This window comes from Actinoplanes sp. NPDC049599, assembly GCF_044465625.1.
Taxonomy (GTDB): Bacteria; Actinomycetota; Actinomycetes; order Mycobacteriales; family Micromonosporaceae; genus Actinoplanes.
On sequence record NZ_JBITLX010000014.1, the window covers coordinates 112,174 to 169,844 of the forward strand.

41 protein-coding genes and 1 pseudogene (2 of these 42 only partly in view) are annotated in these 57,671 nt (G+C 71.9%); 18 read left to right on the forward strand and 24 right to left on the reverse strand.

Annotation, left to right across the window (positions count from 1 at the left end; translation table 11 throughout):
• From ACIBQZ_RS24230 to ACIBQZ_RS24255, 6 genes and pseudogenes are all read right to left on the reverse strand, one after another.
• On the reverse strand, nt 1-431 hold the beginning of the coding sequence (locus ACIBQZ_RS24230; RefSeq protein WP_396091041.1) for a DUF1501 domain-containing protein. It extends 847 nt beyond the left edge of the window; 431 of the gene's 1,278 nt are visible here — the first part of the coding sequence; its start codon is at nt 429-431; its stop codon lies beyond the left edge, outside the window.
• A gap of 5 nt (nt 432-436) precedes the next feature.
• Nucleotides 437-1,951 carry a DUF1800 domain-containing protein gene (locus tag ACIBQZ_RS24235; RefSeq protein ID WP_396091042.1) on the reverse strand — a complete coding sequence of 505 codons (1,515 nt, stop codon included), beginning with the start codon at nt 1,949-1,951 and terminating at the stop codon, nt 437-439.
• Nucleotides 1,952-2,149: 198 nt separating this feature from the next.
• Nucleotides 2,150-3,502, reverse strand: a pseudogene (locus ACIBQZ_RS24240) (UDP-glucose dehydrogenase family protein); the annotation flags it as partial.
• Nucleotides 3,499-5,040 carry a glycosyltransferase family 39 protein gene (locus tag ACIBQZ_RS24245; protein ID WP_396091043.1) on the reverse strand — a complete coding sequence of 514 codons (1,542 nt, stop codon included), beginning with the start codon at nt 5,038-5,040 and terminating at the stop codon, nt 3,499-3,501. The gene ACIBQZ_RS24245 and the pseudogene ACIBQZ_RS24240, both read right to left, overlap by 4 nt.
• Before the next feature lie 10 nt (nt 5,041-5,050).
• Nucleotides 5,051-7,132: an acyltransferase family protein gene (locus ACIBQZ_RS24250; protein ID WP_396091044.1), complete on the reverse strand. Its 2,082-nt coding sequence runs from the start codon at nt 7,130-7,132 to the stop codon at nt 5,051-5,053.
• The gene (locus ACIBQZ_RS24255; protein WP_396091045.1) at nt 7,129-8,718 is read right to left on the reverse strand and encodes a glycosyltransferase; all 1,590 of its coding nucleotides are present in this window, start codon (nt 8,716-8,718) and stop codon (nt 7,129-7,131) included. Before ACIBQZ_RS24255 ends, ACIBQZ_RS24250 begins: the two co-directional genes overlap by 4 nt.
• Nucleotides 8,719-9,236: 518 nt before the next feature.
• On the opposite strand from ACIBQZ_RS24255, the gene ACIBQZ_RS24260 reads away from it, so the two are divergent.
• Nucleotides 9,237-9,857: a thymidine kinase gene (locus tag ACIBQZ_RS24260; protein ID WP_396091046.1), complete on the forward strand. Its 621-nt coding sequence runs from the start codon at nt 9,237-9,239 to the stop codon at nt 9,855-9,857.
• Here ACIBQZ_RS24260 and ACIBQZ_RS24265 read toward each other — a convergent pair.
• A complete protein-coding gene (locus ACIBQZ_RS24265) occupies nt 9,847-11,538 on the reverse strand; it encodes a methyl-accepting chemotaxis protein (protein ID WP_396091047.1) in 1,692 nt (563 codons plus the stop codon). The two genes, ACIBQZ_RS24260 and ACIBQZ_RS24265, sit on opposite strands and share 11 nt — an antisense overlap.
• Nucleotides 11,539-11,699: 161 nt before the next feature.
• Between ACIBQZ_RS24265 and ACIBQZ_RS24270 the strand changes: the two genes are divergently transcribed.
• Nucleotides 11,700-12,557, forward strand: a complete 858-nt coding sequence (locus tag ACIBQZ_RS24270) for a hypothetical protein (protein WP_396091048.1) — start codon at nt 11,700-11,702, stop codon at nt 12,555-12,557.
• Between the two features lie 97 nt (nt 12,558-12,654).
• Nucleotides 12,655-14,238 (forward strand): IS1182 family transposase, encoded by a 1,584-nt coding sequence (locus ACIBQZ_RS24275; protein ID WP_396091049.1) that lies wholly within the window; start codon nt 12,655-12,657, stop codon nt 14,236-14,238.
• A 185-nt stretch (nt 14,239-14,423) separates the two neighbouring features.
• On the opposite strand, the gene ACIBQZ_RS24280 is transcribed toward ACIBQZ_RS24275, so the two are convergent.
• Nucleotides 14,424-15,041 (reverse strand): acyltransferase, encoded by a 618-nt coding sequence (locus ACIBQZ_RS24280; RefSeq protein ID WP_396091050.1) that lies wholly within the window; start codon nt 15,039-15,041, stop codon nt 14,424-14,426.
• Between the two features lie 313 nt (nt 15,042-15,354).
• Here ACIBQZ_RS24280 and ACIBQZ_RS24285 point away from each other — a divergent pair, with 313 nt between their 5' ends.
• The 9 genes from ACIBQZ_RS24285 to ACIBQZ_RS24325 all read left to right on the forward strand — a co-directional run bounded on the left by ACIBQZ_RS24285 (nt 15,355) and on the right by ACIBQZ_RS24325 (nt 25,693).
• Nucleotides 15,355-16,449, forward strand: coding sequence for a Gfo/Idh/MocA family protein (locus ACIBQZ_RS24285; RefSeq protein ID WP_396091051.1), 1,095 nt, complete (start codon nt 15,355-15,357; stop codon nt 16,447-16,449).
• Nucleotides 16,446-17,411, forward strand: coding sequence for an NAD-dependent epimerase/dehydratase family protein (locus ACIBQZ_RS24290; RefSeq protein WP_396091052.1), 966 nt, complete (start codon nt 16,446-16,448; stop codon nt 17,409-17,411). The genes ACIBQZ_RS24285 and ACIBQZ_RS24290 overlap by 4 nt, the downstream gene beginning before the upstream one ends.
• 8 nt (nt 17,412-17,419) lie before the next feature.
• Nucleotides 17,420-18,535 (forward strand): DegT/DnrJ/EryC1/StrS family aminotransferase, encoded by a 1,116-nt coding sequence (locus ACIBQZ_RS24295; protein WP_396091053.1) that lies wholly within the window; start codon nt 17,420-17,422, stop codon nt 18,533-18,535.
• Nucleotides 18,532-19,173 (forward strand): acetyltransferase, encoded by a 642-nt coding sequence (locus tag ACIBQZ_RS24300; protein WP_396091054.1) that lies wholly within the window; start codon nt 18,532-18,534, stop codon nt 19,171-19,173. The genes ACIBQZ_RS24295 and ACIBQZ_RS24300 overlap by 4 nt, the downstream gene beginning before the upstream one ends.
• Nucleotides 19,170-20,264 carry a DegT/DnrJ/EryC1/StrS family aminotransferase gene (locus ACIBQZ_RS24305; protein WP_396091055.1) on the forward strand — a complete coding sequence of 365 codons (1,095 nt, stop codon included), beginning with the start codon at nt 19,170-19,172 and terminating at the stop codon, nt 20,262-20,264. The genes ACIBQZ_RS24300 and ACIBQZ_RS24305 overlap by 4 nt, the downstream gene beginning before the upstream one ends.
• 300 nt (nt 20,265-20,564) lie before the next feature.
• Nucleotides 20,565-21,752 carry an MFS transporter gene (locus ACIBQZ_RS24310; RefSeq protein WP_396091056.1) on the forward strand — a complete coding sequence of 396 codons (1,188 nt, stop codon included), beginning with the start codon at nt 20,565-20,567 and terminating at the stop codon, nt 21,750-21,752.
• Nucleotides 21,749-22,771 (forward strand): TolB family protein, encoded by a 1,023-nt coding sequence (locus ACIBQZ_RS24315; RefSeq protein WP_396091057.1) that lies wholly within the window; start codon nt 21,749-21,751, stop codon nt 22,769-22,771. The genes ACIBQZ_RS24310 and ACIBQZ_RS24315 overlap by 4 nt, the downstream gene beginning before the upstream one ends.
• A gap of 27 nt (nt 22,772-22,798) precedes the next feature.
• The gene (locus tag ACIBQZ_RS24320) at nt 22,799-23,899 is read left to right on the forward strand and encodes a hypothetical protein (RefSeq protein ID WP_396091058.1); all 1,101 of its coding nucleotides are present in this window, start codon (nt 22,799-22,801) and stop codon (nt 23,897-23,899) included.
• 21 nt (nt 23,900-23,920) lie between these two features.
• Complete coding sequence (locus tag ACIBQZ_RS24325; RefSeq protein WP_396091059.1) at nt 23,921-25,693, forward strand: hypothetical protein; 1,773 nt, start codon at nt 23,921-23,923, stop codon at nt 25,691-25,693.
• A gap of 25 nt (nt 25,694-25,718) precedes the next feature.
• Here ACIBQZ_RS24325 and ACIBQZ_RS24330 read toward each other — a convergent pair whose 3' ends face one another.
• The 11 genes from ACIBQZ_RS24330 to ACIBQZ_RS24380 form a co-directional block, all read right to left on the reverse strand.
• The gene (locus ACIBQZ_RS24330) at nt 25,719-26,933 is read right to left on the reverse strand and encodes a hypothetical protein (RefSeq protein WP_396091060.1); all 1,215 of its coding nucleotides are present in this window, start codon (nt 26,931-26,933) and stop codon (nt 25,719-25,721) included.
• Entirely contained in the window at nt 26,930-27,760 is an 831-nt protein-coding gene (locus ACIBQZ_RS24335; protein WP_396091061.1) for an ABC transporter permease, read from the reverse strand. The genes ACIBQZ_RS24330 and ACIBQZ_RS24335 overlap by 4 nt, the downstream gene beginning before the upstream one ends.
• Nucleotides 27,757-28,767, reverse strand: coding sequence for an ABC transporter ATP-binding protein (locus tag ACIBQZ_RS24340; RefSeq protein WP_396091062.1), 1,011 nt, complete (start codon nt 28,765-28,767; stop codon nt 27,757-27,759). Before ACIBQZ_RS24340 ends, ACIBQZ_RS24335 begins: the two co-directional genes overlap by 4 nt.
• Nucleotides 28,764-29,876, reverse strand: coding sequence for a glycosyltransferase family 2 protein (locus tag ACIBQZ_RS24345; RefSeq protein ID WP_396091063.1), 1,113 nt, complete (start codon nt 29,874-29,876; stop codon nt 28,764-28,766). Before ACIBQZ_RS24345 ends, ACIBQZ_RS24340 begins: the two co-directional genes overlap by 4 nt.
• A 75-nt stretch (nt 29,877-29,951) precedes the next feature.
• On the reverse strand, nt 29,952-33,641 hold the full coding sequence (locus ACIBQZ_RS24350; RefSeq protein ID WP_396091121.1) for a DUF4082 domain-containing protein: 3,690 nt from the start codon (nt 33,639-33,641) through the stop codon (nt 29,952-29,954).
• A 263-nt stretch (nt 33,642-33,904) separates the two neighbouring features.
• Nucleotides 33,905-34,195, reverse strand: a complete 291-nt coding sequence (locus ACIBQZ_RS24355) for an acyl carrier protein (RefSeq protein ID WP_396091064.1) — start codon at nt 34,193-34,195, stop codon at nt 33,905-33,907.
• Nucleotides 34,192-35,418, reverse strand: a complete 1,227-nt coding sequence (locus ACIBQZ_RS24360) for a pyridoxal-dependent decarboxylase, exosortase A system-associated (RefSeq protein ID WP_396091065.1) — start codon at nt 35,416-35,418, stop codon at nt 34,192-34,194. Before ACIBQZ_RS24360 ends, ACIBQZ_RS24355 begins: the two co-directional genes overlap by 4 nt.
• A complete protein-coding gene (locus ACIBQZ_RS24365; protein ID WP_396091066.1) occupies nt 35,415-36,977 on the reverse strand; it encodes an acyl-CoA ligase (AMP-forming), exosortase A system-associated in 1,563 nt (520 codons plus the stop codon). Before ACIBQZ_RS24365 ends, ACIBQZ_RS24360 begins: the two co-directional genes overlap by 4 nt.
• Before the next feature lie 47 nt (nt 36,978-37,024).
• Nucleotides 37,025-37,885 carry a hypothetical protein gene (locus tag ACIBQZ_RS24370; RefSeq protein ID WP_396091067.1) on the reverse strand — a complete coding sequence of 287 codons (861 nt, stop codon included), beginning with the start codon at nt 37,883-37,885 and terminating at the stop codon, nt 37,025-37,027.
• A gap of 204 nt (nt 37,886-38,089) precedes the next feature.
• Complete coding sequence (locus ACIBQZ_RS24375) at nt 38,090-39,472, reverse strand: O-antigen ligase family protein (RefSeq protein WP_396091068.1); 1,383 nt, start codon at nt 39,470-39,472, stop codon at nt 38,090-38,092.
• Nucleotides 39,469-40,434, reverse strand: a complete 966-nt coding sequence (locus ACIBQZ_RS24380) for a hypothetical protein (protein WP_396091069.1) — start codon at nt 40,432-40,434, stop codon at nt 39,469-39,471. The genes ACIBQZ_RS24375 and ACIBQZ_RS24380 overlap by 4 nt, the downstream gene beginning before the upstream one ends.
• A gap of 420 nt (nt 40,435-40,854) precedes the next feature.
• Between ACIBQZ_RS24380 and ACIBQZ_RS24385 the strand changes: the two genes are divergently transcribed.
• The 3 genes from ACIBQZ_RS24385 to ACIBQZ_RS24395 are packed head-to-tail and all read left to right on the forward strand — an operon-like array spanning nt 40,855 to nt 43,664.
• Nucleotides 40,855-42,129 (forward strand): glycosyltransferase family 4 protein, encoded by a 1,275-nt coding sequence (locus ACIBQZ_RS24385; RefSeq protein WP_396091070.1) that lies wholly within the window; start codon nt 40,855-40,857, stop codon nt 42,127-42,129.
• Complete coding sequence (locus ACIBQZ_RS24390; protein WP_396091071.1) at nt 42,126-42,989, forward strand: glycosyltransferase; 864 nt, start codon at nt 42,126-42,128, stop codon at nt 42,987-42,989. The genes ACIBQZ_RS24385 and ACIBQZ_RS24390 overlap by 4 nt, the downstream gene beginning before the upstream one ends.
• A gap of 6 nt (nt 42,990-42,995) precedes the next feature.
• Nucleotides 42,996-43,664: a polysaccharide deacetylase family protein gene (locus tag ACIBQZ_RS24395; RefSeq protein WP_396091072.1), complete on the forward strand. Its 669-nt coding sequence runs from the start codon at nt 42,996-42,998 to the stop codon at nt 43,662-43,664.
• On the opposite strand, the gene ACIBQZ_RS24400 is transcribed toward ACIBQZ_RS24395, so the two are convergent.
• Nucleotides 43,648-44,598 (reverse strand): glycosyltransferase, encoded by a 951-nt coding sequence (locus ACIBQZ_RS24400; RefSeq protein ID WP_396091073.1) that lies wholly within the window; start codon nt 44,596-44,598, stop codon nt 43,648-43,650. The genes ACIBQZ_RS24395 and ACIBQZ_RS24400 overlap by 17 nt on opposite strands.
• Nucleotides 44,599-44,968: 370 nt before the next feature.
• Here ACIBQZ_RS24400 and ACIBQZ_RS24405 point away from each other — a divergent pair, with 370 nt between their 5' ends.
• Together ACIBQZ_RS24405 and ACIBQZ_RS24410 are read left to right on the forward strand one after the other, a co-directional pair.
• Complete coding sequence (locus tag ACIBQZ_RS24405; protein WP_396091074.1) at nt 44,969-48,169, forward strand: N,N-dimethylformamidase beta subunit family domain-containing protein; 3,201 nt, start codon at nt 44,969-44,971, stop codon at nt 48,167-48,169.
• Nucleotides 48,170-48,179: 10 nt separating this feature from the next.
• Nucleotides 48,180-52,652 (forward strand): DUF4082 domain-containing protein, encoded by a 4,473-nt coding sequence (locus ACIBQZ_RS24410; protein ID WP_396091075.1) that lies wholly within the window; start codon nt 48,180-48,182, stop codon nt 52,650-52,652.
• Nucleotides 52,653-52,674: 22 nt separating this feature from the next.
• On the opposite strand, the gene ACIBQZ_RS24415 is transcribed toward ACIBQZ_RS24410, so the two are convergent.
• Nucleotides 52,675-53,088: a MarR family winged helix-turn-helix transcriptional regulator gene (locus ACIBQZ_RS24415; protein ID WP_396091076.1), complete on the reverse strand. Its 414-nt coding sequence runs from the start codon at nt 53,086-53,088 to the stop codon at nt 52,675-52,677.
• An 86-nt stretch (nt 53,089-53,174) separates the two neighbouring features.
• Here ACIBQZ_RS24415 and ACIBQZ_RS24420 point away from each other — a divergent pair, with 86 nt between their 5' ends.
• Nucleotides 53,175-53,984: an alpha/beta fold hydrolase gene (locus ACIBQZ_RS24420; RefSeq protein ID WP_396091077.1), complete on the forward strand. Its 810-nt coding sequence runs from the start codon at nt 53,175-53,177 to the stop codon at nt 53,982-53,984.
• Between the two features lie 2 nt (nt 53,985-53,986).
• On the opposite strand, the gene ACIBQZ_RS24425 is transcribed toward ACIBQZ_RS24420, so the two are convergent.
• The 3 genes from ACIBQZ_RS24425 to ACIBQZ_RS24435 form a co-directional block, all read right to left on the reverse strand.
• Nucleotides 53,987-55,312: a UDP-glucose dehydrogenase family protein gene (locus ACIBQZ_RS24425; RefSeq protein ID WP_396091078.1), complete on the reverse strand. Its 1,326-nt coding sequence runs from the start codon at nt 55,310-55,312 to the stop codon at nt 53,987-53,989.
• Nucleotides 55,312-56,817, reverse strand: a complete 1,506-nt coding sequence (locus ACIBQZ_RS24430; RefSeq protein ID WP_396091079.1) for a sugar transferase — start codon at nt 56,815-56,817, stop codon at nt 55,312-55,314. Before ACIBQZ_RS24430 ends, ACIBQZ_RS24425 begins: the two co-directional genes overlap by 1 nt.
• Before the next feature lie 347 nt (nt 56,818-57,164).
• Nucleotides 57,165-57,671, reverse strand: the 3' portion of a protein-coding gene (locus ACIBQZ_RS24435) for a dTDP-4-dehydrorhamnose 3,5-epimerase family protein (protein WP_396091080.1). It continues 93 nt past the right edge of the window; 507 of the gene's 600 nt are visible here — the last part of the coding sequence; the start codon falls outside the window, past its right edge; it ends in the stop codon at nt 57,165-57,167.

A 57,671-nucleotide genomic window follows, 5' to 3' on the forward strand; every position in this document is an offset into this window, starting at 1 on the left:
CGTTCCAGCTCCTCCATCGCGGAGAAGTGCGAGCGGTTCGGCGCCGGCTGGCCCACGGCCTGGACCGTGCCGAAGGTGCCGGCCTTCCAGAACGGCAGCAGCGGGGCCAGGGCCGGGTGCAGGCCGAACCGGGAGGTGCCGCCGATCAGCCGGGACTTCGGCACGGCGATGTCCGGCCGGGCCGCGTAGTACGCCGGGTCGCCCGCGGGCACGACCGCGGACAGGCCGTCGAAGCCGCCCCGCAGCGACACCAGGACGAGCGTGTCGCCGGAGTATCGGCCGGCCGCGAAGGCCAGCTGGGTCGAGACCTGGTCGCCGGCCAGCCCGGCGAACGCTCCCGCGGCGCCGGCCGCCAGCGCCCGGCCGAGCACGCCGCGCCGGGTCAGGGTGGTGCGCTGGTCGTCCGCGCAGCCGCAGCTCGGATCGGTCATCGTGGTCACCTCACCGAGAAGTAGGGGGAGTTCAGCATCAGCGCCACCAACTGCGGGAACCGCCAGCCGACCGCGGCGTCGCCCGGCTTGAGGGCGGCGCCGGCGGTCTTGCCGAAGTAGGCCGCCAGCGCCGTGCGGTCGGCGGCCGGCAGAGTGCGGCCGAACAGCCGCCGGGCCAGCGCGTCGATCAGCGCCCCGTAGCTGGCGGGCAGCGCGCCGACCAGCGCCTCGGCCAGGTTCGCCGGCCGCTGGAACTCCTTCGGCCGGTAGCCCGCGACGATGTGCAGGTGCGCGTTCCACCGGGCGAGCATCCCGCCCGGCGACGTCCAGGCCGCGGCCACGTCGGGATAGCCGTTCGGCGGCGCCCAGGACATCGGCGCCTGCCCGAGCGAGCCGATCAGCCAGTAGAGCGACTCGATGCCCGCGGTCCCGGTGGCGTCCGGGCCGTAGCCGACCGCGCGGACCGTGGCCACGATGTCCTCGTACGGGGTGCGCAGCTTGCGGCCGGCGGAGGCCCTGAACTCGGCCGAGCCGAACAGCGCCCGCAGCACCGGGGTGATGGCCGTCCCGTTGCTCAGGTAGACCTTCGCCAGCCGGGTGACCAGCGCGGCGGGCGGGTCGTCGGCGACGAAGCGGACGCAGAGCTTGGTGGCGATGCGCCGCGCGGTCGACGGGTGCAGGGCCAGATAGTCCAGCAGGGCCAAGACCGCCGCCTCACCGCCGGCGGGGGTCGGGTTGGCGTGCCGGAAGCCGAGCACCTGCACCGGGCCGGTGGCGTGCGCGACGGCGCTGTACTTGTAGGCCCCGGTGTCCCAGTCGACGGTCAGCCCGGTGAGCAGCCGGGCGGCGTTCTTGACGTCGGACTCGGTGTAGCCCAGCCCGACGGTGTGCAGCTCCAGCAGCTCGCGGCCGTAGTTCTCGTTCGGTGCGGCCCGGGTGGAGAAGCGGTTGTCCAGGTACGTGAGCATCGCCGGATGCCGCGCGGAGGCCTTCAGCAGGTCCGCGAACCGGCCCAGCGCGTACGGCCGGATCACGGTCCGGTCGTAGTCCTGCCGGTTGTCCCAGACGTCGCCGGAGGGGTTGGTGATGTTGAGGTGGTTGGACCAGAAGTCGACCATCACCTCGTACAGCTGGCGCTCGCTCCAGATGGCCCGGCTGGTGGCCGCATAACCGAGCTGGAGCATGGTGTCCCAGCCGTACCGCAGGGTGCCGGCCGCGACCCGGGAGCGGAGCTCGGTGATGGACAGGGCGATCAGCGGGAAGCGGGTCAGCAGCGCGTCGCAGGCCGGGTCGGGGATGCCGGCCGGGGCGAGCTGGCGGTCGAGCCAGGCCGCCGTGCCGAGCTCGCGGATCTCGGCGACGGAGGCGGGCGTCGGCCCGTAGGTGGCGCGGCGCAGCAGGTGCGACTCGGCGTCCACCGCGACGTACGAGCTGACCGAGCGGACCGCCGCGGCGGCCTCCGCCGGCGCCGGTACGGCCGCGGTCAGGCCGACGGCGGCACCGGCCGCGGCGCCGCCCACCAAGCGGCGGCGACTGATCGATGTTCTTGCCCGGGATGCCGTCACGCATCCCTGTTCGGTCAGGCGTCCCGGGCACTGCGCGATACCGCCCGATGGCTACCGAGCTGCAACGGGCCGGGGTGCCGGGCGGGGGAGCGGCGGCCGGGCGGCCGGGTCGGGCGCGGTCCAGGCCGCCGGGGCCGCCGTCGTGGCCCGGGCGCCCAGGCCGCGGTACCGCCAGCCCGCCGCGGTCCAGGCCGCCGCGTCGAGGCAGTTGCGTCCGTCGATCACCCGCCGGCCGGCGGCGAGCCGGCCGAGCTGCGCCGGGTCGGCGGTGCGGAACTCGGCCCACTCGGTGAGCACGCAGACCAGCTCGGCGCCGGTGACCGCGTCGGCCATCGAGGTCTCGTAGCGCAGGGCGGGCTGGGCGGCCCGGGCGTTCTTGAGGCCCTGCGGGTCGTACACACGGACGTCGGCGCCGGCCTCGGCGAGTGCGGCGGCGACGGCCAGCGAGGGCGCGTCGCGTACGTCGTCGGAGTCGGGTTTGAAGGTGGCGCCGAGCACCGCGATCCGGGCGCCGGGCAGGCCGGGGCCGAGCAGGTCCGCCGCCAGCCGGACCACCTTGGCGCGGCGGCGCTGGTTGATCAGGTCGACCTCGTGCAGGAAGCGCAGCGCCTCGCCGGCGCCGAGCTCCTGGGCCCGGGCCTGGAAGGCGCGGATGTCCTTGGGCAGGCAGCCGCCGCCGAAGCCGACGCCGGCCTGCAGGAAGCGGTTGCCGATCCGCGGGTCGTAGCCGATCGCGCGGGCCAGCTGGGTGACGTCGCCGCCGGCGACCTCGCAGACCTCGGCCATCGCGTTGATGAAGCTGATCTTGGTGGCGAGGAACGCGTTGGCGGCGACCTTGACCAGCTCGGCGGTGGCGAAGTCGGTGACCACTACCGGCACCTCGCGGTCCTCGGTGGCGGCCAGGTCGAGAATGCCGTGGTGGGCGGCGTGCAGCATGCCGCCCGCCCAGTCGGACCTGACGCCGGCGACGATCCGGTTGGGTCGCAGCACGTCCTGGATCGCGACGCCCTCCTGCAGGAATTCCGGCGACCAGGCGACCTCGATGCCCAGCTCGGGGTCGGTGTGCTTGGCGACGAGCTGCTCGACCCATTCGGCGGTGCCGACCGGGACGGTGGACTTGCCGACGATCAGCGCCTTGCGGGTCAGGTGCCGGGCCAGCCCGGTGACGGCGGATTCCACGTACGACAGATCCGCGCCGGTGCCGCCGGGACGCTGCGGCGTGCCCACGCAGATGAAGTGGATGTCGCCGAAGGCGGCGGTCTCGGCGTACGAGGTGGTGAAGCGCAGCCGCCCGGCGGCCAGGTTGGCCCGCAGCAGCTCGTCGAGGCCGGGCTCGTGGAACGGCACCGCGCCGGCCGAGAGGGCGGCGATCCGAGCCGGGTCCACGTCGCAACCCACCACCTCGTAGCCCAGCTCCGCGAAGCAGACGGCGTAGGTGGCGCCGAGATACCCGGTGCCGACGAAGGTCAGCCGCGGTCGTTCCATCAGGTTCTCCTTGGTCGTCATCGCGGGTCCTTGCGATCCAGCACGAAGATGCGGATCTGCTCGAGGGTCCGGTACTCACGCAGGGTGTAGGCGGTCAGCAGGAAACCCTGGGTGAGGCCGGGCATGCCGTCCATCGGGTCGAGGTTGGCCGCGGTCGTCGACAGCAGCCAGATCCGCCGGGTGTCGCCCACACACGGGCCGGGATCGGCGCACTCCTGGACACCGAACGTGCCGTTCTCCTTCGACGTCCGCTCGACCAGCACGTCCCGGAACAGGTCGGCCCGGCGCGCCTCGTACTCCAGGGCCCGGCGGCCGTTACGGGTCGTACCGGCGAAGACGATGCCGTCACCGGGGCCGGCCGCGGCCAGCAGGAGGGCGGTGGCGCTGCGGTAGTCCGGCTCGCCGAACACGGGGCTGTGCCGGGCGGCCCGCTGTCCCGGTCCGCTGACCGCCAGCACCACGGCCACCACCAGCAGCCCGCTCAGCGACAGCGGCACCGCCGCGGCGGCCCGGCGGGTGAACCGGGCCAGCGAGAAGCCCAGCGCGGCGGCCAGCAGCGTCCACGCCGGCACGGTGAACAGCAGGTAGCGGTGCAGGAAGAGATGCAGCAGCGGGAAGGTCAGGTAGCAGAACACCGGCGGGAACAGGCCCCAGGCCAGCAGCAGCACCACCGGGCCGCGGTGCCGGGACCAGAGCAGGGCGGTCGCCAGCAGCGCCGCCACGCAGACCACGAGCGCGACCTGCCAGGAGCCGAAGATCCGTTCGGGCAGGCCGCCCACCGCCGCGCGGTCGACCTTGATCCAGGAGATGACGCTCGACTGCTCCGAGCCCTTCGCGGCCAGGGGCAGCGCCGCGGTCACGGCGAGGAACGCCCCGGCGAACCAGCGCAGCAACCGCAGGTCACCGCTGACCCGGAAGGTGCGCCACAGGAAGACGGCGTGGGCCAGCAGGACGGTCAGGGTGACGATGTGGACGAGGCCGGCGAGGATCAGGCCGGCGCCGTACCAGAGCCACCGTCGCCAGGTCGGCCGTTCCATCGCCCGCAGCAGCAACAGCGTCGCCAGGGTGACGAAGCCGATCGCGAAGGCGTACGGGCGGGCCTCCTGGCCGTAGCGGGTCACCGACGGCAACCCCGCGAAGATCAGCCCGGCCGCCAGGCCCACGCCGGTGTCGAACAGCCGGCGGCCCAGCACGGCGACCAGCGCCGCGGTGGCACCCATCGCGAGCGCGGACGGCAGCCGCAGGCTGGTCTCGGAATCGCCGAACAGGGCGATCCAGAAATGCAGGACCAGATAGTACGGCGCCACCACGGCGTCCACATTGTCCAGCAGCTTGGCCAGGTCCCGGAAGCTCAGGGTGCCGGCGTACCAGCTGGCGTACTCGTCGTTCCACATGCTGCGGGCGCCGATGCCGGCCACCGACAGGGAGAGCGCGAGCAGCGCCGGCGGCAGGGCCAGCGCCGCCGTGCCCAGCCCGGACCGGGGTCGCGGGGCGGCATCCGATCGGGGATAGCCGGCAACGGGTGGGGTGGGTGGCGTCAACAGCCGCGCGTCGGTCATCGGTTCTTCCTCATTCGCCGAGAGCCTCGTCCAGGACGCCCGCGAGCCGCTTCGCGTAGGCGGACGTCAGGTGGTTGTCGTCGCGGTAGACGACGGTGTCGCCGATGACGGCGGGGCAGATGGTGGGCGTGCAGAACCACGCGGTGGAGTCGACGACCCGCGCGCCGTGCGCCTGCACCAGCGCCCGGACGATCCGCTGCCGGGGCAGGTACAGCGACTTGAGCACCTCCAGGTGGCACCGCCGGATCGCCACCGGGTAGTCCGCCAGGCAGCCCGGCACGTCCCGGTGGGCGACCGGGGTGTCCGGGATGACCACCGGCACGGCACCGGCCTGCTTGACCCGGTTGACCGTCGCGGCCCAGGACGCGGCCCAGTCCTGATCGGGACCGGCACTCTCGCGGACGTCCAGCGGGCTGCTCTCGCGGTTGCGGGCGGACATGACGACCATGGCCGGCCGCAGCTCCTGGATCCGGTTCAGGGCGCGCAGCCGCCATTGGTCGCATTCGGCGTACGGGACGCTGCCGCCGTCCTTGCCGACCTGACCGAGCGCGGGCCCGCAGTCCGTCTTGGTGAAGACGGCCAGCCGCCAGCCGCGCTTGCGGGCGATCGTGTCGAGGGCGTCGTACCACTGCTGGGCGTGCGAGTCGCCGAACAGCACCAGGAGCCGGCTGCCGTTCGGGGCGCCGAGCCGCTCGCAGCCCCGGCCGATGAGGTCGGAGATGAACCGGCTCGCCGGCGGTGCCAGGCATCCGCCGTCCCGCGGGCTGTCGAACCGGGTCCGTGCAAGGGTGGGGGCCAGCTTGCGGGGCAGGACCGTGCTGGTGCTGCCGGCCCGGACGATCCGCTGCAGCTGCGGCACGGTGATGGTGCCCGAGGCCAGCAGGTCGGCGGGTGCCCGGCCGGCGGTGGTTGCCGGGCGCGCCGGCATCGGCAGCTGCGGCACGGCCAGGGCGAGACCCACGGTCACCGCGACCAGCGTGCCGCCGAACGCCAGCGCCCGGCCCGGCCGCAGCCGCAGGCCGCGGTCCAGGTGGATCCGGTTCTCCACGGCGGCCATCGACATGGCGGCCGGCACCAGGGCCGCGACCGCCAGCGCGGCTCGGCCGGGTGTCGTCAGGGGGCGGCCCAGCACGTGCGGGGCCAGCACCAGCAGCGGCCAGTGCCACAGGAACCAGCTGTAGGAGACCCGGCCGAGCTCCTGCAGCGGCTTGACCCGCAGCAGTCGGCGGGCGCCCCAGGACGGGCGGGCGCAACCGCCGGCGATGACCAGCCCGGCACCGAGAGCGGCCGGCAACGGGTCCCCGGCGGCGGCCGCGACGGCCACCGCCCCCAGGCCCAGCCAGGTCAGGACCGCAGCGAGCGGCGCCGGCAGACCCGCGAGCCGGCGGGCGCCGAGGGCGGCCAGCGCGCCGATCCCGAACTCCCAGGCCCGCGCCGGCAGGCCGTAGTGCGTCCACGGCTCGCCCGCGGCGGCCGGCGCGAGGAAGAGTGCCAGCGAGGCGGCGGTCAGCGCGGTCAGCAGGACGGCCGCCGACAGCGCGCTGGGCCGGCCCCGGCGCGCCCAGGCCAGCGAGCCGACGAGCACGAGGACGGGCAGCAGCAGGGCGACCTGGACGACGACGGCCAGCGACCAGAAGTGCTGGAGCGGCGAGACGTCCACCGGTACGCCGGCCCGGGCCGCCAGCCGCACGTTCATGGTCGCGGTGACGGCGGCGACGGCGTCCCAGGAGACCAGCGCGCGGTCCGTCGCCGGCATCCAGTGCCAGGCCGCGCCCAGCGTGCCGAGCACCACGACGATCGCGGCCGGCACCAGCCGGGTGGTCCGCCGGGCGTAGCAGCGCGGCAGCGAGAGCCGTCCGCTCAGCCCCAGCTCCCGCAACGCGCTGGCGGTTAGCACGAAGCCGGAGATCACGAAGAAGACGTCGACGCCGGTTCCGCCGCCGAGGCCGGGCAGGCCGACGGACCCGCCGACGACGAGCAGGATGGCGAGGGCGCGCAGGCCCTGGATGTCGCGGCGGAACACCGGGCGGTCCGGGTGCGGGGCCGGGGCGGAGGCGGGCCGGGGCCGCTCGAGCAGCCGTGAGCCGGTCATGACGCGGTGGACGAGACGAAGGCGGGCGTCTGCCGGACGCCCGGGATGACCGGACCCGCGTCCCGGAGGCCCGGCGCGGCCGGCTGTCGCTCCGGAGTGGACCGGCTGCCGAGCAGCAGCGGAAAGACGAAGTACAGCATCGGCCCGGCGAACAGCACGGTGGCCCAGAGCCGGTCCGGGCCGTAGTGCATGACCCCCAGCACGATCCCGCTCCAGGTGAGCAGCTGCGTGGTGATGAGCCAGACCCGCAGCAGGCGGAGCACACGCCGGGCGGTCGACGTGCGCTTGGCCGCGCCGGTCGGCACCCAGGCGGCGGTACGTCCGCGGAGGAAGTCGATCAGGGCCAGGGCGTGGCAGAAGCCGATGAGCATCTGGACCCGGACCACCGCGGGCGTCCAGCGGTAGTCGGTGACCCGGGGCATCAGCGTCGACCACACGAAGATCGTGCCGACCAGCGGCAGGTAGTTCAGCGGCCGGATCTGGTCCGGGAAGCACCAGAGCATCAGGAAGCCGGGGAGCTGGCTGGTGAAGGCCGCGACGGCGGTGGTGATGTAGTAGAGGAAGCCGGTCCAGAAACACAGCTTCTGCTTGACGGTCAGCGCGGAGGTGTGGAAGTCCGGATCGGCCAGCAGGCTCATGCTGCCGGTGCACCACCGATACTGCTGGTTGGCGAAGCCGTCGAAGTTGTCCGGGCAGATGCCCTTGGCCAGGTTCACCGGCACGTACCGGGTCGCGAAGCCGGCCTTGGCCATGTTCACCCCGGTGTGCACGTCCTCGCTGTGCCCGATCTGCGCGAAGCCGCCGGAGATCCGCAGCGCGCTGCGCCGGTAGACGGCGTTGGTGCCGACGCAGATCGCCGCGTCCACGGCGTCGCGGGCGGGCTGGATCCAGCGGTAGAACACCTCCTGGGTCGCCCCGGCCGACCGTTGCAGCCAATTGAAGTGGTCCTGCTGGACGTCGAAGAATTGCGGCGACTGCACGATCCCGACCGCCGGATCGTCGAAGTAGGGCGCCAGTTCCCGGGTCATGTCGGCGCGCGGGGCGAAATCGGCGTCGAAGACGTGAATAAGATCGCCGTCGGAGTTCTCGTATCCGTACCGCAGGTTTCCGGCCTTCTTCAGCACGCCGGCATCGGGCCGGGAAAGGTAGCGAAAGCCGTGCCGGCCGGCGAGTGCGGCGACGCTGTCGCGGCCCGAGTCGTCGAGCACGTACACGGTGAGCCGGCCCGGCCAGTCCAATCGGGCGACATGGCTGAAGGTGTTCTCCAGAATCGCCAGCGGCTCGCCGGCCGACGGCAGGAAGACATCGACCGAGGGGAACACCACGGGCCGGTAGCCGGCGACCAGGGCGTCGTGCCCGGCCCGGGTGCCACGCCGCTTGCGGGTGCTGGAGAGCAGGCTGATGAGCACGGCCGCCACCTGCAGAGCGATCAGTTCGTAGAGCAGGCTGGTCCACATCGAGTTGGCGGCGAGCCGGGTCAGGCCGAACATGACGCCGGCAAAAGCCAGCAGGAAGACACAGAAGATCCAGCGGCCCTGTTTTCCGTAGTAGAGGTACTTCTCCCGATCGTCGGGCGGCTGCGGCACATAGGTCGCCGCTGCCGCGCCGGCGGTTCCGGGCCCCGAGTCTCGTTGTTGTCGAATCTGTGCGACTGCCACCGAAAGGCCTTCCGTATGTGATGACGGAGCCGGCTCGTGACAAGAGCCGTCGCACGGTTGACGACCGCGGCTGAACCGGCAGTCGTCAGTCGATCACCCGGAAACCGCACACCATCGCCTTTTCGCCGACATTCACCGGACCCTTATGGGGTAATCCGTTCGGTCGGCGGAAAATGCAAACACGGTGGAAACGGCCAAGAAACGACGGAAAGGACAGGGCCGCACCCGGATCCCGCGGGCGGGAGATCAGGCGTACGGCTTCGTCGCCGGGGCCTCTACCTGACCGACGCCCCCGCCCTGCCCGACCCCGTACAGGACGCCTGACCGGCGCCGCACCGGTTACTATCCTTCTCGCTTGCCGCGCCGCGGTCTCATGCCGCGTGCGCTGGGGCTCCGGCGCGTCACACGGACAGCGACAGGGTCGGACCCGGGAAGGCGGCGACGCGGTGGCTCAGCTGCACTATCGGCACGCGGCGATGAACAGCGGCAAGAGCACCATGGTGCTGCAGTACCGGCACACCTACGCCGCCTGCGGCCGCCGGGGCCTGCTGATGACCCGGCTCGACCGGGCCGGCACCGGCATCGTCTCGTCCCGCATCGGGCTGGCGGCCGACGCCCTCGAGATCGGCGCGACCGCCGACCTGACCGAGCTCGTGCTCACCCAGCCCGGCGCGCGGGTGGACCACGTCATCGTCGACGAGGCGCAGTTCCTCTCCCCGGAGCAGGTGGACCAGCTCGCCGCCCTGGTCGACGACCATGACATCGACGTGTTCACGTTCGGGCTGCTCTCGGACTTCCGCGGCCTGCAGTTCCCCGGCTCCGCCCGGCTGGTGGTGCTGGCCGACATCGTCGAGGCGCTCCAGGTCTACCCGATGTGCTGGTGCGGGCAGCCGGCCCGGATGAACGCCCGCGTGGTCAGCGGCACCATGGTCCGCGACGGCGACACCGTCGTGCTCGGCGACACCGGTGCGGACGTCGGCTACGTCGTGCTGTGCCGGCGCCACCACCGGGCGGGCCGGCCGTACGGCGCCGACCGGGAGCGCGCGGCGGAGCCGGTCAGCGCCTGACGGCGAGCCCGTCGAGCCGTTCCACGGCGGCGGACACCTGGGCGGTCAGGCCGGCCACGGTGGTGGCCTGCTCGGCGGTCATCGTCTGGGCGTCGGCGGTGGTGTGGTCGATGTCCGTGATCGTGGCGCTCATCGCGGTCATGATCTCCACCACCGCGGTGACGTGCTCGTTGAGGTCGCCGAGCGTCGAGGTGATGGTCTCGGTGGACTCGGCGGTGGTGCCGGCCAGCGTCTTGACCTCGTTGGCGACCACCGCGAAGCCCCGGCCGGCGACCCCGGCCCGGGCGGCCTCGATGGTGGCGTTGAGCGCCAGCAGGTTGGTCTGCTTGGCGACCCCGCCGATGAACCGGGCGACCTCGTCGACCTGCCGCAGGCTCTCGTGCAGCGTCCCGACCGCCCGGCCGGCCGCGCTGTTGTCGCTCAGCAGGTGGGTCGCCGCGGTGCGCGCGTTCCGGACCCGGTCGTCGATCCGCGCCGCCGCGTCGCCGACCAGCGCGGCCCGGGCGGAGACGTCCGCGAGCTGCTGGGCCACGATCCCCGAGGTCTCGGTGACCAGCTGCTGGGCCCGGTCCTGGAACTCCCGCTCGGCCGCGCTCTGCCGGGCGTGGGTTTCCTGGAGTTCCGCCTGCCGCTGCTCCTGCTCGGCCTGCAGCAGCCGGTCCCGGCCGCTGATCGTGTCGAGCATGGTGTCGATGGCCCGGCCCAGGCCGGCGATGTCGTCGTCGCCGGTGGCGCCGATCCGCAGGGTGTGGTCGCCGGACGTGACGATCTGCTCGGTCGTCCGCCGCAACGGCCGGACCCGGCGGCGCACCGCCCGGCGGGTCGAGACGGTCAGCAGGGCGACCAGCAGCAGGGTGGCGACCGCGATGAGGGCGAAGAGCTTGCGGGCGGTGCCGGTCGCGGCCGCGTGGATCGGTCGCTGCCGCACGGATTCGAGGACGAGCGTCTGCCCGTCGACGGTGCCGATGGTGGCGTTGAGCGCGATGCGGTCCGCGCCCAGCACGCTCGTCCGGACGGAGACCGGTCCCAGCACGCTGGACACCGCGGGCTGGGTGACCCCGCCGCCGCGGGGCTGCGCGACTACCCGGGTCGCCAGGTTGATGTCCGCGCTGAGCGTGGCGAGCCGTTTGTCGTCGAGCCGCTGGAGGAGCACCAGGCCACCGGACGCGCTGCCGGCGCCGCTGCTGGGATACGCGGCCAGCCCGCAGAACAGGTAGCTGGCATCGGCGGAGACCACGCCGCAGCGGGCGGTGCCGGGCTGGGCCGTCGGGTCGTACAGCCGGCTCAGGATCGCGCGGTCGGTCAGTTGCGGCGCGGGCACCCCGAAGTCCGGCGCGTCGGTGGTGTACCCGCCGAGGATGAGCTCACCGTCGAGACTGACGCCGAGCACGGCGTCGAGGTCGCTCGCCGAGTGCTGGGCGTCCGCCGGGAAGTCCTCGGCGAAGCCGGCCCGGTCCGCCTTCAACAGGTGCTGGTACGTGTTGTCCCAGACCGCGTTGGTCGCGCCGAAGGTGGTGAGCAGCCGGGCCTGCCCGTCCAGCCCGATCCGGATGCGGTCGGCGTCCTGCCCGACCTGCCGGGCCTCCAGATCCTCAAAGGCACCGGTGGTCACCTGCTGCAACACCAGGAAGCCCAGGCCACAGCCGACCAGCGCGCCCAGCACCGGTCCGAAACGTCGCACTTTTTCTCGCACACGCTCCAGGTCGGCCCGGCACGCGGGAAAGTGAGGGTGACGGTGACGACACCGCGCCAGGGGATGCCGAAAGCCGCCCCCAGCGTCGGCATCCGGTAACCCGGCCGGGGGTATGGTCGTTGCGCGTCGGGGGCACTGGGAGGTAGATCATGGTCAAGGTGACCCGGCGACTCGCACTCTGGCAGGCAGACCTGGACGGCGGCGTCTGCGCCGCCCCGGAGGAGTGCGTCGAGACGCTGCGCCACCGCGAGCTCATCCCGCTGGTGCTGGAACACCGCGACCACGGCATCCGGCCGACCCGGCAGGTCTTCGAGACCTCGCTGCGGCAGGACGTGGAATGGCAGTTCGGCGACATCGCCTGGCCGGCCGACCTGCGGCCCGGAGTGCTCGTCACGGCCTCCTGGCACTCCGCCCGGGACGAGGTCGTGGTGCGCACCGCGGCGCTGGAGGAGCCGATGCGGGTCGACGGTGTCGACTACTTCCACGAGTACGACCCGCGCGTGGTGACCCGGGAGTTCAGCGCGGACAAGTCGAACCGGGCGCAGGTGATGCACGCGGTGCGCCGGCTCGGCCGGGTCTTCGAGGACGGCAGCGCGGTGCTCGCCGAGTCGGGGCTGGCCGCACACTGCGGCTTCGGCCGGGGAGCCAAGGGCACGTTCCTGCTCCGCAACGCCGTCGACCAGCTGATCCGGGAGGGGTACCTGACTCGCGTACCGGGCAGTGTGGACACCGCGGGCTATCCCTCGTACCCGGCGGTGGACGGGCAGAAATCGGCCGAGATGTTGTTTTACGCCCCCCTGGTGGAGCCGGCGCCGGACCCGGGCGACCCCGACGGCACCGAACGCCGGGACCACTGGGTCAACGGCTTCGTCCGCAAGCTGCCGCCGGGCGCCCACCCGTCGGAGAAGCAGCTCACGCTGCACGAGCAGGCCGTCGAGAGCGAGCAGCTCCCCGCCGATCCGCTGGCACCGGGCTACACCTTCGTGAAGAAACACCACCGCACCTGACCGCGCTCCCGCCGATCCGGCGGCGACCCTAGGAGACCACTGAATATTCCGGCGTGCCGTTACTCCGCTTTGATTGGGTTTCGTCGATAATAGGTGGATGCAGGGGCGTTCTTTGTCCGGGCCGCAGTTGTGGGACACCGCGGCGTTGGTCGGGCATCTGGTGCCGGCTGGTTCGGTGTATGCGTTGCTGGCCGAGCATCGGCAGGTGTTGTTCCCGGACGGGATGTTCGAGGATTTGTTCCCGTCCGGGCGGGGCCGGCCGTCGCTGCCCGGCGCGGTGATCGCCTCGGTGCTGGTCCTGCAGACCCTGGAAGATCGTTCCGATCCGGAGGCGGTCCAGGCGGTGCGGTGTGACCTGCGGTGGAAGGTGGCCTGTGGGCTGCCGATCGACCACGCCGGGTTCCACCCGACCACGTTGACGGCGTGGCGGCAGCGGCTACGCGCTTCTGACCGTCCGGACCGGATTTTCGAGGCGGTCCGGCAGGTCGTCGCGCAGACCGGCGTGTTGAAGGGCAAGACCCGCCGGGCTCTGGACTCGGTGGTCTTCGATGATGCGGTCGCCACCCAGGACACCATCACCCAGCTGATCGCCGCGATGCGCCGGGTCCGCCGCGAGGTGCCCGGTGCCGCCGACGTGATCGCCGAACGGTGTCACGCTCATGACTGGGACGATCCGGGCAAGCCGCGGATCGCCTGGGACGACAAGACTGCCCGCGACGTGCTGGTGTCCGCGCTGGTCAACGACGCACTGATCGTCGTTGACGGGTTCACCGGCACGAAGCTGGATGAGTCGGCCGAGCAGGCCCTGGCCCTGCTGGCCCTGGTCGCCGGCCAGGACGTCGAACCGGCCGACGGCTCCGACGGCTCCGACGGCTCCGACGGCCGGTGGCGCATCGCCCGTCGGGTCGCCCCGGAACGGGTCATCTCGACGGTCGACGTGCAGGCCCGGCACGTGCACAAAACCGTGCACCATCGCCAGGACGGGTTCAAAGGTCACGTCGCGGTCGAGCCGGACACCGGCCTGTTCACCGGCGCGGACCTGACCGAAGCCGCCGGCCAGGACAATCACGAGGCCGTGGTCGGCCTGGGCCTGCTCGACCAGGACCCCGAACCGGGGCCGGCCGACGGATTCGAAGTCCTGGGTGACACCGCTTACGGCACCGGCGAAGCCCGCGCCGCGCTCACCGGCGCTGGTCACACCCCGATCATCAAACCCGCACCACTACGTCCCGCAGTGCCCGGTGGGTTCACCATCGACGATTTCACCGTTGACGAACACGCCGGCACGGTGACCTGCCCGAACGGGCTGGTCCGCCAACTCACGGCCAAACGCACCGCCACCTTCGGCGCCGGCTGCCGCGGATGCCCGCTGCGCCAGCGGTGCACCACCGCCAAAGACGGCCGTTCAATCAGCCTGCACCCGCACGACCAGCAACTACGCGCCGCCCGAGCCCAGTGGGCCAGCAACCATGCCCTCCGTGACACCTACCGCCGGCACCGGCCGATGGTCGAACGCTCCATCGCCTGGCTCATCGGCCCGAAGGGCCGCTGCCGCAAACTGCGCTACCGCGGCACGGCCGCGAACACCTGGTGGCTACACACCCGCATCGCCGGACTCAACCTGCGCCGGCTCCTCAACCTCGGCCTCACCCGCCAGCCCACCGGCTGGGCCCTGGCCTGAACCACCCCAGGCCGGGACTTCCCGACAACCCACACCGCCTCACACGCTGACCGACTGACGGGGAACGCAAACTCGCAGTCCAGCCACCCGCTGCGACCTACCGCCGCACAGACGGCCTCTTGAGACACCCTCCCCGTCACCCCGGCCCACCGCTTCCCCGAAAACCGGGATTGTTCAGCGGTCTCCTAGGCGTTCTCGGTGAGCCGGCCGTCGGTCTCGGTGTAGCCGGCGCCGGTCTCCGGGCAGATCCAGCTGCCGTCGCCCTTGGCGGTCAGCGGGCGGCCCGCCCGGCCGACCCAGCCGACCCGGCGGGCCGGCACGCCGACCACGAGGGCGAAGTCCGGTACGTCCTTGACCACGACGGCGCCCGCCGCGACCAGCGCCCAGCGGCCCACATTGACCGGGGCGACGCACACCGCGCGGGCGCCGATGGCCGCGCCCTCGCCGATGGTCACGCCGACCGCGGTCCAGTCGTCGCCGGACTTCAGCCGGCCCTCGGGGGTGACCGCCCGCGGGTACTCGTCGTTGGTCAGCACCGCAGCGGGCCCGACGAAGACGCCGTCGCCGAGCCGGGCCGGCTCGTAGACCAGCGCGTGGTTCTGCAGCTTGACGTTGTCGCCGACGACCACGCCGGGGCCGACGTACGCGCCGCGGCCGATGGTGCAGTTGCGGCCGAGGGTGGCGTCCTCGCGGATCTGGGCGAGATGCCAGACCCGGGTGCCCGCGCCGATGCCGGCTCGCTCATCCACGTCGGCGGTCGGCGCGACGGTCACGCCGTCGCGGGTCGGCGAAGCCTCGGTCATCTCGGTCCTTTCGGGCAGTCGGCCACCGGTGCGGCGGACCGGGCCAGGGTAGTGGCGGCGCCGGCCCGGCAGCGGGGCAAAACCGGCTCCCGCTATCGATCTGACCGAAGGTCGGCGTCCCCGCTGACCGCCAGTCGCATCCGCGGTAACCGAAGGTACCGGCTTGCCCTCCCGGCATCGCCGGAAATCCGTCATTGATCTGGCGCCGCGCCCGACGGGATCGATAGCTTTCCGTCGGAGCTGCGCCGCCCGCACGCGCCGGCGCGTCCCGCTCTCCCGACGAAGCCGAGGCTTCCCAACGAAACGGATGTCTGTGACTCCTCCGCCTCCCGCGCCCGACGGGCTGACCGGAACGGCCGACGAGCCGATCGGAATTGCCGTCATCGGGGCCGGTTACTGGGGCCCCAACCTCGTCCGCAACTTCCAGGCCTCGACCGCCTTCCGGCTGCGCCGGCTCTGCGACCTCGACGTCGAACGCGCCCGCCGGGTCCTCGGCGGCTACTCGACCGTGCAGGTCTCCGCCGACCTCGACGAGGTGCTGGCCGACCCCGAGGTCAAGGCGGTGGCGATCGCCACCCCGGCCGGCACCCACCTGCCGGTCGCGCTGGCCGCGCTGCGGGCCGGGAAGCACGTACTGGTCGAAAAGCCGCTCGCCGCCACCTACTCCGAAGGCCGCCAGCTCGTCGAGGAGGCCGACCGCCGGGGCCTGACGCTGATGTGCGACCACACCTACTGCTACACCCCGGCGGTGCTGCGCATCCGCGAGCTGCTGCACTCCGGCGAGCTGGGTGAGCTGCACTTCCTGGATTCCGTACGGATCAACCTGGGGCTGGTGCAGCGCGACATCGACGTGGTCTGGGACCTCGCGCCGCACGACCTGTCGATCCTCGACTTCGTGCTGCCGCCGGGCGTGACCCCGGTCGCCGTCGCCGCGCACGGCGCCGACGGCATCGGCGCCGGCCGGGCCTGCGTGGCGTATCTCACGCTGCGGCTCAACACCGGTGCGATCGCGCACATCCACGTCAACTGGCTGTCCCCGGTCAAGATCCGCACGGCCATCTTCGGCGGCTCGAAGCGCACGCTGGTGTGGGACGATCTCAACCCCAGCCAGCGGCTGGCCATCTACGACCGGGGCGTCGACGTGGCGTCGCCGGAGGAGCTCGGCGCCGAGCAGCGCCGGGACATGCTGGTCTCCTACCGCTCCGGTGACATGGTCGCGCCGGCGTTGACCGAACGCGAGGCGTTGCGAACGATGGTGGACGAGTACGCAAGGGCCATCACCACCGGCACGCCCGCGCTGACCGACGGCCGGTCCGGCCTGCGGGTGCTGGAGATCCTCCAGGCCGCCTCGCGCAGCCTGGCCGAGGGCGGAGCCACCATCAAGCTCGACGAAGGGCACATGGCATGACGGGCGTACAGATCGAGGGCGCGCGCGCCCTGGTCACCGGCGGGGCGGGCACGATCGGGTCGCACGTCGTCGACGAGCTGGTCCGGGGCGGGGCCGCGGAGATCGTCATCCTGGACAACTTCGTCCGGGGCCGGCGGGAGAACATCGCCTGGGCGACGGCGAACGGCCCGGTGCGGCTGGTCGAGGGCGACATCCGCGACCAGCAGCTGGTCCGCGAGGTGACCGCCGGCAAGGACCTGGTCTTCCACCTGGCCGCGATCCGCATCACCCAGTGCGCCGAGGAGCCGCGGCTGGCCAACGAGGTGCTCGTCGACGGCACCTTCAACGTCATCGAGGCGGCCGCCGCCGAGGGCGTCAAGAAGCTGGTCGCCTCCTCGTCGGCCTCGGTGTACGGCCTCGCCGAGGAGTTCCCCACCACCGAGCGCCACCACCCGTACAACAACGACACGTTCTACGGCGCCGCCAAGGCGTTCAACGAGGCCACGCTGCGCAGCTTCCACAGCATGACCGGCCTCGACTACGTGGCCCTGCGCTACTTCAACGTGTACGGCCCCCGGATGGACATCTTCGGCCTCTACACCGAGGTGCTGATCCGCTGGATGGAGCGCATCGAGTCGGGCACCCCGCCGCTGATCCTCGGCGACGGCCTGCAGACGATGGACTTCGTGCACGTGGCCGACATCGCCCGCGCCAACATCCTGGCCGCGCAAGCCGACGTCACCGACGACGTGTTCAACATCGCCAGCGGCACCGAGACCAGCCTGGTCGAGCTGGCGCAAGCGCTGAGCGACGTGATGAAGTCCGACCTCGCCCCGGAGCACGGCCCGGCCCGGGCGGTCAACGGGGTGACCCGCCGCCTGGCCGACACGCGCCTGGCCGAGCAGAAACTGGGTTTCCGTGCGGAACTCGACCTGCACGAGGGCCTCCAGGGCCTGGTCGAGTGGTGGCGGTCGTCCCGATGATCCCGGTCATGATCCCCATGCTCGGGGAGGAAGAAGCCCTCGCCGCGGCCGAAGCGGTCCGCTCCGGCTGGGTCGCCCAGGGTCCCCGCGTCAAGCAGTTCGAGGCCGAGTTCGCGGCCACCGTCGGCGCCGGCCACGGCGTCGCGGTCAGCTCCTGCACCACCGCGCTGCACCTGGCGCTGGTGGTGCTGGGCATCGGCCCCGGCGACGAGGTCGTGGTGCCGTCGCTGTCGTTCATCGCCACCGCCAACGCGGTCCGCTACGTGGGGGCCACGCCGGTCTTCGCCGACGTCGACCTCGCCACCGGCAACCTCACCGTCGAGACCATCGACGCGGTCCGCACCCCGCGCACCCGGGCGGTCATCGCCGTGCACCAGGGCGGCGTCCCGTTCGACACCGCCGCGCTGCGCAAGGCCGCCGACGGCTGGGGTGTCGGCCTGGTCGAGGACGCGGCGTGCGCGGCCGGCTCGACCGCGTACGGCCAGCCGGCGGGCGCGGGCGCCGCGATCGCCGCGTGGTCGTTCCACCCCCGCAAGCTCATCACCACCGGCGAGGGCGGCATGGTCACCGTCGACGACGCCGACTGGGCCACCCGCCTGCGCCGGCTGCGGGAACACGGCATGAACGTCTCCGCCGCCGACCGGCACGCCAGCACGCAACCGGTCCTGGAGGCGTATCTGGAAACCGCCTACAACTACCGGATGACCGACATCCAGGCGGCCGTCGGGCTGGTCCAGCTCGGCCGGCTGGCCGGCCTGGTCGCGCAGCGCCGGGCGCTCGCCGCCCGCTACCAGGAGCTGCTGGCCGGCATCGACGGCCTGGTGCCGGTCCGCGACCCGGCCTACGGCCAGACCAACTACCAGTCGTTCTGGGTGCTGCTCAACCCGTCCTTCGGCACGGGCCGCGACGAGGCGCTGGCCGAGCTCGCCGCCCAGGGTGTGTCGGCCCGGCGCGGCATCATGGCGGCGCACCTGGAGCCGGCGTACGCGGACGTCACCCCCGGCCCGCTGCCGGTGACCGAGCGGATCACCCGCGACTCGCTGATCCTGCCGCTGCACCACGCGCTGACCGCCGACGACCAGGACCACATCGTCGGCGTCCTGCGCGACCTGGCCCGCCGGTGAGGGATCTGGTCATCGTCGGGGCGGGCGGGTTCGCCCGGGAGACGGCAGCCGCCGCCACGGCCGCCGGCTGGCGGGTGCTCGGCTTCCTCGACGACGATCCGGCGCTGCGCGGCACGACCCGCTCCGGGCTGCCGATCCTCGGCCCGGTCTCGGAAACCGGGGACGAGGCCGCCGTGGTGGTGTGCGTGGGCAATCCGCGCAACTACACCGCGCGGCAGCGCATCGTGACGCGGCTCGGCCTGCCGGCCGAGCGGTACGCCACGATCGTGCACCCGGCCGCCGTCGTCGGGTCCGGCTGCGTCGTCGGTCCGGGCAGCGTGCTGCTCGCCGGTACGGTGCTGACGGCCGACGTGACAGTCGGCTCCCACGTCGCGGTCATGCCGCAGGCCGTGCTCACCCACGACGACCGGGTGGGCGACTACGCCACCGTCGCCTCCGGAGTCCGGCTGGGCGGCGGGGCGGTGCTCGAAGAAGGCGCGTACGTGGGTGCCGGAGCCCTCGTCCGCGAGGGCGTCACCGTGGGCGCCTGGTCGCTGGTCGGCATGGGCTCGGTCGTGTTGAGCGACGTGCCCCCCGGCGAGGTCTGGGTCGGTGGCCCCGCCCGTTTTCTGCGCAGCACCAAGGAGGAGACAGCATGACCAAGATCCCGCTCGTCGACCTGGCCGCGGCCCACGCGGAGGTGGCCGAGGAGGTCGAGGCCGGCTTCAAGCGCATCATCGCCGAGACGGCCTTCATCGGCGGCGCCGAGGTGGCCGCGTTCGAGCAGGAGTACGCGGCGTTCTCCGGCCTGCCGCACTGCGTCGGGGTGGCCAACGGCACCGACGCCCTGGAACTCGCCCTGCGCGCCGTGGGCGTCGGCCCCGGCACCGAGGTGATCCTGCCGGCCAACACGTTCATCGCCACCGCCGAGGCCGTCGCCCGCGCCGGCGCCCGCATCGTGCTGGTCGACTGCGACCCCCGTACCTGTCTCATCGACGTCGAAGCCGCGCTCGCGGCCGTCACACCGGCCACCCGCGCGATCGCGCCGGTCCACCTCTACGGCCAGCTGGCCCCGGTCGAGCAGCTGCGCGCCGGCCTGGCGGGCCGCGACGTGGCCATCGTCGAGGATGCCGCGCAGAGCCAGGGCGCAACCCGCCACGGCCGCGCCGCGGGCACCGACGGCATCGCCGCCACCAGCTTCTACCCGGGCAAGAACCTGGGCGCCTACGGCGACGCCGGCGCGGTCGTCACCGCCTCGGCGGAGCTGGCCACCACGGTACGCACGCTGGGCAGCCACGGCGGCCTGAAAAAGTACACCCACGACCTGATCGGCGTGAACAGCCGCCTCGACGGCCTGCAGGCGGTGGTGCTGCGCGCCAAGCTGACCCGCCTGGCCGGCTGGAACGACCGCCGCCGCGCCGCCGCGGCCCGCTACGACGAGCTGCTGGCCGGGCTCGCCGACGTGGTCCGCCCGGTGACACTGGACGGCAACGAGCACGTGTGGCACATCTACTGCATCCGGGTGCCGCGCCGCGACGAGGTGCTGGCCAAGCTCAACGCGGCAGGCGTCGGCGCGGCGATCCACTACCCGGTTCCGGTGCACCGGACGGGCGCGTTCGCCGAGTTGGGCGGGTCGTTCCCGCACGCCGAGAAGGCCGGGCCGGAGATCCTGTCCCTGCCGATCTACCCGCAGATCACCCCGGACCAGCAGGAGCGGGTGGCCGAGGCGTTGACCGACGCCCTCCGCTGAGCTGCCGAGCCGCTGAAGGAGGACCGGCAGATGGTGGAAACACCCGTCTCCCATGGACCGTCGGTCGCCTCGCCGACCGGCCGGGTGTGGCCGGTCCCGGACGGGATGCCTGAACGTCGGGGTGGTGCCGCCCGATCCGCCGCCAGGTCGGGCGGAACGGGCCGGGCACCGGGGCAGCCGTCATCGGTAGCGTGAGGCCGCCCGTCCTGTGGGCGGGCCGGGAAGGTGGGGAAGAAAAGCGTGTACGTGTCGCTGCGGGACCGGCCCGGAGCCGACGAGGGGCCGAGGACCGGTAGCACCGTGCGGCGGGTTTCGTCGACGGTGGTGCTGCTCGGCCTGGTCAGCCTGCTGACCGACGTCTCGTCGGAGATGGTGGCGTCGATCCTGCCGCTGTACCTGACCGCGGTGGTCGGGCTCAGCCCCGTCGCGTACGGCTTCCTGGACGGGCTCTATCAGGGTGTCAGCGCGTTCGTCCGGATCGCCGGCGGTTATGCCGCGGACCGGGGTGGTCAGCCCAAGTGGGTGGCGGTGCTCGGGTACGGCGCGTCGGCGCTGAGCCGGATCGCGATGCTGCCCGCCGCGGGTTTCGCCGCCATCACCGCGGTGGTGACCGCCGACCGGCTCGGCAAGGGCCTGCGTACGGCCCCCCGCGACGCCCTCATCGCCGAGTCCTCCGATCCGAAGATGCTGGGCCGCGCGTTCGGCGTGCACCGCGCGCTCGACACGGTCGGCGCCGCGCTCGGGCCGTTGGTGGCGTTCGCGCTGCTGGCGAGCGTGCCGGGCAGCTACGACTCGATCTTTGTGGTGTCGTTCGCGTTCGCGCTGGCCGGCCTGGCGGTCCTGGTGCTGTTCGTGCCCAACCTGCGCACCACCGCCGGTGCCGCCCGGGTCGGGCTGCGCCGGGCGATGCGGGATGTCGCCGGCCGCGACCTGCGGCGCCCGCTGATCGCCGCCGCGGTGCTCGGCCTGCTCACCGTCGGCGACGGCTTCCTGTACCTGTCGCTGCAGGAACGTGACGACTTCGCCGCCGGGTACTTCCCGCTGCTGTACGTCGGCACGAACGTCGCGTACCTGGCGCTCGCCGTACCCCTGGGCCGGCTCTCCGACCGGGTGGGCCGGGCCCGCGTCCTGGTGGCCGGGCACGGCGCGCTGTTCGCGTGTTACCTGCTGGCCGCGCTGCCGGCCGGCGGCATCGGGCTGACCCTCGCCGTGCTGACGCTGCTCGGCGTCTTCTACGCGGCGACCGACGGGGTGCTGCCCGCGCTGATCAGCCGACTGGTGCCGGCCGAGACGCGGGGGAGCGGCATCGCGGCGGCGCAGACCGTGGTGGCGCTGACCCGGTTCGCGTCCTCGGTGCTGTTCGGTCTGCTGTGGAGCCTGCAGGGCCCCAGCCGGTCCCTGATCCTGTTCGCGGTGCTGCTCGCCGCGGCCGTGCCGGCGGCCGGGTGGCTGCTGCGGGGCATCGACCGGGCGGAGACGCCCGCATGAGCATCCGGCTGCGCATCGTGTTGTTGGTCGCGATCCTGCTTGCCGTTGCGCTAGCCGCCGGCGGGTACGTCTGGAACGTCCGGATGAGCCAGGCTGAGACCCGCGCCAACGCCCCCGCCGTCGCCGTCGGCGGTGACCTCACGACCCTGCGCACGAAACCCCACCTGGTCTTTCGCAGCACCGCGCTGGGCGAGAACTACGGGCGGGTGGCGGTGGTGCCGCTTGCCGCGCCGGACGGCCCCCGGACCTTCACGCCGGCGTCCTGTGAGCGGGTGTACGCCACGGCCGAGGACGCGATCTGCCTGTCGGCGCAGCGGGGCCTGGTCACCAAGTACGAGGCCAAGCTGCTCGACAGCTCCTGGTCGTCGGCGCGCGACCTGCCGCTGACCGGAGTGCCGAGCCGCGCCCGGCTCTCCCGTGACGGCTCGCTGGCAGCCACCACGACGTTCGTCTTCGGCGACTCCTACGCCAACCCGGGCCAGTTCTCCACCCGGACCATCGTGACCCGCACCGGCGGCGAAGTGGTCGGTGACCTCGAGAAGTTCCGGCTGATCGTCGACGGCAAGCCGCTCAAGGCGGCTGACCGGAACTTTTGGGGCGTCACGTTCGTGGACGACGACCGGTTCTACGCGACCGCGGCGTCCGGTGGCAGGACCTGGCTGGTCGCGGGCAGCCTGACCACGCGTACGGTGACCGCCCTGCGCGGCGACGTGGAGTGCCCGTCGCTGTCGCCGGACGGCACCCGCATCGCCTTCAAGAAGCACGGTGACCTGCCGCCGGGCCGGTGGCGGCTGGCCGTGTACGACCTGCGGAAGCGCACCGAGACCCTGCTGGCGGAGACGCACAGCGTCGACGACCAGGTGGAATGGCTCGACGACCGGACGGTGGTCTACGGGCTGCCCCGGGAGGCCGCCGGTTCGGCGTCGAGCGACGTCTGGCAGGTTCCCGCCGACGGCACCGGTGCGCCGCGACTGCTGGTGTCCGAGGCCTGGTCACCGGCGGTGGTCCGGACCCAGTGAGCGCTCCATGACCGGAAGGGAAGAACGGTGACCGAGTCGGGTGCACCCAGCACCAACGGAAAACGGCCACGCCGGCGCGCCATGGCGGCGGTCGCCGTGCTCGCGGCGGTGATCGTCCTCGCCGCGGGCTTCCTGATCAACGAATACCGCTCGCCGGCCGGTGAACCGGTCGCCGCGACCCAGGGCGCTCCGTCGCCCGGCCTCGGCTCGCCCGTGCCCACCTTGTCGGCGCCGGGCAGCGCCGCCCCGAGCAGCAGCGTCCCGTCGTCGTCGGCGAAGGCGCCCCAGGCCAGCCTGGGCAAGACGACCCTCGATGCCGCGGGCGGCTTCCCGGGCCCGGGCAACACCGGGGTGCCGTCCGGCACCCAGCTGAGCGCCTACTCCGGGCCCTGCACGGTCACCAGGAATGGGTTCGAGGTCACCGGAAAGATCATCAATTGTGATCCGTTCATGATCCGGGCGCAGGGCGTGGTCATCCGCAAGAGTCTCGTCAAGGGCACCCTCACCACGACCGAGGCCACCGAGTTCTCCTTCACGCTCGAGGATTCCGAGGTCTCGGCCGGCATGTGGCAGGGGCCGGCGGTGCTGAGCACCAACATGACGATCCGCCGGTCGAACATCCACGGTGGAGCGACGGCGGTGACCTGCGCCGCGAACTGCGACATCCGGGACTCCTGGCTGCACGGGCAGCTGATCCCCGACAACGTCGACTGGCACCTCGGCGGCTTCCTGGCCAACGACACCGGCGACGGTGGTCGCAGCAACGTGACACTGATCCACAACACCATCGCCTGCGACGCCAAGTCGAACAACTCCGGCGGCGGGTGCTCGGGCAACATCAACCTGTTCGCCGACTTCGGGCCCGTGTCCGGGGTGACGATCCGGAACAACCTGCTGGGCGCCAACCCGGACATCTCGTACTGCCTCTACGGCGGCGCCACGGCCGGCAAGGCGCACACCTCCGGGGTGCGTGACATCGTCGTCGAGGACAACGTGTTCCAGCGCGGCCGCAACGGCAAGTGCGGTGGCTACGGACCCGTGACCAGTTTCAACTCCGGTCTGCCCGGCAACCGCTGGAAGAACAACACCTGGCAGGACGACGGCAAGCCGGTGGCACCGGCCAACTGATGAGCGGGGTATCGCTGTCCGATGAGAGCCTTCCTGTGTGTGTCCCTCGCCCCGGGCGCGGCTGAGCGTCTGCGCCGCCCGCTGCCGGAGGCGCTGGCGTTTCTGGCCGACGCGGACACCGTCGTCGACCACGTCGAGGAGACGGCCGACGGCTGGATCGCCGGCGCGGGGTCCGAGGCGGAGGACGTCCCTCCGGCGGGCGGTGGTCCTTTCACGGTGCGGTTGTCACGCGCCGTCCGGACCCGGCTGGCCGAGGTGCCGACGGCTGACCTCGGCGAGCTGCTGGCCGGCGAGTCCCGGCTGATCGACCTGCTGCCCCCGTTCGCGGCGGCGCACCGCCCGGCGGCCGGCGCACCGGTCGTGATCGCCGGTGACTGGCTGGGATTCCGGCAGCTCTACCGGTGGACGGGCCCCGGCGTCGCGGCGGTGTCGACGAGCGCGCGGGCGCTGGCCGCGCTGGCCGGCGGCGGTTTCGACCCGGCGGGCCTGGGCGCGCAGGCCCTGATCGGCTGGCAGATCGGCGACGCGACGGTGTTCCCCGGCGTCCGTGCCCTGCCGCCGGCGACCATCGCCACCTTGAGCGAGGGCCGGCTCACCTGCCGACAGTACGCGGCGCCACCGGCCCGCCCGGCCCAGGCGCCGGACCTGGACGACGCCGTTGCCGAGATGGCCGACATCCTCCGCGCGTTCGAGACCAGCTACGTCGGCCGGCACCCCGAGGCCGTGCTCCAGCTCACCGGTGGCCACGACTCGCGGATCCTGCTCGCGGCCCTGCCGCCCGAGCAGCGCAGGGGGCTGTGCACGCTGACGCTGGGCTCGGGCCGGAGCGCGGACGTCCGGATCGCGGCCGAGCTCTCCCGCAGGTACGGCATGCGCCACCAGGTGCACCGCATGGACGAGCAGCGGTGGCCGGAGCCGCACGAGGCGCACCAGCTGGCGCTGGAGGCGGCCCGGGCGCTGGAGTGCCAGGCCAGTCCGCTGGCGCTGGCGCCGCTGCTGCTCGCCGAGAGCCACCTGGAGCAGGGGCACCGGCTCTCCGGCCTCGGCGGCGAGGTGGCCCGCGGCTTCTACTACGCCGGCCAGCCCGCCACCGCCACCACGTCCCCGCAGCTGGTGGAGCGGCTGGCGCGGTGGCGGCTGTTCAGCAACGAGGCCGTCGCACCCGAGGCGCTCGACCCCGCGGTGCTCGCCGCTGCCCGGGAATCCACCCTGGAGCGACTCACCGAGTTCTTCGCCCCGGGCGACTGGCTGCGGGCGACCGACGAGTTCTACCTGCTGCACCGCATGCACCGCTGGGCGGGCGTGCACGGCACCGTCGCGGCGGTCCGGCGGCACTTCGTCAACCCGATGTTCGACCGGCGCTTCATCGAGCTGGCCCTGGCCGTCGCCCCGGCGGACAAGCGCGACTCTCAGCTGCTGGGCCGGCTGATGACCCGGCTGGACACCGAGCTCGCGGCCGTGCCGCTGGACACGGGGCTGGTGCCCGCCGCGCTCGGCACCCGGTCGCTGCGGGGACGGCTGGCCACCCGTACGGTCGAAGCCCGCAAGGTCGTCCGGAAGGTCGGGCAGCGCCTCACCCGCGGCCGGCGCCCCCAGCTGGGCGCCACCGAGTACGCGGCGCTGGTGCTGGCCCACTGGCGGGCCGAGCCCAAGTCCTGCGCGGGTCTCTACGCGGTTCCGGTGCTCCGCCACGACTGGCTCGACGGCCTGCTCGGCGGGCAGCACGACGCGGACGCCACCACGGTGGCGTTCCTGATCAATCTGCTGGCCGCGGGCGAGGAAGCCGCGGCCTAGCGACGCGAGGGGAGGGGCCGGCCGCTCAGGCCGGCCCGTAGACCTCGTCCTCGATGGTTTCCCGGGTGACCCGCTTGGCGGTCTCCCACGGCGTCTGCCGGATGTTGGCGGCCACCTGCTCGGGGGCCGGCCCGCCGCCGGAGACGATGTCGCTGAGCGCGTCCGCGATGGCCGAGCCGGTGGGCGGCACCCACCGGACGTGCGGGTTGTCCATGCTGGCCTTGGCGTAGGACGACTCGCCGACCACCGGCACCACGCCGCACGCCAGCATCTCGTCGGGCACCAGCGACAGGTTGGTGAACGACATCGCGATGCCCGCCGCACAGCGGTTGTAGAGCTCGCTGAGCTCGGCCGGCCGGAGCGTGCCGTGGTTGGTGTGGGGGAACGGCAGCTTGACCGAGGCGTCGCCGAACAGGTGGATCTCCTGCTCCGGGTGCCGGCGGTGGAACTCGCGCAGCGCCAGCGCGCCCAGGATGAAGCCGCGCCGGGCGTAGTCGCGCTTGGCGTAGAACACCACGCCGGTGCGGGGCGCCGGGTTGGTCAGCCGGTAGACGGAGGTGTCGCAGCCGAACTCGGCGATGCTCGCCTCGATCCCGAACCTGTCCCGGAGCAGGTCGGCCAGCATCGGCCCGACCACGATCGAGCGGAACCCGAACCGGTACGTGTCCTCGGCGAGCACCGAGTGCGAGCCGGCCGGGTAGAACAGCGGCTCGAAGTCCTGGATGAAGTAGAGCCTGCGGGTGGCCACGTCGGAGTGCGCCGCCAGCACGTGCGCGGTCTCCCACCCGGAGGCCACGTACGCGTCGATCGGGGCCAGCCCTTCGACCACCGAACGCACCTCGGCGCGCATCCCCGGCCAGCTGTCGCGGATGACCCGCTCCTGCTGGGCCAGGTCGCCGCCGTACACGTCGTGGATGTAGAGGATGCACTTGTGCCCGGCCGCCTCCATGCCCTCCACCATGCGGAACATGGTGGTGTGACCGCCGGAGCCGGGCGCCGGGGGCGTGCAGATCCAGCCGACCGTCAGCGGCGTGCCGCGGGCCGGCTGCTCGGCGGGCACCGGCAGCGACAGCCGGCGCGAGTCCGCGATCAGGTCCAGATCCAGCAGGGCTTCCAGCTCGGACGCGCCGAGCCGGGTGTAGGCCGCCCGGACGACGCGCTGGGCGAGGCCCCGGGGACCGGCGGTGCGCAGCACCCGCAACGCCTTCCGACGGCGGTCGGCGGAGAACATGGCGCTCATATGCTGAGGATCCCCAGACGTCGGGCGAGCCGGAGCGACCGGTCGAAGACGAACAGGCCCGCGATGAACGAGATCACGGTGAAGACCGCCAGGATGCCGATGGACAGGCCGGGCGCCATGTGACTGGTGGCGGCGTCGCCCATGAGCAGCCGGCGGGTGGCGTCGATGACGTACGTGTGCGGCACGAGGTAGCTCGCCCAGCGGATCCAGTCGGGCAGGACGGCGATCGGGAACAGCGCGCCACCCAGCACCGACGCGGCCAGGCTGTAGAGCGCCACCACCGGCTCACCCCGCTTGAACAGCAGGATGAACGCCGCGGCGAACGAGCCCAGCGCGTTGCAGGCGGCGATGCCGAGGAAGAGCACCAGCAGGGCCAGCGGGATCGCGCTCGCGTCGATGGTGCCGCCGAGCAGACAGCCGAGCGCCACCATCGCGCAGGCCAGCAGGGCACCGGTGAGGCTGCGCCAGATGTTCATCGCCACCGGGATCAGCGCCCACGGCACCGGCTCGACGAGGTACGTCTCCAGCGTGCCGCGCTCCATCGCGAAGCTCAGTCGGCTGGTGAGCCCGGTGAGCGCGTCCTGCAGACCCGCGATGACCGCCGTGCCGATCAGCATCGTCATGAACAGGTCGTCGCTGATCGCCAGGAACGTGCTCTGGAAGTAGTAGAGGAACACCGGGAACGCCACAGCCAGGTAGCGCAACACCGTCGACGCCGGGAACATCCGCTCCTCGACGAGGTCGATGCGGATGTAGCCCTCGAACGTGTCCAGGGTCTTGCGGGCCAGGCTGCGCCGGTGCACCGCGCTGGGGTAGGCCATGCTCATCGCGGGTCACCGTCCTTGTAGACCTGGGCGATGAGATCGCGCAGCGGCATAGGGATCTCCCGGACGTGACGGACAGCGGAGGTCAGGTGGCCCAGCCGGGACAGCACCGCGCCCACCGGCTCGGCGCCGTTCGGGCGGCACCGCACGCTCACGTCGTCGACCTCGACCTGCAGCCCCTGCCCGATCAGGTTGTCCGCGAGCTCTCGCGCGGTGCCCGGGTCGTCGAGGACGAACTCCATCTCGGGCCGTTCCCACTCGCGGCGCAGGCTGTCCAGGTCGCCGGAATACTTCACCCGGCCCCGGTCGAGCAGCAGGGCCTGGGACTGCAGCGCCTCGATCTCCTCCAGCCGGTGCGAGGAGATGAGCACGGCGAGCTGCTCCTGCTTGACCAGGTCCATGATGAGCGTGAGCAGGCCGTGCGCGGCGATCGGGTCGACCGCCCCGGTGGGCTCGTCGAGGATGAGCGCGCGCGGGCCGGGCAGCAGCGCGCGGGCCAGCCGCAGCCGCGCCCGCATGCCCGCGGACAGGCCGGCCACGACCGACTCCGTCTGGGGGGTGAGGTTGACCGTCTCCAGCACCCACGGGATCCGCTCGGCGAGCTCGCGCCGCGGCATGCCCTGCAGCCGGCCGTGCAGCTGGAGGTTCTCCCGCGCGGTCGCCCGCATGAGCAGGCTCCGGTCCTCCGACGGCATCCAGCCCACCACCTGGCGGACCTGCTCGGAGTCGCGGTCGGCGTCGAAGCCGAGCACGGTCGCCTTGCCGCCGGTGGCCGTGGTCAGGCCGACCAGGATGCGGAACATCGTCGTCTTGCCGGCGCCGTTCGGGCCGACGATCGCGCAGATCTCCCCGGCCCGGACGGTGAGGTCGACGCCGTCGAGCGCGCGGACCGGCTCGGTCATGTGCGACCGGGCGAACACCCGCATCCAGCGGGGCGTCGGCTCGTACAGCTTGGTCAACCCGGTGAGCTGGATGACGTCGTCCGGGCCGGCGGGCAGCTTGTCCGTCACAGCGACCGCACCGCCGGGGAGACGCCGGACCGGCGCCAGCGGCGCCAGCCCAGGTGCCGGACCACGCGGTCACGGAACGCGTTGACCGGGGCGGTGACCAGGGGTCCCTTGCCCTGCTGGGTGCGCGCGACGTGACGCTGATAGCTGCGGCTCAGCTTGCTCTCCTTCGATTCGGGCCAGATCTCGGCCGCGAGCTCCGCCAGCTGGCGCAGCTGGTCGGCCTGGCCGCGCAGCTCCTCCGCCGGCCTGCCGTGCTCATAGGGCTGGGTGGCCAGCACCAGCGCCTCCCGGGCCAGCGCCCGCAGGGACGCCTCGTGCAGGGCTTCGGCATCCGGGATGAGGTGACCGTCCTCCTTGAACAGGATCTCCAGGGCGAGATGGCGCTCCTGGATGTCCCGCACCGCGCCGGAATACTGCTCGACGTGCATGTTCGCGCCGTGGACCCGGTAGAACGCCTGGTCCACGCCGTTGACCCGGCCGATGCCCGCGCGAGTTCCGGCGCGCAGCCAGAGCAGGAAGTCCGCGGCGTGCGGCAGCCGCGGGTCGTAGCCCACCAGCTCGTGCATCACCGAGGTGCGCATCAGCACCTCGGGCGTGTAGATCGGGTTGCTGACCGTCCGGCACACCTTCTCGACCCACTCGGGCCCGTCCCAGATGGTCCAGGACCGCAGATTCGCGCGGGCCGCCGGCGGCGTGTCGGTGAAGAAGCGGCGGGAGAAGCCGTACACCATGCCGACCTCGGGGTGCGCCTGCAGCAGCGCGGCCGAGCGGGTCAGCGCCCCGGGGGTCACCACGTCGTCGGCCGAGAGGAGCATCACGTACTCGCCCTCGGCCGCCGCGAGACCCTCGTTGTAGGTGGCGATGTGACCCTGGTTGACGCGGTGCTCGATGACCCGGACCCGGGGATCCCGCTCGGCGATCTCCCGGGCGATGGTCACGCTGCCGTCCGGGGAGGCGTCGTCAACGATGATCGCGTCGACCTCGAGCCCCTCCGCATCGAGCACGCTCGCCAGGCACGGGGCCAGGAACCGGCCGTAGTTGTAGCAGGGGATCACGACAGTGACCCGGGGCCTGCTCCGCAACGGCTGCGGTGACACTTTCCTGGCCACTGCTCACCCCTCTCGTTCGGATACGTCGGTCATCATAAATGCGTAGCCCCCGCGCTACTGTCGGCTCCGCGTCCCCTAGTTGCCAGCCGGGAAGAAGTAGACGTCCACCCAGAAGTTGTGGTTCGTCGTACCGTTCGGGAAGTCGGAAGCACCGTAGCGGTACAGACCCCCGCCGGGCTCCACTGTCAACTGACCGTTCTGCACCGTGCTCGCGAACTCGTTGACGTCGACTGCGTAGCGGCCGCTCGTGCTGTGGTACGACGCGACGTAGTCCGTGTCCGCCGTGATCGCCACCGGCTCGTCGAACAGTAGCGTCTGCCACCCCGAAGCCGACTCGTTGATGAACGTGCCGGTGGCCTTCTGCTGGCCGCCCGCCGTCCAGAGCGTCCCGGTGTGGGTGCCGGTGTTCTCGGCGCCCTTGTAGAAGCGCAGGCCCTTGACGGTGCCGGCGACGCCGGCCCGGAACTTGACCCCGACCTCGATGGACGAGCCGTCGTTGAACGCCGCCACCGCGGGCGTCCGGTTGCCGAGGATCGTCGCGGCGCCGGCCGGCGGGTCCGGCTGGGTGGGCGGCGCGGGCGGCGGGCCGTCCGGCACGTACAGCGGGTCGACCCAGTAGTTGGTCGAGTTGTAGCTGTTGGACGGGAACACGTCGCCGCCGTAGCCGTAGACGCCGTTGCTGCCGCCGGGTGCGGTCAGGTAGCGGTCGTCGGTGGCGTACGCCTCGTTGAAGTAACCGGAGCTGTAGGAGTAGTTGCCGTTCGACGCCCAGTACGCGGCGACGTAGGTGGTCCCGGCCGTCACGTTGACCGGCTGCGCGAAGAACACCTTCTGCCAGCCGGAGTTGGTGCCGGCGCCGAACGTCGCCTTGGTGATGAGCTGGCCGCCCGCCGTGTAGAGGCTGCCGGTGTGCGTACCGGTGTTGCCCGGGCCCTTGTAGTAGCGGACACCGATCAGCTTGCCGTCGACCGCCGGGGTGAACTTCACCCCGAGGCTGACCGAATCCGGGTCACCCGAGGAAGCGGTCTGCGGCAGGGCGCCGGTCGGCAGCAGCGTGCGGACATCCGTGTACGGCGTCGTGGTGAAGGACCACGAGAACGGCGTGGTCATCGCCCGCCCCTGGGTGTCCTGGGCGGTGACCGTCGCGGTGTAGGTGACCCCGCCCGCCAGGCCGGCCTGCGGGGTGAAGCGCACCGTCCGGGTGGCGTTGTCGTACGAGGTGGTCCCGGTGACCGCCACGTCGGCGGCGGTCTTCACTGTCATCTGCACGCTGGCGGGTGCCAGCGGTTTGCTGACCAGAGCCGAGGGCTGAGCGTCGAGGTCAACGCCGTTCTCGCCGTCCTCCGGCGTGGTGCCGAGCACGCTCGGCGGTGCGGTATCGCCGTCGACGAACAGCACGTCGACGTAGTAGTTGGCGTTCGTGGAGGAATTCTCCACCGGGAAGCCGTCGCCCATCCGGAACACGCCGTTGCCGTTCGTGCTCGAGCCGCGGGCCGCGGTGAGCGGGAAGGCCTGGTACGGCAGTGAGCTGAAGAAGCGGTCGTCCGCGGCGTAGCGGCCGTTCGGCGCGTAGTACGAGGCCACGTACGTCGTGTTGCGGGTGACCGGGAGCGGGCTGGAGAACTTCAGCGTCTGCCAGCCGCTGCTCGTCTCGTTGGCGAACGTGCCGGTGCGCAGCAGCTCGCCGGTCGACGACCAGATCGCGCCACGGTGGTTGCCGGTGTTGCCCGTGCCCTTGTAGAAGCGCACGGAGGTGACGTTGCCGTCGGTCTGCGGCGTGAACTTGACGCCCAGGGTGACCGCCGCGCCGTCGTCGGCCGCCGGCACCTCCGGCACTCGCTGACCGAACAGCGAGCTGGAGCCGTCCAGGTCGAGGGTGACGCCGTCGGGGCTCTGCTCGATGTTGCCGCTGTCGTCCACCGCCCGGGCCTTCAGCAGCTGCGCTGCCGCGCCGTTGCTGTAGAACTTGTAGGTCCACGAGGACGTGCCGGTCGCCGGGTGCCAGGTGCCGCCGCCGTCGGTGGAGACCTCCACGCCGGCGACGCGGCCGCCACCGGCGTCGGTGGCGGTGCCCGTCAGGGTCACCTTGCTGCCGTTGGTCACCTTGCTGCCGTTGGCGGGCGACGTGATGGTGGTCTCCGGCGCGGTCGTGTCGGTGGAGGCCGAGGCCGCGGAGAGCCCGGACATCAGGGTGGTCGGCTGGGCGCCCATGTCGGCGAGCAGGTTCACGGTGGCCTGCTGCATCCGCGAGTCGGCGGGGGCCTGCGTGCCGTCGTGCTCGGCGTCGAGACCCCACGCCCACTGGATGGTGCCGGCGCCGAAGACCAGGGCGCCGCTCGCCGCGCGGTAGAACGTCATGTGGTGCGTCGTCGTGCCCGGCGACACCACCAGCCCGAAGTCGCGTAGGTATTCGGGCGCTTCCCCGGTGGTGGTGGACAGCCGGATCAGGCCCTCCGGCCGGAAGCCGTTGTCGAGGTCCTCGTCGGACTCGTAGCCGACGGTGTGCGGGGCGAGCGTGGCGGTCGTGCCGGTGGCCAGGTCGGCCACGCTGGTGTTCCGCCAGAACCGGTTGCGGCCCTGCTCCGCCGGGACCTGCATGGCGAGGTCGGTGTTGTTCGACATGTACGCGGTGCCGGTCAGCGCGTTCTCCGGCTTGTTGCCGTCGGAGGGCGGGGTGAACCGGGGATCACGCCACGTACCTGTCCATTCCGACGACGGGTCGATCTTCGCCCCCGCCCACGTCTCCTTGTAGCAGACCAGCGTCCGGTACGGCGTGTTGGTGCCGTCGACGCTGGTCTCCCAGCGGGTCTTCCAGTAGACCTCGTTGCCGCTGAAGAAGGCGAGGTTGACGCCGGCGTCGCGGGCCGCCTCGACCTGCGCGCGCTGGCCGCCGGACCAGTACTCGTCGTGGCCGACCGAGAGGAACGTCTTGTGGTTGCGGATCAGCTGGCCGCGGCGGTCGGAGTCGACGTCCGTGGTGTAGCTGACGTCGTAGCCGTTGCGCTCGAGGAAGCGGATCATCGCGAACTCGTTGCTGAACAGGTAGTCGCGCCCGTTGCCGACGTTGCGGGTCTCGAAGGGCCGGTTGTAACTGACCTTCAGCGCCCGGCCGTTCGCGCCGCCCCAGTAGAAGTTCGAGCCGCCGTAGGTGTTGTACGCCTGCCAGGTCGCGTCCGAGGTCTTGAAGAAGAGCTTCGAGGTGCTGGCGTCGTTGCGGACGACGAACGGAATCTGGCTCGCCCCGCCGGTGTCGGTGCGCGTGAGCCGGGCGATGAAGACGCCGGAGACGGTGTTGGTGGGAACTGTCCAGCTCGCCGAGATCGACCAGTTTCCGCAGTCGTAGATCTCGGTTGTCGGATTCGTCACGCAATTGGGCTGCGCGGCGCCCAGCGGGGGATTGAGCGTCGCGTACTTGCGGGCGCCGTCGCCGCCGTAGTAGCCCAGCCGGTAAATGTCGATCCGGTAGGCGGCCGCAGACTTGATCTTGAAGCTGACCGCCGAGCCGACGTTCACGCTCATGTCGGTGGCGAAGCCCTGGATGGTGTCGTCGCCGGCGCCCCAGATGTCGTCCCATTCCGACGCCGGGGAACCGGTCTTGCTGTTCTCACAGGCGATCGCGTTGACCGGCGTGGCACACGGATCCGTGGCGGCCAGGGCGGGAGTCGCCCAGAACGCGCTCACCAGCACCAGGATCACCGACACGACCGGGGCGATGCCGGACCGCCACCCGCTCGAGAACCGCGCACCGATGATGGTGCCGGGCATTTTGCTCACCGAGATAACTCCCCACGACGCACGGATCCAGGCGCAACCGATACGCCAACCGTGAATGTAAGCGCACCGTAGTGCTCGCCAACAAGTCCACGCAAGACACTTGGACCTAGAAAGGCGCGCCGGTCAGCGCGTCGCGCTCACCCGTTCGGCCAATCGTGCCGGCGGATAGAAGCACCCGCCGGAATGGAATCGACAGCTTCCGATTAGTGGCCGGAAATGCTGTCGGAAATTGGTCGGAAAAATGCCCGAAATGCTCAGTGCAACTTGTCGGTGACCAGCTCGGTGAGGCTGCCGAGGGTCTCGAAGACCTCGGCCGTCACGTCGTCGTCGTCGATGGTCACGCCGAAGCGCTGCTCGAGTGCGGCGACCAGTTCCAGCACCGCCATCGAGTCGAGCTCGGGCAGGCTGCCGAGCAGCGGGGTGCCGGCGTCGATCGTCGCGGCGCGGTCCTCGATGCCGAGCACGGACACCAGCACAGCCTTGACGTCCTCGGTCGTCGAACCGGTCAGTTCCATGGACTTGCCTCCGGAGGCGTTCGGGTTCACAGGAGCACCTCGGCGGGCGCCGGGTGGCTGAGGAATGCGGTGGGGCTGGCGGTCAGGCCGTACGCGCCGGCCTGGTAGAGCACCACGAGGTCGCCGACGCCCGCCTCGGGCAGCGTGACGTTGTCGCCGAGCAGGTCGAGCGGGGTGCACAGGCTGCCGACCACGGTGACCTGCTCGCCCGGCTCCTCGTCCAGCCGGTTGGCCACGGCGATCGGGTAGTTGCGGCGGATGACCTGGCCGAAGTTGCCGGAGGCGGCCAGCTGATGGTGCATGCCGCCGTCGACGACCAGGTAGGTCCGGCCGCGCGACTCCTTGCGGTCGACGACCCGGGTGACGTAGACCCCGCACTCGCCCACCAGGTAGCGGCCCAGCTCGACCACCACCCGCGCGTCGGGCAGCCGGGGCCGCACCTCGTCGCGCATCAGCGCGGTCAGATTGGCGCCGATCGCGGCCAGGTCGAGCGGTTCGTCGCGATCGGTGTACGGGATGCCGAAGCCCCCGCCGAGGTTGAGGTAGCGGACCGGCTCCGGCGCGTCGCCGGCGAGCCGCAGCATCAGCTCCACCGTCTTGCGCTGCGCCTCACCGATGATGTCGGCGCGCAGGTTCTGCGAGCCGGCGAACACGTGGAAGCCCAGCACCTCGAGCTCGGTCGCGGCCAGCTCCTTGAGCAGGGCCGGCACCCGTTCCGCGTCGACGCCGAACTGCTGCGGGCCGCCACCCATGCGCATGCCGGAGCCCTTGACCGAGAAGTCGGGGTTGACCCGCACGGCCACCCGCGGGCGGATGCCCAGGGCGGCGCCGACGGTGGCGATCCGGGCGGCCTCGTTCTCCGACTCCAGCTCGACGGTGACGCCCGCCGCGACCGCCTGGCGCAGCTCCGCGTCGGTCTTGCCGGGGCCGGCGAAGCTCACCCGGGTCGGCGGCATCGGGGTGTCCAGGGCGGTGCGCATCTCCAGGGCCGAGGCCACGTCGAACGCGTCCACCAGCCCGCTGAGGTGCTGCACGACGGCCGGCATCGGGTTCGCCTTGATGGCGTAGCTGAGCTGCACGTCCGCCGGCAGGGTGGCGCGCAGCAGCCCGACCCGGCCGGTGAGCAGCCCCCGGTCATACGCGAAGAACGGGGTGCTGCCCACCCGGTCGGCGAGCCGGTCGACCGGCACGCCGCCGACGGCGAGCTTGCCGTCGATCTGCGCGAAGGCGGCGGCGGAGGGGTGCTGAGTCACGCGTTCAACTCCTGACGTAGCAGATTGCGGTCGAACTTGCCGTTCGGCGACCGGGGCAGCTCCGGGCGGACCACGACCTCCTTGGGCAGCATGTAGAGCGGGAGTTCCTTCTTCAGCAGGGCCAGCAGCGCGGCCGGGGCGAGCTCGCCGGCGCCGGCCGGGCTGACCATGAGCACGATGCGCTGCCCCAGCTGCGGATCCGGCACGCCGAGCGCCACCGCGTCCCGCACCAGGCCGGTGCCGTAGGCGACCTCCTCGACCTCCGTCGGGCTCACCCGGTAGCCGGAAGACTTGATCATCTCATCGGCGCGGCCGACGAAGTAGAGGAAGCCCTCCTCGTCGCGGACGACCGAGTCGCCGGACCAGACGGCCAGCTCGGTCGAGAGCGCACCCTCGGCGCCCGGCAGCGGCCGGAACCGCTCCGCGGTGCGCTGCGGATCGTTCCAGTAGCCCATCGCCACGAGCGCGCCGCGGTGGACCAGCTCGCCCTCCTCGCCCGGGTCACAGGGGCTGCCGTCCGGGCGGACCACCAGGATCTCGGCGTTGGGGATGGCCTTGCCGATCGAGTCCGGCCGGCGGTCCACCTCCACCGGGTCGAGGTAGGTGGAGCGGAACGCCTCGGTCAGGCCGTACATCAGGTAGGGCCGGGCGGCCGGGAAGATCGCGCGCAGACTGTCCAGCGTGCTCTTGGGCATGCGGCCGCCGGTGTTGGCGAAGTAGCGCAGGGCCCGGCCGGCCTCCTCGGGCCACGTCTGCTGGACGAGCTGGATCCAGAGCGGCGGCACACACGTCAGCCCGGTCACCTTGTGCCGGGCGCAGAGCCGCACCACGTCCCGGGGGAGCAGGTAGTTGACGAGGACCACGTGGGCGCCCACGGCGAACGACGTCGTCAGCTGGCTGAAGCCGGCGTCGAAGCTCAGCGGCAGGGCGGAGAGCACCACGTCCTCCGCGGTCATCTCCAGGTAGTGGCTGACGCTCTCGGCCCCGACCAGCAGGTTGCGGTGCGACAGCACCACGCCCTTCGGCTTGCCGGTGCTGCCGGAGGTGTACAGGATCGCGGCCATGTCGATGTCGATCGCGGCGCTCGGCGACGGGTCCGCCGCGGTGGGGAGCTCCTCCCACGAGGTCACCGCGTAGCCGTCGGCGGGCGTGCCGGCCGCGGTGCCGCCGACGAGGATGACCCGCTCCAGCGACTTGACCTGCTCCAGCTCGCCGCGCAGGGTCGCCAGGCGCTCGGCCGTCGTGACCAGGATCCGGGCGTCGCAGTCGGCGAGGATGTGGGCGACCTGCCGCGCCCGCAGGACCGGGTTGACGGGGACGAACACGCCGTCGGCCGCCGAGGTCGCGAAGACGGCCGTCACCGTCTCGATCCGCTTGTCCAGGTACACCGCGACGCGGTCGCCTCTCGCGAGACCGAGCCGCCGGAGCCCGGTGGCGGCCGACCGCACCCGGTGCCACAGCTCGGCGTAGGACACGGTGTCGTCGCGGAACGTCACGGCCGGGGCGTCGCCTGACCGGCCGGCGGCCTCGGCCAGCAGGTCGTGCAGTCGGATGCGCATCTCGGGCGTACCTCTTCTGGTGAGGGGAGGGTGCGGTGCGGCCGGGGTCACCAGCTCAGGCAGGTCAGCTCGCTGTAGAGATAGTCGACGTCCCGCTCGGGCAGGTCGGCGCCGCGGAACATCTTCCGGCGCGGGTTCGCGAGCATCCGGGACAGCGGCGGCCGGTGACCGACCACCCGCAGCTCGGCCAGCAGGGCGAGCACGCCGTGCCGGGTCAGCAGGTGGCTCCGGAAGCGGCGCCCCATCGTGTGGAACAGCTCCGGATCACTCACGTACAGCACCGACGCGAAGAACGGCAGGTTCTTGCGGCGATCGGTCCGGAAGATCACGTAGCAGTGCCGGTCGCCGCGGATCAGCACCACGTGCCGGGCGGCGGCGGTGCCGGCGTGGTCGCGGTAGATCTGGAGGTCGGCGCCGGTCAGGGTGTTCTCGATGACGGTGGGATCGGCGCTGACCCGGCCGCCGCCCGGCAGCGCCGGCCACGGCAGGTTGGGCGCGACCGCGGTGGCCGTGTCGAGGAAGGTGAACCCCAGGCGGGAGTTGATCGGCACGACGTTGCCGCTCGGCGACAGGTCGGTGAACTCGTAGCCCTCCTGAGCGAGCAGGGCCTTGAGCAGCTTGAGGCTGTGGAAGCGGTGCTCGGGCAGGACGAGCCAGGCGCCGAGGTTGCAGAACCGGCGCACCCGGCCGTCGATCGTCCGCTCCGAGTAGAAGGCGAGGTAGGCCCCGGCCACCTTGCCGTCGTCGTCGCGGAGCAGGAAACCGTGATTGGGTGCGGTGACCTTCCACGGCACCTGCACGGCCCGCTCCCAGGCGTCGACGGGCACCTGGTTGTTGAGGTGCTCGTGCAGGAACCGGGCTACCACGGGAACGTCCACTGTGGTGATGGGTGCCACGCGGAGAGTCATCAGGCGCTCCCCGGCGCAACGTGGGTGGTTGTGCCGCTGTCGACCACCATGTGCTCCCTGAACTCGTCGCCGGACCGCGGCGACGATATCCCGTCGCCGTGCCCGCCCGCTGCCGTTGTGCCGGTAATTGTCATAGGTCCGGACCGGCCGTCCGGGCCTTCGCTCCGGACCGGGCAGCGCCGCGGACCGTGCGTCCGCCGGCACTCATTCGAACAGCCGCTTGACAGTGGAAGTACGGATGATCCGGGCCGGATGGGTGAACCGCCACACCGCGCCGCACAGACCGGACATCAGGGCCAGGGTGAAGGCGAAGGTGGTGAAGTTGAAGGAATCGAACGTGGCGGCGACCAAGACCGCGACCACCTGGGAGGAGATCAGCGCGGCACAGAGGTGCCGGTCCTCCTCGGTTGTTGAGCGTCGCAGCGCGACGTAGGCCTGGGTCAGGCAGGTGATGTGCAAGGTCGCCAGCGCGAGAACGCCGATGATGCCACCGGTCACCAGCGTCATCAGCCACTGATTGTCCAGGATGATGTAGAGGTCGGGGATGAGGGTGCCCGGGCCCCGGCCGAGCCAGGGCCGCTGGGAGAACCAGTGGCTGACCATCGTGTAGTCGTCGGTGCGGCCGGTGACGCTGGGATCCTCGTCGGCCAGCAGGAACATCGCCTTCAGGGTGCCGAGCAGGCCGGGCCGCAGCACCGTGATGCCGCCGAGCACCACAACGCTGATCAGGAGCATGTTGTATCGGGTGCGCCAGTTCCAGGCCGCGACGAACATCACCGCCAGCGCCGCGCCGAGGGCCACCACGCCGGTGCGGGAGATCGCGACCGGCACCGCAGCGGCGATCAGCAGAGTGAGCAGCGCGAAGGTTCGCCGGCCGCGGGTGGTCGGCGCGAACCGCGCGAAGTGCAGTCCGAACGGGACCGCCATGGCCATCACGGTGCTGAATTCGATGTAGTGGAAGGCGGTGCTGGCCACGCGGAAGAGGCCACCCTCACCGCGCTTCTGGAAGTCGGCCAGCTCGTTCTTGACCTCCAGCCCCGGCAGGATGAGGTGCTGGGCGATGTCGTACTCGAAGACCGACTGGATGAGGCCGACCGCCGCCATGAACGCAGCGGCCCAGATGAAGACGCGCAGGACCTTCCGGAGCCGTTCCCAGTTGGCGATGCCGTCGGCCGACATGAGCACGAGGCCGATGAACTCGAAGGTGACCAGAAGCGTGAAGTTCTGCCGGTTCGCCTCGAGGGTGGGCAACCCACGCAGCAGGCCCGCGATGTAGGACAGCAGTATCGACGCCAGGTAGAACAGGCAGGCCCAGCGCAACGGCTGCGGACCTACCACGAACAGCGATGGGCTGAGCCGGGCGAGCAGCCACCAGGCGAACAGACCCAGCGCCAGCACGAGCGCGGGCCGGCCGGCGAAGGTGAGGCCGGGCACGATGAGCGCGGCCGGCAGCATGTAGAGCAGGCAGACCAGCAGGGCGATGACGGTCGCCACATCGAGCCGCACCTGTAGCCGCCGGGAGGTGTAGGTGCGAGGCGCGATCAGGGACGGTTCGAGATCGACCGGATGCACCGTCGACGCAGTCATCGCCTCTTCTCGGAGGCGCGGCGGGTCTGGTTCGGCGCCGGCAGGATGACCGTGGCGTCCACGCCGAGCTCCGGTTCAGCCACGCCGTTGCCCTCACGGGCGCCCTTCGCCTGGCGGGGCACGGCGTGGCTGCCGCCCTCCGCAGCCCGGCGGTCGCTCGAGTAGACGTTGCCCGGTGCCGGCTGCCCGTTGGTCCGTGCCGGCTGCGGTGGCACGGGCTGGGACCGTCCCGGGCGCAGCACCCGCGTCTTCTCGGCCTCCGCGAGCAGGCCGGACCGCCCGGAGTCGGTGGGCTTGTCGGTCGGCTTATCGGTGTCGTCCGCGCTGTCGTCGTCCGCGGCGCGGCGCAGCGAGCGGCGGCGCAACCAGTAGTCCAGCGCGATGGTGGCCGCGGTGGTCATGAGCAGTCCCAGGCCCGCGGCCACGATGAGGATGCGCTTGACCTTCCCACCGTCCTGCTCCGGCGAGCTGCCGTCGTTGATGACGAGGGTGGAGATGGTGTCCTCGGGCAGGGTGCCGTACTGCTTCTGCTTCGCGGCGATGTCGGTCTGCAGGAGCTCGATGACCTGCCGCACCGTGCCGGTGGCCTGCTCCTTGGAGTGGCCCACGGCCTCGATCTCGAACAGCGGCGTGCGCTCGTTCAGGATCACGGTCACGCTGTCCGAGTAACCCTGGTCAGCGAGCTTTTCGAGCGAAGTCGTGTCCGTCACAGTCAGGGCTGCGGCGTTACCCAGGGCGGCGTAGCCGAGATCGAGCCACGGGTTCACCGGCCGTTGCTTTGCCTTGGGATCCGCGATCTTGCCCGTGCTGGGCGCCGGGATCAGCTGCATGTAGCCCATCGCCTTGTAGTCGGGCGACACCGTCTGGGCAGCCAGGACCACCACAGCCACCGAGGCCAGCAGCATCGGCACGGCGAAGTACCACCGTCGCAGGAGCAGCCTGGTGAGGTCCCAGAGATCCACAATTTCCCTCTCGTCAAAACAGGTCGAGGCGCCGACCCGTCACGACACCCCGTGCGAGACGGCAACGGTGGGCCCAGTTTCCATCGGGTTTCGGTCGCTTGCAACCAGCCTGCCGGACGGTACCGGCTGCCGCCTCGGCGGGTGTCATCAAGCCGACAAGCCGTTTTCCACCATCTCACTTCCCGTCAACAAGGGTGGATAGCGGGCAAACGCAGCCATTTATCGCCGTCATTGTCGGGCACACTCCATCGAAATGGGAGAAAATCACAAAGCGGACCTAAAGCCAGAATTCAGGGCAAGATCTACGTTGTATAAAACGGCTGACCCGGTCCCGCCCGGACAGCCGGTTGCTGCCTGCTCGCCCGATCCAGCACTGTTCCCTGCGAGCTCGCTGCGAATCAGGGGGAGACGAACGAGGCGATGGCCAGAAACCCGCATGTCACCATTCTCATTGCCAACCTGCCGGCCGAGCGTGACCGCCGGGTCATCCGCGAATGCCTGACGCTGGAGGCCAGGGGCTTCGATGTGACGATCATCGCGCCGCGAGGCGACCGGAGTCTGCGCACCTTGCCCGGCAGCCGGAACACCCGGCTCAAGCCTTATCCGGTGGTGGTCTACGGCGGCGGGGTCTTCTCGTTCGCGTTCGAGTTCGCCTGGTCTTTCCTGTGTATCGCGGTACGCCTGATCGGTGAAGTTTTCGCCGGTCGGGCCCATGCCGTCCAGGTGTGCAACCCGCCGGACGTCTATTGGCCGCTGGCGCTGCTGCTGCGGGCGATCGGCCGGCCCTGGGTCTTCGACCACCACGATCTGTGCCCGGAGGTTTACGCCGCGCGCGTGGGCACCCCCAACAAATGGGTTTTCCGCATCCTTTCCGCGCTGGAATGGCTGACTTTGCGCACCGCGACGGAAGTTGTCGCCACGAATCAATCATTCAAGGACAATGCAGTCCGGCGCGGAGTAAAAGCGGACAAGGTGACCGTGGTGCGCAACGGCCCGGCGACCGCCGAGATCGCGCCGGCCGACGGCCCGGACGGCAGCGAGCCCGCCGAGACCGTCCACAAAGTCGTGTACCTCGGGGTGTTCGGTCCGCAGGACAACGTCGAGGGGGCGGTGCTCGCCGCCGAGGAGCTGACCCGGCGGCGCGGCCGGACGGGCTGGCAGATGGTGCTGGCCGGGGACGGCGAGAGCATGCCCGCCCTGCGCAAGCTGGCCACCGAGCGCGGCCTGGACGACGTGGTGACGTTCACCGGCTGGCTCGACGGCGCGGCGGTCGACGACCTGCTGCGCGAGGCGACCATCGCCATCCAGCCGGACCTGCCCACCAAGATGAACGACCTGTCGACGATGGCCAAGACGGTTGAGTACGTCGGCCGCGGCCTGCCGGTCGTGGCAGCCGACCTCACCGAGACCCGCGCGACGCTGGGCGACGCCGGCGAGTACGTGCCGAACGGCACCCCGGCCGAGTTCGCGGACGCGATCGACGCGCTGCTGGACGACCCGGACCGCCGCCTGCAGATGCGCAAGCTGGGCCGGGACCGGTTCCTGAGCCTGCTCTCCTGGGAACACCAGGCGGGCGCGTACGCCGCGGTGTTCGAGCGGCTGCTGGCCCGGCGGCTGCCCACCCCGCCGGCCCGCATCCCGGGCCAGCGCTCGGGCGCGCACGACAGCTCCACGACCGCGGCGGACAAGCGGTGACCAGCGTCGTCATCGCGGCGCACAACGAGGCGGCGGTCATCGGCCGCTGTCTCGACGCGCTGCTCGCCGAGGCCACCCCGGGCGAGTTCGACGTGATCGTGGTCGCCAACGGCTGCACCGACGACACCGCTGCCGTCGCGGCCACCCGTTCCGGCGTACGGGTCATCGATCTCCCCACCGCCGGCAAGGCGGCCGCGCTCAATGCCGGTGACGCGGTCGCGTCCGGTTTCCCGCGGGTCTACCTGGACGCCGACATCGTGCTGACCACCGCGGCGGCCCGCTCGGTGACCGGCGCCCTGGGCGACGGCGCACTCGCCGCCACCGTCGGCCGGCAGCTCGATCTCGCCGGCCGGCCGCTGCCGGTGCGGGCCTACTTCGCCGTGCACGGCCGGTTGCCGGTGTTCCGCGACGGGCTGTTCGGCCGGGGCGTGATCGCGCTGTCCGCGGCGGGCCGCGCCCGGTTCGAGCGCTTCCCGGAGCTCGTGGCCGACGATCTGTTCCTCGACTCGCTGTTCACCGCCGCGGAGAAGCGGCACGTCACCTCCTACGCCGCCCGGGTCGCCACGCCGCGGCGCACCGGCGATCTGGTGCGGCGGCTGGTGCGGGTGCGCGGCGGCAACGCCCGGATGCGCGCGGCCGCCGCGAGCGGCGAGGTGGTGACCCCGGTACGCCCGGCAGCCCGGCTGTCCTGGCTGCGTGACGTGGTGCTGCCGCGGCCGTGGCTGGCGCCGGCGGCCGTATGCTACGTGGCGATCACGGTGGCCGCGGCGGTGTCCGCCCGGCGCGCGGCCGACGGTGGCGCCGCGTGGGGCCGGGACGAGTCGTCCCGGCAGGTCGAGGAACCGGCGGAGAGGCGCTAGGCGGAGATGAGCAACGGCACCGTCATCAACATCTGCTTCCACGGCATCGGCACCCCGCAGCGGGAGCTGGAGCCGGGCGAGGACCGCTACTGGGTCAGCGAGGAGCTGTTCCTCGCGGTGCTCGACGAGGTGCGCGAGTGGCCCGCCGTGCGGCTCAGCTTCGACGACGGCAACACCTCCGACGTGGAGATCGGCCTGCCCGCGCTGCTGGCGCGCGGCCTCACCGCCGACTTCTTCGTGCTCGCCGCCCGCCTGGAGTCCGCCGGGAGCCTCGACGAGAAGGCCGTGCGGCAGCTGCACGACAGCGGCATGGGCATCGGCAGTCACGGCATGTGGCACCGGCCCTGGCGCGGCATGGACCCGGCGACCAGCGACGCCGAACTGGTGCAGGCCCGCGACCGGCTCGCGGCCGTCGTCGGCACCGGCGTGGACACCGCGGCGTGTCCGCTCGGCCGCTACGACCGCCGGCTGCTCGGCCGGATGCGGCAGCTGGGCTACACCCGGGTGTTCACCAGCGACCGCCGGCGGGCCCGCGCGGGCTCCTGGTTGCAGCCGCGCTACAGCGTGCGGCGCGACGACACCCCCGGCTCGCTGCGCGCCGAGGCGCTGGTCGGGCCGGGCCCGCTGAGCCGGCTGAAGCTCGAGGCTGTCGGCACGGTCAAGCGCCTGCGCTGACCCGGTTGTCCCGCTGCACCGTGTGCGGGCCCGGGGTCTCCCGCATCCGGGCGGGGCTGAGCAGCGCCCGGGCCGCCCGGCGGCTCGGTTCCTTGCCCAGGGCCGCCCGGCTGGCCTCGCGGAGCAGCAGCGCCGCCCAGAAGCCGGCCGCGGCCACGGCGTTGTGCCGCCGCCGGTAGAGCCGGACCTTGTTGAGCGTCAGCAGCGTCCACAGGCCGGGGGAGACCTTGGAGTCACCCTCCAGGTGCACCGCCCGGGCGGCCGGGGTGAAGCGGGTGACCAGCCCGGCGTCGCGGGCGCGGAGCGCGAAGTCGGTCTCCTCGGAATACAGGAAGTAGGACTCGTCCCACGGCCCGCAGCGCTGCCAGCACTCGGCGCTGAAGAGCACGGTCGAACCCTCGGCCCAGTCGGTGACGGTCTCGGCCGTGTAGCGCCGCTCGTCGGTCACCATCTCACCCAGGACCGGATACCGGCCGGCGCGGACGGCGCCCAGCAGGGCATCGCCCAGGACCCGCCGGGTGGCCGGCTCCCGGCGCATCGTGTGGATGAGCCGGCCGTCGCCGTCGACCAGCAACGGCACCGCGACGCCGGTGCCAGCGGTGCGCAGGACGCCCAGCAGCGTACGGACGCAGCCCGGAGTCAACCGGACGTCCGGGTTGAGCACGAGCACCGCGTCGAACGGCCCCGCCTTGGCGACGGCGGCGTTGATGCCCGCCGCATACCCGGCGTTGCGCCCCATCTCGACCACGGTGGCCTCCGGCGCCAGCCGGCGCACGGCGCTCACCGAGTCGTCCGCGGAGGCGTTGTCGGCGACCGTGAGGTGCCAGTCGACGCCTTCCAGACCCGGGCCGAGCGAGGCGATGAGGTCCGGCACCAACCGCGCGCTGTTGTACGTGACGACAACGACCGCCACGGTCGCGAGCGTGCTGTCCAAAGTGGCCTCCCAGAACGACGACGGACCCATCCTGCCGCTCGGGCCGGGAGCCCGGTACCGCCGGACGGCCAGCGCGAGTGTCGGAAACCGGCGGCGCCGCCCAGCCCGACCTGTCGCCGGATGACCGAACGGGTGGTGGCCACCGCCGATCGGCGATCCGGGCGCTCAGGTCAGCCGGGACGGCGTCCCCCGACGGGACCGACTATCTACGCACCTCCACCCGGAGCGGTCACGGGTGTCGTCCGGCCGACAGCCCGGTGTGATCTGCTGCATTCACGATCTCGTCATGTCCAGCCGCTGACGAAGCGCCCGGACCTCACTTCGGCGACGGCCGCGGCGCGTGGCGTGCGCGACCAGGGAGGCGGCTTCCGTGCGTGATCTCAGGACCTTTCGCTGGCGGGCGCTGCTGGCGCTGACCGTCGTCGCCGCCACCCTGTCGGTAGCGCCCGCGGGGCCGGCCGCCGCCGCCGATCCGTGCGCGCCGTTGGTGAACCCGGTCGCCTGCGAGAACACCAGACCCGGCACCCCACGCAGCACCTGGGACGTCTCCGGCGCCGGCTCCGCCGCGCTGCAGGGCTTCACCACGCAGATGAGCGTCAACCTGGGTGAGACGGTCAATTTCAAGATCAAATCGGCCGCGACCTCGTACCGCCTCGACATCTACCGGATGGGTTGGTACGGCGGCAGCGGCGCGCGGCTGGTCACCACCGTCAACCCGGTCGGGCGGCAGACCCAGCCGGACTGCCTGTCGAGCCCCACCACCGGCCTGGTCGACTGTGGCAACTGGGCGGTCTCGGCATCGTGGGCGGTGCCCGCCACCGCGGTCTCCGGCATCTACTTCGCCCGGCTCGTCCGGACCGACGGCACGTCCGGGGCCAGCCACGTCGTCTTCGTGGTGCGCGACGACGGCCGCCGTTCGGACCTGCTATTCCAGACCTCCGACACGACGTGGCAGGCCTACAACACCTATGGCGGCAACAGCCTCTACGTCGGTTCGCCGGCCGGGCGCGCGTACAAGGTGAGCTACAACCGCCCGGTCACCACCCGCGGCACGGGCGCCGAGGACGCCGTCTTCAACGCGGAGTACCCGATGGTGCGGTTCCTCGAGGCCAACGGCTACGACATCAGCTACTTCTCCGGGGTCGACACCGACGCCCGCGGGGCATTGCTGAGGAACCACAAGGCGTTCCTGTCTGTCGGTCACGACGAGTACTGGTCCGGCCGGCAACGGGCGAACGTGGAGGCGGCCCGCGACGCCGGGGTCCACCTCGCCTTCTTCAGCGGCAACGAAGTGTTCTGGAAGACCCGGTGGGAGAACGCGATCGATGGGTCGGGCACGGCCAACCGCACCCTGGTCAGCTACAAGGAGACCCACGCCAACGCCAAGATCGACCCGGTCGCGGAGTGGACCGGCACCTGGCGTGATCCCCGGTTCAGCCCGCCGTCCGACGGCAACCGCCCGGAGAACGGGCTGACCGGCACCCTCTTCGAGGTCAACTCGGGCACGGTGAGCCTGCGGGTGCCGGCCGCCGACGGCAAGATGCGGTTCTGGCGCGGCACCTCGGTCGCCACCCAGGCGGCGGGCGCTACGGCCACCCTGGGCACCGGCACCGTCGGCTACGAGTGGGACGAGGACGCCGACAACGCCGCCCGGCCCCGGGGGCTGATCCGCCTCTCCACCACGACCGCGTCCGGCGTCGAGGTGTTGCTGGACCACGGCTCGACGTACGGCTCCGGCAGTGCCACCCACCGTCTGACGCTGTACCGCGCACCGAGCGGTGCGCTGGTGTTCGGCGCCGGCACCGTCCAGTGGTCGTGGGGACTCGACAGCGACCACGACCGCGGATCGGGCGCGCCCAGCACCCCGATGCGCCAGGCCACCGTCAACCTGTTCGCGGACATGGGCGTGCAGCCGGCCACCCTGCTGGCCGGGCTCACCACCGCCACCGCCTCCACCGACACGGCGGGCCCGGTCGCCACCATCACCGCACCGGCGGCCGGCGCCACCGTGCCGGCCGGTGCGCCGGTCACCATCGCCGGAACCGCCACCGACAGCGGCGGCGGCACCGTCGGCGGGGTCGAGGTGTCCACCGACAACGGCGTCACCTGGCACCCCGCGACCGGCCGCGGCAGCTGGACCTATGCGTGGACCCCGCGGACCGCCGGCGGCACCACGATCCGCGTCCGGGCCACCGACGACAGCGCCAACGTCGGCACCGACGCGGCCGTGCCGGTCACGGTCGGCACCCGCACCTGTCCCTGCACCATCTGGGACGCGTCCGCCACGCCGGCGATCGCCGCCGACCCGGACAGCACCGGCACCGAGGTCGGCACGAAGTTCCGCGCCGACGTCGCGGGCCAGGTCACCGCGATCCGTTACTACAAGAGCAGCGCCAACACCGGTACGCACGTCGGCCACCTGTGGACCGCCTCGGGCACCCAGCTCGCCGCCGTCACGTTCGCCGGCGAGTCAGCCACCGGCTGGCAGCAGGCGAACCTGTCCAACCCCGTGTCGCTGACCGCCGGGACCACCTACGTGGTGTCGTACTACGCCCCGAACGGCCGGTACGCGGCCGACCCGGGCTTCTTCGCCGGCCAGGGCGTCGACAGCGTCCCGTTGCACGCCCTGGGTGACGGCGTCGACGGCGCCAACGGCGTCTACCGCTTCGGGACCGGCTTCCCGACGCTGGCCTGGGAGTCGGCCAACTACTGGGTCGACGTGGTCTTCACGCCGGGCAGCGGTGCACCCGACACCACCGCGCCGACCGTGACCGCACGGACCCCGGCTGCCGGCGCCACGGGAGTGTCGGCCGGGACCACGGCCACCGCCACGTTCAGCGAACCGGTGCAGAGCTCGACGGTCGCCATGGTGCTCCGGGGCGGGGGCGGCACGTCGGTGCCGGCAAGCGTGGCCTACGACGCCACCACCAGGAAAGCCACGCTGACACCCGACGCCGCGCTGGCCGCCGACACCACCTACACCGCCACGGTCAGCGGCGCGGCCGACCTCGCCGGCAACGTCATGGCCGCCACGTCCTGGTCCTTCACGACCGCGGCCGGCACTCCGCCGCCGACCGGCTGCCCGTGCTCGATCTGGGCCGCCTCGGCGGTGCCGGCCACGCCGTCCGACCCGGACACGGCGGCCGTCGAGGTGGGCCTGAAGTTCCGGGCCGACGTGGCCGGCCGGGTCACCGCCGTGCGGTTCTACAAGGGCAACGGCAACGGGGGTACGCACGTCGGGCATCTGTGGAGTGCGACGGGGACGCTGCTGGGCACGGTCACGTTCACCGGCGAGAGCGCCACCGGCTGGCAGACCGCGACGTTCGCCACCCCGGTGCCGGTCGCCGCCGGCACCACCTACATCGTGTCGTACTACGCGCCGACCGGACGTTACGCGGGCGACAGCGGGTACTTCACCACCGGCGTCGACAACGGACCGCTGCACGCCCTGCGGGACGGTGCCGACGGCGCCAACGGCGTCTACCGCTACGGGACCGGCGGGGGCTTCCCGACCGACACCTGGGGCTCGGCCAACTACTGGGTCGACGTCGTGTTCACCGCCGGCAGCTGAGGAGCGCTCCGTGGACGGATCGAACCACCGGTCACGACGGCTGCTGGCGCCGGTCGTGATGTGCCTTGCCCTGATCGTGGTCCTGCTGACCCCGGTCACCCCGGCGGCGGCCGCCACCTGCCCGTGCTCGATCTGGCCCACGACGGCGGTGCCGGGCACCCCGGCCGACTCCGACACCGCGGCCGTCGAGGTGGGGGTGAAGTTCCGCGCGGACACCGATGGATTTGTCACCGGCGTGCGCTTCTACAAGGGCAGCGGCAACTCGGGCACCCACATCGGACACCTGTGGACCGGCGCCGGCGCCAACCTGGGCACCGTCACCTTCACCGCCGAGACAGCCACCGGCTGGCAGACCGCCACCTTCGCGAGCCCCGTCGCGATCACCGCCGACACCACCTATGTCGCCTCGTACTATGCGCCCAACGGCCGGTACGCGAGCGACGACGGTGCCTTCGCCACGGCGGGGGTCGACAACGCCCCGCTGCACGCCCTGCGGGACGGTGCCGACGGCGCGAACGGCGTCTACCGGTACGGCGCGGGCGGTGGCTTCCCCACCAACACGTGGCAGTCGGCCAACTACTGGGTCGACGTGGTGTTCACCACCAGCGGGACCGACACCACAGCGCCGACCGTCACCGGCACCAGCCCGGGCGCCGGCGCCTCCGGTGTGCCCACCACGACCGCGGTCAGCGCCACCCTCAGCGAGCCGGTGCAAGCCGGCACGGCCACCGTCACCCTCACGGCCGGCGGCACCCCGGTGGCCGGGACCACCACTTACGACGCGGCGACCCGGACGGTGACCTTACGGCCGACGAACCCGCTCGCCGCCTCGACGACGTACACCGCCACGGCCGCCGGTGGCAGGGATGCCGCCGGGAACACCATGGCCGCTTTCCCGTGGACCTTCACCACCGCGTCCGGCTCGGGGTCCGGATGTCCGTGCACGATCTGGCCGTCGACCGCCACGCCGGCCACCGCCGCGGTCAACGACAACTCCGCGGTGGAGCTCGGCGTGCGCCTGCGGAGCAGCACAGCCGGGTACCTCACCGGGGTGCGGTTCTACAAAGGAGCGGCCAACACCGGCACCCACACCGGCGCGATCTGGAGCAACACCGGCGTCCGCCTGGCGACCGTGACCTTCACCGGCGAGAGCGGCTCGGGCTGGCAGACCGCCGTGCTGCCCAACCCGGTGGCGGTGGCGGCGAACACCACCTATGTGGCGTCGTACCACACCGACACCGGCTTCTACTCGGCCACCGGGAACGGCCTCGCGACCGCCGTTTCCCGCGGGCCGCTGACCGCCCTGGCCAACGGCACGGACGGCGGTAACGGCGTCTACCGGTACGGCGCCAGCGCGTTCCCGACGCAGACGTACCTGGCGACCAACTACTGGGTCGACGTCGTGTTCGACACCACCGCGACGGACACCACGGCGCCCACGCTGACCGCCCGCGCGCCGGCCGCCGGTGCGGTCGGCGTGCCCACCAGCACCGCGGTCGTGGCGACCTTCAGCGAGCCTGTCACCGCGTCCGGCATCGCCATGACGCTGACCGGCCCGTCCGGCGTGGTCACCGGCACCACCACGTACGACGCGGGCGCCGGCGCCGCCACGTTCACCCCGGCCGCCGCGCTGGCCACCTCGACCGGCTACACGGCCTCGGTCAGCGGTGCCCGCGACGCCGCCGGCAACGTGATGACGCCGGTGACGTGGTCCTTCACCACGGCCGCCCCGCCACCGCCACCACCGGATCAGGGTCCGGGCGGGCCGGTGCTGGTCATCAAGTCGGCCGCCACGGGCGCCGGTGGGTTCACCCCGTTCCTCGCCGAGGTGCTGCGGACCGAGGGCCTCAACGAGTTCGCCACAGCCGACCTGTCCGCCGTCACCGCGTCGATGCTCAACAGCTACGACGTTGTGCTTCTGGGTGCGACGCCGCTCACCGCCGCGCAGGCGAGCATGATCACCACCTGGGTCACCAACGGCGGCAATCTCGTCGCCTTCCGGCCGGACAAGCAACTGGCCGGTCTGCTCGGGCTGACCGCCACCACCGGCACCCTGGCCGAGGGCTACCTGAAGGTGGACACCTCCGCCGCGCCCGGTGCCGGCATCACCGACCAGACGATCCAGTACCACGGCACCGCCGACCGGTACACCCTCGCCGGCGCTCGCTCGGTCGCCACGCTCTACTCCAGCGCCACGGCGGCCACCGCCAACCCGGCCGTGTCGCTGGTCGACGTCGGCGCGGCGGGTGGGCAGGCCGCGGCGTTCAGCTTCGACCTGGCTCAGTCGCTGGTGTACACCCGCCAGGGCAACCCCGCCTGGGAGAAGCAGGAGCGGGACGGCACCGCGCCGATCCGGTCCGACGACCTCTACTTCGGCGCCGGCGCGACCGACTGGGTGAACCTGGCCAAGGTCGCCGTTCCGCAGGCCGACGAGCAGCAGCGGCTGCTGGCCAACCTGATCGGCGCCATGAACCTGGATCGCAAGCCGCTGCCCCGGTTCTGGTACTTCCCGCGCAGCCTCAAGGCGGTCGTCGTGGGCACCGGCGACGACCACGCCACCGGAGGCACGGCGGGCCGGTTCGACCAGTACACCGCGAACAGCCCGGCCGGCTGCGTGGTCGACGACTGGCAGTGCCCGCGCTTCACCTCGTACGTGTTCGCGAACACGCCGCTGAGCGACACCCAGGCGGCGGCGTACCAGGCCCGCGGCTTCGAGGTCGGGCTGCACGTCAACACCAACTGCGCCGACTTCACCACCGGCTCGCTGGCGGCCAACTACACCGACCAGCTCGCCGCCTGGCGGGCGAAGTACCGCAGCGTGGCGGCGCCCAGCACGAACCGGGTGCACTGCATCGTCTGGTCGGACTGGTCGACCCAGGCGTCCACCGAGGCCGCCAACACGATCCGCCTCGACACCAACTACTACTACTGGCCCGGCACCTGGATCCGGGACCGGCCCGGCTTCATGACCGGCTCCGGCATGCCGATGCGCTTTTCCGGCAAGACCGGTGGGCTCATCGACGTCTACCAGGCCGCCACCCAGATGACCGACGAGTCCGGCCAGAGCTACCCGTTCACCGCGGACGCGCTCCTGGAAGCGGCGCTGGGCCCGGAAGGCCGGTACGGCGCCTTCACCGCGAACATGCACACCGACCAGGGCACGACGTACGACAGCGACCAGGTGCTGGCCTCGGCCCAGCGCCACGGCGTGCCCGTGGTCACCGCCCGCCAGCTGCTCACCTGGCTCGACGGTCGGAACGCATCGTCGTACACCGGCATCTCGTGGTCGGCGAACACCCTGTCGTTCGAGGTGAACGTGGGCGCCGGCGCCAACGGACTCACCGGCATGGTGCCGACGCTCGGCGCCGGCGGCCGCACCCTGACCACGCTGACCCGGGCCGGCGCCGCCGTGCCGTTCACCCGCACCACCATCAAGGGCGTCGAGTACGCCATGTTCACCGCAGCGCCGGGAGCGTACGCGGCTCTCTACGGGGCACCTGCCGCCGCCCCGACGGTCGCCATCGCCACCGCGGTGCCGGAGAGCACCACGGCGAACGTGACGGTCACGGGCACCACCGCCGCCCGGACCGAAATCGAGTACGGCGTGCGGGCCGACCGGCTGTCCGCGCGCGTCGTCGACGGCACCCAGGCTTCCCGGCGTACTGTCCGGCTCCCCGGGCTCGCCCCGGGCACCACCTACTGGTACCGGGTCCGGGTGACCGCGCCCGGCGGCCGGACCACCACGTCGCCCCTGCGCAAACTCGTCACGGCGGCCACCGATCGGCGGGCGCCCGGCGTGTCGGCGGTCTCCGTGGTGCCCCGGCCGGACGGCACCACGGCGGTCGGCTGGCGCACGGACGAGTCCGCCGCCGCCACGCTGCTGGTCGGCACGGCGCCGGGCTCCCTCGCCGAGTGGCCGGGCGACCGCGGCGGACACCGGCACACCGTCGTAGCGACGGGTCTGGCACCGCTGACCACCTACCACTACCGCGTCCACAGCGTGGACCCGGCCGGGAACACCACGGTGTGGCCGGCGACGGATCGGCCGCCGGCGACGTTCGTCTCGGCGGCGGTCGGTGTCGCCGACTTCACCGCGCCGCAACTGCGCACCGGCACGGCGCTGCGCACCACGGTCACCGACGCCGGGATACGCCTGTCCGGCGCCGCCCGCACCGGCAGCAAGGTCTCCCGGGTGCTCGACGCCGGTCAGCTGGTCACCTGGGACCGCCTGGCCTACCAGGCCGACGTGCCCCGGGGGGCCACCGTGCGGTTGTTCGTCCGCACCGGCAGCACCTCGACGCCCGGCGCGGGTTGGTCCGGCTGGACCGCGGTCGGCTACGGCGACCGGGTGCTGGGTGGCTCGCGGTACGCGCAGTACCGGGTGGAGCTGACCCGGGCCCGCGGCGGCGAGAGCCCGGTGCTGTCCGGGGTCGGCATCACCTCCGACGCGGCACCGCTGAAGGCCCCGACCGAGAGCAGGTGAGGCCCGGGCCGGGAACGTCCGCTCAGCGTGGCTCGGCTGCTTTGAGCAGCAGTTTGTGCAGGGTGTCCCGTTCGTCGGCACTGAGCCGGCCGAGGGACTCGGTCAGGACACCGTCGACCGCCTCGCCGCCGGCCCGCCTGAGTTCGTCGCCGGTCGCGGTGAGCTGGTGCGGGACTTTGCGGCCCGTGCCCTCGACCCGCTCGATGAGGCCGCGGTCGACCATCCGCCTGGCCAGCTCGCCCATGGACTGGTCGGTCTGGAAGGTCAGCTCGGCCAGCTGATGCAGCGAGGCGCCGGGGTTCGCGTGCAGGTGGCGCAGGGTGTCCCACTGCACCAGCGACAGGCCCAGCGGGGCCAGGCGGCGATTGGCCTCGCGGTGGTGGCGCCACTGGAGCCGCTTGACGGCCAGGCCGACCTGCTGCAGCGGGGTGCTCATGCGGCCAGGCTATCGCAAGGTTGCGTATATAAGGACCCTTGTATAAGGTTCCTTAGATATGGATCCTCACTTCCAGGAGCGTTCGCATGACCGTCCACTCATTGGCCGTCCCGGGGATCGGCTCCCTCGCACTCACCGTCACCGAGCACGGCCGGGGTCACCCCGTCCTGCTGCTGCACGGCGGAGGTGGCCCGCTCACCGTCACACCCTGGGCCGAACGGTTGGCCGAGGCCGAGCACGCGCACGTGTTCACCCCGGTCCACCCGGGCTTCAACGCCACGCCACGCCCCGCCGCGCTCGACTCGATCGCCGGGCTGGCCGCGACGTACGTCGTGCTGCTCGACGCCCTCGGCCTGCAAGGCGTCACGGTGGTCGGCAACTCGATCGGCGGCTGGATCGCCGCCGAGATGGCGCTGCTGCACTCACCCCGGGTCAGCGGTTACGTTCTCGTCGACGCGGTCGGCATCGAGGTGCCCGGTCACCCGGTCGCCGACTTCTTCTCGCTCGCTCCCGCCGAGCTCGCCCAACTCAGCTACCACGACCCGCAGACGTACGGTATCGACCCGGCCACGCTGCCCCCGCGGGTTCGTGACGCGATGGCCGGCAACCGGGTGGCCCTCGAGGCGTACGCCGGGCGCGCGATGACCGACCCGAGCCTGGCCGGCCGGCTGGGCGGGGTGAGCACCCCGACCCTGGTGGTCTGGGGCGAGGCCGACCGGATCGGCGACCCCGACTTCGGCCGGGCCTTCGCCGCCGCGATCCCCGGCGCGCGGTTCACGATGCTTCCCGAAACCGGTCACCTGCCCCAGATCGAAACCCCCGAGGCGCTCATCCGGACCGTGTGGGCCTTCGCCGACGCGCCCGCCACCAGGGAGTCCGCCCGCCCGTCGGCGTAGGCTCAGGGCCGGCCGAGCGCCTTGTATTCCCAGCCCGCGGCGCGCCAGGCGGCGGAGTCGAGCGCGTGCCGCCCGTCGAAGATGCGGCGTGCGGCGACGACCTCGGCCATCGCCCCGGGCGCGATCTCCCGGAACTCGGTCCACTCGGTCAGCAGCACGACCACGTCGGCGTCGCGGGCGACATCGAGGGCGCCGGTGCCGTAGGACAGTTCGGGATGCGCCTTGCGGGCGTTGTCCATCGCCGCGGGATCGAAGACGTGCACGTCGGCGCCGAGGCTCGCGAGCTTGCTCGCCACGTCGAGCGCAGGCGCGTCGCGGATGTCGTCGGAGTTCGGCTTGAACGCCGCGCCCAGCGCGGCGACCTTCTTGCCGGCCACGTCGCCGCCGCAGAGCTCGACGACCAGCTCGACCGTGCGGGCCCGGCGCCGGCGGTTGATGCCGTCGATCTCGCGGAGGAAGCCGACCGCCTGGCCGACGCCGAGCTCCTCGGCCCGGTGCGCAAACGCCCGGATGTCCTTGGGCAGGCAGCCGCCGCCGAAGCCGAGGCCGGGGCGCAGGAACTTGCCGCCGATCCGCTCGTCGTAGGCCAGCGCCTCGGCCAGGTCGTGCACATCGGCGCCGGTGGCCTCGCAGATCTCGGCCATCGCGTTGATGTAGGAGATTTTGGTGGCCAGGAACGAGTTCGCGGCGACCTTCACCAGCTCCGCGGTCTGCAGGTCGGTGACCTTGACCGGGACGCCCTGGGCCAGCACCGGCGCGAACGCGGCCCGCAGCCGCTCCTCCGACCAGGCGGAGGTGACGCCGAAGACCATCCGGTCGGGCTTCATGGTGTCGTCGACGGCGAAGCCCTCGCGCAGGAACTCGGGGTTCCAGGCCAGCTCGACCCGGTCGCCGGCGGGTGCGGTGGTGCGCAGCAGCTCGGCGAGCCGGGCGGCGGTGCCGACCGGGACGGTGGACTTGCCGACCACCAGGGCGCGGCGGTGCAGGTGCGCGGCGAGCGCGGTGACCGACGCGTCGACGTAGGTCAGGTCGGCGGCCTCGGAGCCCCGGCGCTGCGGGGTGCCGACGCAGATGAAGTGCACGTCGCCGAACTCGCCGGCCTCCCGGTAGCTGGTGGTGAACCGCAGCCGGCCGGTCTCCAGCGCCTTGGTGAGCAGCTCGGGCAGGCCGGGCTCGAAGAACGGCACCTCGCCGGAGTTGAGCCGCGCGACCTTCTCCGCGTCCACATCGACACCGAGGACGTCGTAACCCATGACCGCCATGCAGATGGCGTGGGTGGCGCCGAGGTAACCGGTGCCGATGACGGTGAGCCTGGGACGGTCGTTCATCAGTAAGCTCCCGAGCTGCGGACCACCGCGCTGACAGTGCGCGCGAGAATGGCCAGATCCATGACCAGGGACCAGTTCTCCACGTACGTCAGATCGAGCCGGATGGACTCGTCCCAGGAGAGGTCGGAGCGGCCGGACACCTGCCAGAGTCCGGTCAGGCCCGGCTTGACCACCAGGCGCCGGCGCATGTCGGCCGGGTAGCCGGCGACCTCGCGGGCCAGCGGCGGGCGGGGGCCGACCAGCGACATGTCGCCCTTGAGCACGTTGACCAGCTGGGGCAGCTCGTCGAGCGAGTAGCGGCGCAGGAACTGGCCGACCGGCGTGACCCGTGGGTCCTTGCGGAGCTTGAACAGCTCGCCGTCGGTGTCGTTGAGGTTGCGCAGCTCGGGCAGCCGCGCCTCGGCGTTGACCACCATCGTCCGGAATTTGTAGAGCACGAACGGCTTGCCGTCCTTGCCGACCCGCTCCTGCCGGAACACCGCCGGTCCGCGGCCGCCCTTGCCGAACATGACCAGTGTGGCCACCACGGCCAGCAGTGGCGCGCTCAGCGTCAGCAGGACGAGCGCGCCGGCCCGGTCGAAGGCGGCCTTGACCAGCCGGGCGCTGCCCTTGAGCCGGGGGTGCTCGACGTGCAGCATCGGCAGGCCGTCCACCGGGCGGATGGTGGTGCGGTCGCCGGCCACGTCGACCAGCGTGCTGGCCACGATGAGGTCGATCTCGTCGCGTTCGAGCTGCCAGGCGAGGCGGCGCAGTGCGGCGCCGTCGATCTCGGGGCAGGACAGGACCACGACGGTGTCCGCGCCGGAGAGGTTGACCGCGGCGGCCACGTCGTCGAAGTTGCCGTAGATGGGCGGCAGCCCGGCGGTGACCTCGCCGCCCGGGCCGGGCGGCAGGCAGGCGCCGATGATGCCGAGGCCGTGGTGGCTCTCGTGGCGCAGCCGCTGCGTCATGTCGGCGACGGCGCGCGCGTGGCCGACCAGGATGACCCGGTGCAGCCGCTCACCGCGGGCCCAGGAGCGGTGCAGCAATTGCCGGAACACGTAGCGTGCGCTCAGGTCGACCACTGTGGCGAGCGGCACAGCGATGAGCACGTAGCCGCGGGCTAGACGCAGGTCGAACGCAAAGGAAATAATGGCCAACCCCGCGATGAGCCCGATTCCGGAACGGACGACCCGGGCATATTCGTCGGTGCCGACGAACAGATGACGCGGCTCGTAAGCCCGGTTGAGCGCCAGCACGGCGATCCAGGCCAGCGGAAATAGCAGGGTCAGCAGCAGATATTGCCAGAGGAACGGCTCGATGCTGTACGCGCCGAAGCGCAGCAGCAGCGCCGAGGACGAGGCGACCAGGCCGACACCCCAGTCGATCAGGCACAGCCGCTGGGCGTACCGGCCGCGCCAGCCGGGCTGCGCCGCCAGGTCCCGGATCTGCCGGTCGCGTACGACGCTGAGCTGCGGTTTGTCCTGGGTGATCTCGACGGCCGATAGGGGGTCGATCGTCTGCACGCCTAGCCTCCGTCATCAACTGCGGGCTACCGCAGTCCGTGTTCTGCGGCCCCCCGGCCGGCACGTGCCGGCCGGCTCGTGTGCGGGTGAGCGGTCCGGCGGCGGTGAACCCGCGGGACCCGGCTTAAAGACTGCTTAATGGAGCGCTGCCGCGCTACATCTTTCCGTTCGATAGGAATGGCGAATCGGATGAGGTTGGATTGCAAATGGGTGCAAGGTGGTCAGATCGGGCGAAGCAGATTTCCGGCGTACATGGGACCGCAACCTACCAGAAATGCTCGACTGGTGGTGTGTCGGTACCCCATCGAACGGTGGGAGTCAATGGCATAAAGCGGAAAGGGAATGTATTACATCCGACGGCTTGATTCGATACGAGTACAACAAGCGTCGTATTGCGGCAGCAGGCCGGCGGCCAGGGCCTCGGCCAGCGACGGCGCCTGCGCGTCCTTCGTGGACAGCAGTGGCGTGCCGGCCGGCCAGGAGATGCCGAGCTCGGGATCCAGCGGGTTGATGCCGTGCTCGTGCCCCGGGCGGTAGGTGGTCGAGCAGAGGTACGCGACGGTGGCCCCCTCGGTCAGCGCGCAGAACGCGTGCCCCAGCCCTTCGGCGAGGTACACCGCGCGGCGTTCCTCGGAGTCGAGCGGCACCGCCTCCCAGGCCCCGAACGTCGGCGAGCCGACCCGGATGTCCACCGCTACGTCGAGCACCGCCCCGGACACGCAGGTCACGTACTTGGCCTGGCCCGGGGGCACGTCGGCGAAGTGGATGCCCCGCACCACGTCCCGGGCGGAGGTGGACAGGTTCGCCTGGGCCAGGTCCAGCGGATGGCCCACGGCGGCGGCCAGCGCGTCGAA

Bases quoted from the DNA above. Each gene is read 5' to 3' on its own strand.
- ACIBQZ_RS24385 (WP_396091070.1), top strand. From the start codon at position 40,855: ATGGCCAGAAACCCGCATGTCACCATTCTCATTGCCAACCTGCCGGCC.
- ACIBQZ_RS24370 (WP_396091067.1), bottom strand. From the start codon at position 37,885: ATGACTCTCCGCGTGGCACCCATCACCACAGTGGACGTTCCCGTGGTA.
- ACIBQZ_RS24275 (WP_396091049.1), top strand. From the start codon at position 12,655: ATGCAGGGGCGTTCTTTGTCCGGGCCGCAGTTGTGGGACACCGCGGCG.
- ACIBQZ_RS24290 (WP_396091052.1), top strand. From the start codon at position 16,446: ATGACGGGCGTACAGATCGAGGGCGCGCGCGCCCTGGTCACCGGCGGG.
- ACIBQZ_RS24335 (WP_396091061.1), bottom strand. From the start codon at position 27,760: ATGAGCATGGCCTACCCCAGCGCGGTGCACCGGCGCAGCCTGGCCCGC.
- ACIBQZ_RS24250 (WP_396091044.1), bottom strand. From the start codon at position 7,132: ATGACCGGCTCACGGCTGCTCGAGCGGCCCCGGCCCGCCTCCGCCCCG.
- ACIBQZ_RS24245 (WP_396091043.1), bottom strand. From the start codon at position 5,040: ATGACCGACGCGCGGCTGTTGACGCCACCCACCCCACCCGTTGCCGGC.
- ACIBQZ_RS24330 (WP_396091060.1), bottom strand. From the start codon at position 26,933: ATGAGCGCCATGTTCTCCGCCGACCGCCGTCGGAAGGCGTTGCGGGTG.
- ACIBQZ_RS24270 (WP_396091048.1), top strand. From the start codon at position 11,700: ATGGTCAAGGTGACCCGGCGACTCGCACTCTGGCAGGCAGACCTGGAC.
- ACIBQZ_RS24375 (WP_396091068.1), bottom strand. From the start codon at position 39,472: ATGACTGCGTCGACGGTGCATCCGGTCGATCTCGAACCGTCCCTGATC.
- ACIBQZ_RS24395 (WP_396091072.1), top strand. From the start codon at position 42,996: ATGAGCAACGGCACCGTCATCAACATCTGCTTCCACGGCATCGGCACC.
- ACIBQZ_RS24325 (WP_396091059.1), top strand. From the start codon at position 23,921: ATGAGAGCCTTCCTGTGTGTGTCCCTCGCCCCGGGCGCGGCTGAGCGT.
- ACIBQZ_RS24295 (WP_396091053.1), top strand. From the start codon at position 17,420: ATGATCCCCATGCTCGGGGAGGAAGAAGCCCTCGCCGCGGCCGAAGCG.
- ACIBQZ_RS24280 (WP_396091050.1), bottom strand. From the start codon at position 15,041: ATGACCGAGGCTTCGCCGACCCGCGACGGCGTGACCGTCGCGCCGACC.
- ACIBQZ_RS24415 (WP_396091076.1), bottom strand. From the start codon at position 53,088: ATGAGCACCCCGCTGCAGCAGGTCGGCCTGGCCGTCAAGCGGCTCCAG.
- ACIBQZ_RS24420 (WP_396091077.1), top strand. From the start codon at position 53,175: ATGACCGTCCACTCATTGGCCGTCCCGGGGATCGGCTCCCTCGCACTC.
- ACIBQZ_RS24350 (WP_396091121.1), bottom strand. From the start codon at position 33,641: ATGCCCGGCACCATCATCGGTGCGCGGTTCTCGAGCGGGTGGCGGTCC.
- ACIBQZ_RS24425 (WP_396091078.1), bottom strand. From the start codon at position 55,312: ATGAACGACCGTCCCAGGCTCACCGTCATCGGCACCGGTTACCTCGGC.
- ACIBQZ_RS24315 (WP_396091057.1), top strand. From the start codon at position 21,749: ATGAGCATCCGGCTGCGCATCGTGTTGTTGGTCGCGATCCTGCTTGCC.
- ACIBQZ_RS24305 (WP_396091055.1), top strand. From the start codon at position 19,170: ATGACCAAGATCCCGCTCGTCGACCTGGCCGCGGCCCACGCGGAGGTG.
- ACIBQZ_RS24365 (WP_396091066.1), bottom strand. From the start codon at position 36,977: ATGCGCATCCGACTGCACGACCTGCTGGCCGAGGCCGCCGGCCGGTCA.